The sequence below is a fragment of the Moorena sp. SIO3E8 genome (assembly GCF_010692445.1).
GTDB classification, from domain to species: domain Bacteria; phylum Cyanobacteriota; class Cyanobacteriia; order Cyanobacteriales; family Coleofasciculaceae; genus Moorena; species Moorena bouillonii.
On the sequence record NZ_JAAHHM010000014.1, the window covers coordinates 1 to 56999 of the forward strand.

Consider the following 56999-nt stretch of genomic DNA (forward strand, 5'->3'; position numbering starts at 1 on the left):
CTTTTTTTGAGAAGACATCATGCCCTCAGCTGGTTCACTGTTACCGTGCTCATTGCATCCTCAAGGGATGGGGGTTAGGCATAGCCTAGTTGTGAAGAGTGTAATCGGATGAGCTGAGCATCGAGTGCGAGTGGGTCAGCGGTTCATCCTTCTGTTTCACCATTATCCGCAGCTGCTCAAGCATTTCTACCGCGCTGCACTAGAGCCAAAAAACCAGTAGACAAAACTTTTTTCTGGTCATTTTCGTGAATTGCACCTGCTTTAGCAATCGAGACCACACGTTCTTCAGGTAAGAACCAATCGGTAAGGGTAGCACTAACGGTATTGGTGGATTGCATCGCCGCCAATGCCATGGGTTTGCTAAAGGTAATAGTACCACCTGCATCTTGGCAAGTTGGAGTAAATGGCACCATACCGTAAACTTCTCGACCATCAGGCAATACTGCACCGATGATAAACTCTTGAAAGATGCTAAACCCAGTAACCCAAGGCACTTTTCCACTGATCTGATATCCACCATCTACCGGAATAGCTTTCACCAGTGGGTTACCTGTTCGTCGCACTTGGGAAAAGCCAATACCAACTAGCACTTGACCCTTGGCTAATTTAGGAAGATACTGGTGCTTCAACGATTCATTCTCAGAGTAGACGATCATTGCTCCAGCACTCTGGTGTTGATTTTGCAAGAATGCCAAAGCACCGGAATACCGTGCTACCAGTTGCTGGAAGTAGGGGAAGGTGGTGCTACTAACTTCGAGACCTCCCCAGGATTTGGGAATCCTTAGCCCTAGCAACGTGCGATTCGGCTTTGCCGACGCTACGCGAACGCTCAGCCCCTTGAGAGCCTCTCGTAACACCTCAGGAGCACTATCAATTTCTGAAGCCAAGGGAGCAACGGATTCCCTTAGATAAGACTCCGCTGTCTCTAATAGGCTTTGTTGGTCATTATCGGGATACCGTTTGCTCACCTGCATTAACCTTTCTAGTTACTATGATCTTAAGCATTCAGCTATCAGCTATCAGCTATCAGTTATCAGTTATCAGCTTATGCGCTACGCGCACGTTGCGCGAACAGCTTTTGAAGAAAACAGGTAAGCATTCGTTTAATCTGAGTTAAGTCTGCTGAGGGCTGAGGGCTGAGGGCTGAGGGCTGAGGGCACCTCAAGTAGCGTGCGCGTAGCACATATGCTTACCTGTGATTTATAGCATTTTTCAATTCGGTGAGGTACTTTCGTCATAAAAAGCGTTCGCGTAGCTTGACCAAAGGTCAATCGCCCCCAGTGAGTGAAAGCGATCGCTTTTAGCGGAAGCTGAGGCCGTAGGCCACGCTACGCGAACGCTTCATCGCGTCGGCTTTGCCGAATCGTAGCTGTGGATACCAATTAATATCAGCAGCTAAAAAACTGTTTCTTCCATATTGTCATGGTTAGGGGTTGGAAAGCTTTGTAGCCTCTTGAGGAAATCTAACAATTCTTCAGGTGTCAGAAACTGACGGGAAATCTTCCCGTAAACCTGTTGTAGGTATTTAACTCCATCTTGTTTTGACCACCGCAACCGTTGAAGTTCCTTGGACGTCTGCTTTAGAATTTCAAAAGATTCGTGGGACTTGATCCAATCTTCCGATTGTTGTGCCCCGGTCTGTGGCTTTGTTTGTGGCTCTGACTCTGGTCCTGGTGGTGAAATTGGCTGACCACTTAAAAGTGACTGGCAGGCATTGGCAATCGAGTAGATATTAACAGAAGCATCCCAATCATAGGATATATAGCGGTCTCTACTATCATAGAGGGAACAGAATACGGTAGCTGGATTACCTTTTGAAGTATCATTACCCCTCAGAGCGATCGTCAGCGGTTCCTTTACTTGCTCAGGGGATAACTTAACAAGACTAAGCAAAAAGCAACGAGAAAATATACTATCAATCCCTGACTGGATAGAATACGGTTTATCCGCTAGCACTTGGATGCGGAGTTTAAGCACTTCTTTCTCAAGAAATTCTTTTGCCACTATCTCAATCCCACTCACAAAACATCGAATGGCTTGGTGGTAAATGGCTTCTGGTTTGTTTTCTGAGTGATTCCAAAAGTGCCACAGGTACTTACCATTTTCAGAGTTTTTGACATAGATTATTTTCGGTATCGGGGCATCACAAAACCCCAATTTTTTGGTATTGTCTAGGTTGCTTGACTCTACTGTTTCGGCCATGACACTCCCTTGGATACTATCGCAAATCTGTGCTTTAAGTATCCAAACCTGATGTATGCGTTCGCATTTGTTTTATGAATATCGGGTATGCTTTACCGTAATAGATCGATACTCGCGCATCCGGTTTGTTGATCCCGTTTGTTGATGATCACGTTATGGTTATAGCCATGAAATTACTAGAGAAATCCTAAATCTGTGATAACTTTTGATTTAGGATTTCCCTATTCCCTATTCCCTATTCCCTATTCCCTATTCCCTTTGCTATATAAATTTTAATACCGATACCGTTACCATTTGCGACTGCATCAAGACAATGATTAAAAATGTATTTAAAGATATCCTCTTATCCAAAACTAATTCTTCCCTTCCTCCTCTCCCCACACTCCTCCCTTTTCAACAGGTCTTACGACCCCTGCCTCTAGCCATTGCGCTGGTGCTATCTTGTCTATTGACCCTTACAGGTTGCCATCCGAACCAGTTTAAGACTCAGGCAGCTCAGGTCTCTCAACTAGTGTTAGCTACTCCTAGTGACCCAGCTAGCTTTAACTATATTGTTAATACCTCTCCCTTCGGTGTATTTGGTTACCTCTACGAAGGATTGTTGAGTGAGAATGGCATGACAGGGGAGTTGGAACCAAAACTAGCTGAATCTTGGGACATTTCCTCAGACCGACAGCAGATCACCTTCACCCTGCGGCATGGGCTAAAGTGGTCTGATGGGGAACCCCTGACGGTGGATGATGTGATCTTTACCTATCAGGAGCTTTACCTGAATCCTAAAATTCCCACAGTCTTCCGAGATTTCCTCCAGATTGGTAGTACTGGTAAGTACCCATCGGTGCGCAAACTAGATCAGCGGCGAGTTGAGTTTACCTTACCACAACCCTTTGCGCCATTTGTGAGATCCGCCGGAACCCTAGCCATTCTACCGGCTCATGCGTTACGAGAGTCTGTGCAAGCCACTGATGGTAATGGCAATCCCCAGTTTCTTTCAACTTGGGGCACTAACACCAATCCCCAAGACATTGTTAGCAATGGTCCCTATCGACTACAAAAGTATACCCCTGCTGAGCGAGTCATCCTACAACGCAACCCTTATTACTGGCGTGCTGATGCTCAGGGAAATCCCCAACCCTACATTCAACGGATTGTCTTACAAGTTATCCCATCCTCTGATAACCAGTTACTCAGATTTCGCTCTGGGGAGTTGGATAGCCTCAGAGTCAATCCCGAGGCCTTTGGGTTACTTAAACGAGAGGAAAAGCGGGGGAAATACACCATTTACAATGGAGGACCGATGCCTAGCATTAGGTTTGTCGGTTTTAATCTCAACAAAGCTCGCAATGCTCAGGGAAAACCTTTCGTAGACCCAATCAAGTCCCGTTGGTTCAATACCTTGGCCTTTCGACAAGCGGTAGCCTATGCTATTGACCGGGAAAGAATGAAAACTAATATTTATCGAGGACTGGGTGAAGTACAACATTCCCCGATTGCTGTCCAAAGTCCCTATTACCTTTCCCCAGAAGACGGGTTAAAAGTCTACAACTATCAACCCCAGAAGGCAAAACAATTACTATTAGAAGCTGGTTTCAGGTATAACTCCCAAAATCAGCTGCTGGATTGGGATGGCAACCGAGTAAAATTCACTCTGCTGGTGAAATCAGACGATAAATCCCGAGTGGACGCAGCAGTTCAGATTAAACAAGACTTGAGCCAAATTGGGATAGAAGCAGATTTGCAGGTACTCAGCTTCAACCTTGTGCTCAGAAAGCTCCTATCGACTCGGGATTGGGAGTGTTATGTGGGTGCCTTTGGAGCAGGAGTGAGTGAGCCTCACAGTGTATTTGTTTTCTGGTATAGTGGAGGCTCGTTTCATCAATTTAATCAAGGTCCTCAACCCGGACAACCACCACTGGCAGGATGGGAAGTGTCTGACTGGGAGCAAGAGATTGACCGTCTGTTCAATGCTGGGATACAAGAACTTGATCAGAGCAAACGCAAAGTCATTTATGATCGATTCCAGGAAATCGTTGCCGAGGAGTTGCCCGTGTTTTTCCTGGTCAATTCACTATACTTTGAGGCAGTACGCGATCGCATCGAGAATATCAAATTTTCTAGCTTAGGCGGACCGTTATGGAACATTGATGAGCTGAGAATTGCCGAAAACTAATCAAGTCTTGGGCCTTGGGGGATGGGGATTGTGGGGAGATGGGGAGATGGGGAGATGGGGAGATGGGGAGATGGGGAGATGGGGAGATGGGGAGATGGGAAGTGTGAACGCTAATAATTGGTATAAAAAATAGCTGGAATTACCCTTAATTTGATGATATTAATTTTGAGAATGGCTAACAAAAGCCCACATAGAGAATAGAAAGAAAAGGGTTGAGAAAAAATGCGATGCTAAGCATTGAGCCACTACGGGATTGACCATTCGCGCAGCGTCGGGTTTTTCCCGAAAGGTCACGCTAAATGCGATCGCATCAGTTAGTTTACTTGGTAATAGTGATCGCTATCCCATCCTGTAGGTGCGAGCATAGCGTTCGCGTAGCGTGGCCTACGGCCAATCGCTTTCTTTGTTAACTTAGAGTAGGTTAAGTCGGACTAGAGGAAGTAAAGAACCATGAATGATCATAATCAGATTCAGGACAACCAGTCAACTGACCAGTCAGAGGAAAAATTATTCCGACAATGGTATCGCTTTATTGAGGATAATGGATTCACCTGGAAAGGAATTCTTTCTCGATATAAGGGTAACGGAAGTCTTGATCAAGTCCTTGATTCCACAAGAAGATTTACTCCTCTGGCAGATGCATCTCAACTTGAGCATTATCTATGTTTTATTAACCAAGACGACCCCTCTAAAATCCAATAAAATACGTGGATTATTGAGAAATGCGGTCCAGGTATCTCTCACCCCATCGATCTGAGTTCAACCACGATGTTTTCATCTAAATCCTCTGGTGTAATGAGCAAACCTCTTAGGAAAAACGAGGTGAACTTGACCGAGATTTACCTGTTCCAAGGCAACCGTCGTATCAGCGTGGTAATTGGCTATTTCCCGGATAGCTCCAAGGAGTCAGGAAATCGATGTGTACTCTCCAGGATTTCCTTGTTCCGCGAAGTTAAACTTGAGGTTGTCCCATTTCCCTGGTCTAATCAGACACCAGAGGTAAGTAATCGGGATTATCCGAGCATTAAGGCAATAGACACCCTGGTATTACGATCAGGCACCTTTGATGAAATGCCCCTGCCAGATTACCCTGTCCATTGGCCGAAGGACGGTCGATTAATATTTGATTTTCCCGACGGGATTTCCATAAACGTGCCAGAAACCCTTGAGCCTGGTAACGATAGCACTCTGATCGTTAGTTGGAAATACAGCACCGATAGAATCAAGAGAGGGATTGCTAACTTCACGGATGATACCCGCGCAGCTGATTTGATTACCCAGGAATGCGTGATTCTCTAACAATAGGGTGGGCAATGTCTAGCAACTCTTAGTACTAGGATTGACAGTGAAGGTTTAGTATTGCTGGCCTCAGTGCCGAAAAAGCTCCAGATTCGCCATCTTTGATGGTCAGTTGTTTCATAGAGGAAGTTATCGATGAGAGTTGATACCAAAAAACCAGAAGCAGTAAAAAAAACTGCCACCGCTCCAATAACTGAAACACAGCAAGAGTTCAACTGGCAGCAGTGCTGGTATCCTGTCACCTTTGTCCAAGACCTGCCCACAGACCGTCCTTACAGCTTCTCCCTGTATGACGAGCCTTTGGTATTGTTCAGAAACCAAGATGGTAAGCTAGCCTGTTTAACAAACCGCTGCCCTCACCGCGCCGCTAAACTCTCGGACGGACAAATCATTGATGGTAAAATCGAGTGCTTATATCACGGCTGGCAATTTGGTCAAGATGGTCAATGTTTGCACATTCCCCAGTTACCAGAAGATGCCAAGATTCCAGCCAAAGCCTGTGTGCAATCCTTTACGGTTGTGGAACGGCAAGGTATTGTCTGGGTATGGATGGGGAAACCTGAAGCTGCTGATCTCGAGGGCATCCCAACTGTAGCGGATTTGGAAAATCCTACAGTTGCCAGCTCAGACTATATGATAGACCTCCCCTACGACCAAAGCTATTTTATAGAAAATGCCCTCGATCCCTCTCACCTCTTCATTAGCCACGAGGGCACCCTCAGTAGTCGAAAATACGCTCAACCCTTAGAAATGGAAGTCCTGGAAAGTTCTACTCTTGGGATTCGAGGCAGGTACCGAAAAACCAGGCAAAAGAATAGCCCATGGGTAAACCTTGATTTCGTTGCTCCCAATTTAGTGACCTACAGAAGCTCAAGAGAGGAAAAATCAGTTCGTATCGGTGGATCAGCACTTTATTCCCTTCCTCTAGGTCAGGGCAAATGCCGTATTATTATTAGGAATTATAATAATTATTCTACCTGGAAACTGAAGCTACAGCCTCGTTGGATGGAACACTGGTACCGAGACAAATTCTTAGAAGAAGATTTACCACTTGTGGTGGGACAGCAGGCAGAAGTGGAACGGTTGGGAACAAGCCTAAACTCTCTGTATTTGCCACTCAAAACATCAGATCTGTTGTTGATTGAGTATCGCAAGTGGCTCGATAAGTTCGGAACATCTTTACCTTTTTATCAAGGCTATTCTACCAGGAAGCTACCCCAGAAAAAACTGGAAGATAATCAGCAACCACCTCCCCTAGACCGATTAAGGCGACATACTCAAATCTGTGGTTCCTGCAATCGAGCCTATCAGGTAACCAACCGGTTAAAAACGACTTTTGTGGCAGTAGCGATCGCATTGGCGGCTTTGGCAATAGTGACGGATGGTTCTGGCACTGAACTAGTTGCTATTTTAGGGTCTGGCTCAGCCATTGTTATTGCAACAGTTGCCCATCAAGTTAAAACCCATTTCGAGCGTTCTTACACTCGTCATTAACCCTAATTTGACCTCAAGGTCATGTAAGCATTCAGGCATCAGCTAAAGGCCTACGGTCACGCTACTTGAGGTGCCGTCAGCTTATTTTATTCAAAAGCTGTTCGGTGTAGCTTGCGCTATGGCCATAAACTGTTGCCGTAGCGTGGCCACAGGCTTTTGGCTGATAGCTGATAGCACCTCAAGTAGCCTGTGCCACGCTACGGGAAAAGCTTTTGAATAAGCGATGCAGCGCCGACCTGCGGGGGTTTCCCCCGGAGACAAAACCTTAGATAGGGTCGCCTTTATAGTTAGCAGGTTATGCAGAAAAGGGTTAAAGATTTTTTACAAAGGCTCCACTATCTTAGAGGTTGTCTGAGAAGTCTCATTTGCTACATCCAAGCCCCCTAAATCCCCCAATTTTGGGGGACTTTTACCAGCAAAAGATTCTTGTTCCCCCCAGAATTGGGGGGCTAGGGGGGCAAAATTCAATATCAAAAAACTTTTCAGATATCCTCTTACGGTAAATTCAAACCACTCGCGCTTTGCATCAAGACAACAGATAACCATTCATTTATTATTAGTTAAGTCTGCTGACCGCACCTCAAGTAGCGTGAGCTTTTAGCTCACCGCTGACGGCTGAATGCTTACCTAACAGCTACCAAAAAGATTACCGAAAGATGACCGTACCCACCAATAATCCCAAGGAATTTAGACAATTTGAACAAAATGTCTCGCTAACCCCACCTATAATCTTCGATTTAGGTGGGGTTAGCGAGACCAACCAAAAACACTACCTTTTCTTATTCTTTTGGCAATTCTAGATTAATCATATAGCGTTTCTAGGACTCATGAGGTACACATTAGTTTTGACCTCTTCCCTCTTCCCTCTTCCCTGCTCCCTGCTCCGAAGTCCCTGCTCCCTGCTCCCTAAAAACCAGAAATTTGTACCTCACAAGTAGTAGAATTGCTATATTTGTGTTAATAAGTAGTCGGACATAAATAAACGGTACTGTCTCAAAAACTGTAAAATGCTTATAACCTTTACCCCAAAAGGTTTTACCTATATTTACAAAACTTTATACAGCACCCAAAACTTTTGTCCGACTACTTATAATTTAATAGCCTATAGAGTGGGCTGTGACTAGACCATGGGTAAAAAAAGCAAAAGAAAAACTAAAAAATCTCAACCTCAACCTCTGATTCGTACAGATGTGTGGCGTTTAGTTACTACTCCCGAACAGAAAGAGATGATGTTGATGACGGTAACCTGCTACCGTAAATATCTTTTACCTTTAGTTTTGATTGTGAATGCACAATGGTCTAATTTAGCCCCTCTAAGTAGCTTAGAATTAGTTTTGGCTGTGGAAAAAATGATTCATGTTACCACAGCTAACCCAAATCCCAAACATAGTTATTATCAGAAAATTGTCAACAAATATCCAGATCACCGTAAGTTTCCCAGCTATTTAAGAAGAGCAGCCATAGCTGAAGCAATTGGCATTGTTTCTAGTTTTCAAATCCGTTATCGTTCTTGGCAGTCGGGAAATCGTAAAAAACGTACAGCTAAAGCACCAAGACTAACAGCAATGTGTAAAACTTACCCGGCTTTGTATAAAGGTCCTAAAAGGGGGACAAGGAGGCATGAGAGCTTTATGTAGTGAGCGATACAGCAGAAATAGATAAAAAAAGGGCTCTTCCGTACTTGTTATGCTAAACTAACAGTTAAAATGCCAGTTTAATAAACATCTCGAAACGAAAGTTTTCCAAATTACGAAATCCATAAGCCGAGCGCTTAATTAGCTTAAGTTTGTTATTAATACCCTCAACGACACCACTGGTTGTTCTATGATCAAAGTAAGCAATTATCTCATCCAGGCATCGGCTAATCGTTTTTTGGCTCTCGGGGAAATATTTTTTCGCTCTTGACAACCAAATCCCCAGTTTCACTAATCCGGTGTACCAATTACTAGTCTTCTCAAAAATTTTTCTGATTTTCTCTTTTAGTTCATCCCACATTCCGCAGGTTAGTTAGCAAAGGAGATAATATTTACGACAAGGAGCACCAAAGAACTTGAGAATCCAACACCGTTCTTCACTGAGGTTGGAAACTTGTTTCAAGCCAGCCATCGTCAATAAATGAATTGACATGAAACATTGAAACACCCAACGCAAAGTAGGAGTGGCAGTTGGCTTACCTAACTGATTTTGGATTGTTTGAGATGCTCGTTTTAAGGATTGACGTAATGCCCTCTGACCCAGGCTGTAAACCAGCATTCCACTTACCCATAACCATGTCTTGATGCAAAGCGCGAGTGGGGGAAACCACGGCAGTTGCTCATGGTTTGTTCGCGTTCGCCTTTGGCGTGGCCTACGGCCAAGCGTCGCCAAAGGCGATAGTTACCGTAAGATAGGGTCGCCTTGTCAGCCATGCAAAGCGCGAGTGGGGGAAACCCCCTGTTCCGAAGCTGCATCGCTATTAACAAATATTTAACCCTTTTCTGCATAACCTGCTAACTATAAAGGCGACCCTATCTAAGGTTTCGTCTCCGGGGGAACCCCCAAGACCGCACTGCCTCCCCAAGACCGCGCTGCATCGCTTGCTAAAGCCGCAACTCTTTTGCTTGAATTGAGAAACACAGTGGAAGTAAAAAACAATGGGTCTTTGAGAAACCGAAAACCACGTTCTGTAGATTGTTGTGACTTATATTCACGCAAAACCTCTTCGTCGCTAAGTAAGGCCTTTGGCCACGCTACGCGATCGGAGGCATCAAGAACATTGGTGGCAATAATAAACCGGCCAGCCCGTTCTGTTTCAATAGTAATTGCCGTTTCTTTGGGTATAATTTCAGCTTGAATCTGGTAGCTTAGGGTAGGTTTATAATCCTGGCGAGGTCTACCACGTCCTCGATATTGAGCATGTTCAATAACTTCAATATTTGCAAGTTGATGAAATGGCAACTGATTCTCAAGTAGTTTGGTGGCTGTGAGTGCATCTTTGGCACATGCAAATTTTTGTTGACACAATTTTCGCAGTTGCGATTGTGCCTGAGTACATTTTTTTGCTAGACGTTTTTCCAGTTTTTTTAAGTCTGATTGTTGACGGGCTTGACTTTCTATCCATGTGCCACCTTTGTCGCACACCGCCATAATTATTACAACATGGGGCAATACGATATCCTGGGATTGTACTTGGTACAAATGCATCAGTACTGATATTTTTTAACAGTTCTTTGGCAGCCGTTAGGGTACCAGGAAGTCGAGATCCCAATCTTAAGGAGACCATCATCTGCAAATTTTCTTCAGTGTAAAGGGCTGCATCGGCCACAAATAAACCGTCTATTTGCCATTGTTTGTGGAAGTCAGCGATCAGTTTTCCAAACATGGCGCTCATCGACTTCATTTCCATCTGCAACTCTTAAATATAAGGGTATATCTCCATCTCCACTGCACATCAAATCGAGGATAAATTGTTTCAAATCTGGTCGGTGATCTCGCTTAATAACCATATGTAATTGTAATTAATCCTGATTCGGCTGATGCTTCATCGTCAGCATCTATCTCATAATCCCCATGTACGTGAAATGAACATGAATACATGTGGAAACTGTCCATCTTCACTCCAAATTTACCGGCTGCTGATAGTGCAACTCGGATGAAAATGTCCGTTAATCCAGCATCATATAGTAAGTCTTACGACTCTGCCCAAGCGGTCATCATTCAAGTGTTCTGGTTTTATTCCCTCTCCCAATAAATGTTCCGTTGCAATCCCTGTCTTGATGCAGTCGCTCATGGGGGAAACCCCCAAGACCGCGCTGCATCGCTTCAAAAAACTTATAAAATAGATAGAGTGGCGCGCTGACAAAGCCCTTACCGTTGATAATCATTGCTTTGACCACTTGACCTGCGCTAATTATTTCTTGGGGATGAGTTCCGAGCAGTTGGTTAATCTCCTCAACCAACCCCATTTCATCAACAATACCTGCCACTATGCCCAAGTGGTCGATATCTTGTACTTTGATTTGTGATCCTGAAACATTCATACTTCAAAAATACAACATTATGTGATCGCACCTGCGGAATGTGGGGTGCAACCCCAAGCCGGAGATTATTATGCAGGATGGATCACCAGTGATATTGTTGGTCCTTTTAAAGGCGAACCTGGTACCTGGGGTTGGTAGGAAAAAATAAGGTTAATACCAATTTTTTGTATTTCAACATATGTGTCGATTACTCGCTTACCTCGGTTCTCCTATCCAACCGGATAAACTAATCTACGAACCAGAACACTCTCTGTGTATTCAAAGTTACAGACCGCGAGAAACTGTAACCACCTCTGTGAATGCTGATGGGGTAGGAATTGGCTGGTATCACTCCCAAAAACAGACAGAACCCTTTATCTACAAAAATATCCTACCCATCTGGAGCGATATTAATTTACCCCACCTCAGTCGTTACATCGAGACTGAATGTTTCTTAGCCTATATCCGCAGTGCTACTCCTGGACAAGCAGCCAGTTTGAGTAACTGTCAACCTTTTAGCGATCGCCACTTCCTCTTCACCCACAATGGTTTCATCGACAATTTTCGAGCCACCTTATACCAACCGATCCGCAGTCATATTAAAGATACAGTCTATCATAAAATTGAAGGCACTACCGATTCTGAACATATTTTCGCCTTGTTTCTCAATGAGTTAGCTGCTGTTGATGGTAATTGGGAACAAGCGTTACAGGCTACCTTAAACACACTCTTTAAGTTAGCCAAACCCTATGGAGTAAAGGTCTTAGCGAACATCATTATTAGTGATGGAAATCAGCTTATTGCCTCTCGTTGTGCTATCGGTTCTACTCCACCTTCTCTCTACTGGCTACAGAACGCTCCACATTTCCCCAATTCTGTCATCATTGCCTCTGAACCCTTGTTCCCAGGAAACTGGAATCCTTGTCCTGAAAGTAGCATGATTTGTGTCACAGAAGACCTGAAAATCAACATGCATCCCATAGATTTGTAGAGCTAACGGGGTGACAACCCCGTTAGGTACTCGCCCCTTTTTTAAAAACCGTTAAAAACCGTTAAAAACCTACCCTTGTCAGGGCGTGGGGCCCGGGTGTGGGAAGTGTGGTGAGTGTAATCTAATTTGCGTTTGAATACTTACTTTATAGCGATTCTCATATTAATGACGTACACAGGATTTTTTCCCTATTGCCTATTGCTAGCTTGCCTATTGCCTGTTCCCTATTGCCTATTGCTAGCATGCCTATTGCCTGTTCCCTAAGAAGCATTCTACCTAGAATCCCAAATCCACAGCAATACGGTGAGCACAAGCAAATCCCGAAAACGCTACTGCATTTAAACCCTGCCCTGGAAAAGTGCTATCCCCAACACAATAAAGCCCTGGAATCGCAGTCCGATTAAACGGCATTCCCAACAATCCCATTAACTTGCGGCGGGGAATTGGCCCATAGGTTCCATCCATACGGTTCAAAAATCGTCGATGACTGCGTGGTGTGCCCACCTCCATGTAATCCAATCCAGCATCTAAGCCAGGAAAAATCGTTTCTAGTCGCTCAATTAAGCATCCAGCTGCCTCTTCCTTCTTATTTTCGTACTCACGAGGGGATAACCCTTGCCAATCTTCCATCCAGCTCGGGGTAAAGGTGTGGAAAACATGATAGCCTTCTGGCGCTAAATTGGGATCAAGCAAGGTAGGAATCGAAACAAAAATAGTCCCCTCCGCATCCTCCATTTTTCCCCAGTCTTCTAGGACAATATGGTGACACTCTGTACCAGGTGGTAAAACATCTGCCTTTACCCCTAAATGTAAACTCAAAAAACCCGGTGATTTCTGATAACGCTGTTGCCATTTCCGCTCAACTGCTGGCATCTGGTCAGCTGGGACTAATTTCTCAAATGTATCCCAACGGGTAGCATTGGAAACAATTCGTTTTGCTCGATACTCTTTACCATTGACTAGCTGGACACCCACTGCCTTGCCCTTTTCCAGCAGAATTTTCCCGACTCGAGCTTTATAAAGAATCTGACCTCCAGCTTTCTCCAATCCCTCCACTAGTTTTTGGGCGATTTTTCCTACACCTCCTACCGGATAATTAATCCCACCGTAATGTCGGTCAGAAAACACCATCCCAGCATTAATCATCGGTGTTTTGTCAGCAGGTACCACAGACCAGCAATAACATTCCATGTCTATAAATTTCAGCAACTGGAGGTCGCTAATATACTTGCGAGCAATGTCTCCCACATTTTGGGGTAGGTACTTCACTAAACCCAAACAAGCCAAGGGATGCTGGAAAAATACCCTGGTCAAATAGCGAATTTCTTCCAAGGACAGTAAGTCCATCGCATTCAGGCAATTAAAGACCTTCCAGCATTCATCGTAAAATTTGCGAATTCCTTGGCGTTGGTCAGGGAAGTGAGCCGTGAGTTCTTGCAAAAAATTCTCATAGTCTCGGTGGACTTTGAGCTCTAGATCACCAGGGAGATGATAGTGAATCTGTACTGGATCTGGAATTGTTTCCAGACTGACATTGACAGCCTCAAGGGCTCGGGTAAGTAGATTGGTTGTCCCTTCGGTGCCAAACCCAAAAATCATTGATGCTCCCACATCAAAGCGATACCCCTCTCGCTCGAAGTAACCCGAACTACCACCAGGAATGATATAGCTTTCTAGCACCAGCACACTCGCTCCCTTCGCTGCCAACTGAGTTGCGGTTACTAGCCCCCCAATACCAGAGCCAATCACAATAGTATCAAATACCGATTGATTGGAAATGGTATGGGATTGATTGCTTGATGGGCAAGGTTGGGATCCAGCAGTCATGGAATTAGCAATTTAAATATATTAACTGATGGATCTGAGTTTAGCGTTTCTTGTTGATATAAGAGTTCATTACTAATGCAAAAAAAAAAGTGGGCACCAGCCTGCTGCTGCGTACCGGTCCCACCCGCCTATCCTTAATGAGAGGAGAACACTTATTACTACTATAGTCTTGTTGAAAAAAAATGTCAACATATTGAAAAGCATTTTCCCGAAAAGGGGAGTGTCGGGAGTGCCGGGAGTGGGAGGAGTGTTAGCTAACCATCCCACCGGGGAGGGTAACAAGCAGCCTTGTTACCCTTACTGGGTGTCGGCGAACCTGTAGGGAAAACTTTTTGGGAACTAAGGCAATCATTACACCCCGCGCCCCCGCCACACCACACACCCCCTCAGGTGTAGATCTGAGTCTCTATGGTGTTTTTGCTTGTAATTGACCACTTGACAGTATTATTGGCATAGTTAAAAGCATGCCCAAACCCTTTGAGTGCTGTCTGTATTTTGACAACTTGTTTAGGGTTTGCTTGAATCAAGCAAACACTCGTTAATACTGTATTCATCAATGTAAAACTTGAAACTATCATCGACTAGATCAAAACTTGTGGTTATTCCCAAAAACCCTGCTGCCCAATTCCTCTGACACTACCTAATTTGTTTCTCACTAATTCTTATAGTTACGACCTGTTATGACTCTCCAACTACGTGTCTATGTTCCACCCCATCCCCTAGTTAAGCACTGGCTAGGGGTTGCCCGTGATGCCTCGACACCACCTCCATTGTTCAAAAGCGCTATGACCGAGTTGGGACGCTGGTTGACCTATGAAGCAATGCGGGATTGGTTGCCGAATGAAGAACTAACAGTGCAAACTCCCCTAGCTCCGTGCAAGGTAACTATGGTTAACCCAGAAGTGCCCATAGTAGTTGTGCCAATTTTGCGGGCTGGACTAGCGCTCTTAGATGGAGCCCAAACTTTGCTGCCCTTGGCATCGGTTTATCACCTTGGTCTGGTCAGAAATGAGGAAACCTTACAAGCCAGTTTTTACCTGAATACCTTACCCAATCAGTTTGACCCAAATACACGAGTCCTAGTTCTCGACCCAATGCTGGCTACTGGTGGCACAATGATGTTGGCAATGTCAGAACTTAAAAAACGAGGAGCAACACCAGACTTAACACGGATTATTAGCGTGGTAGCAGCACCACCAGCCTTACAAAAGTTGGGGGCAGATTATCCTAGTTTGACCATCTACACTGGCATGATTGATGAGGAAGTCAATGCTAAGGGATATATCGTACCAGGCTTGGGTGATGCAGGCGATCGCGCTTTTGGAACTTGACCTGAGCAGCAAATAACCCCTATTACCCTGAGCAACTTAGACAGCAAATCCAACTAACTGATAGTAGAGGTGTTCCAGGCAACACCTCTACCTAGACTGGCTGATCACGGTGCCAAACTTCACACTCTCCGCTCCCTCACCAGACCGGGCTTTCAAAGCTTTGTCTAAAAGCCTTGCGATACGATACAATTAATTATGGGCTGGTAGCAAACCCCTTGTCTAATCAGCAAGATCCTCTCAAACTTGATGGGTTAATCTGGATAAAAGCTGCATTTTGAAAATCAAGGGCAACAGAGCAACATGAGTCAGCAAGATGGTTTTGCAAGTGGATTCCTGACTGGAGCAGTAGTCGGGGGATTGATAGGTGGATTAATCGGCGCTTTGGTTACTGCTGGGAAAAGTAATCAAAACAACGATGAGGAAGATCGGTCTATGTTAAATTCTGAGCGCTCAGACCCTAAGGCAATTAGGGCCAGAAGGCGCGAACTAAAGGCAGAAGCAAGTATTGAAGCGGCACGTCAGAGTTTGGAAGACAAAATTGCCCAGCTCAATTCAGCCATTGACGATGTACGTCAACAAGTCAGCACAGTGAAAGGTACAGCTGAGGCAAATACACATGAACGGGTGCTTGAGCCGTGAAATTATTCTGTTGTAGGTATGTTAAAGCTTTACGAAACTCCCAAGGCTGAAAGCCCCGCGTTTTTAAACCGGGTCAGAAGTTACCGCAAGAATAGTGCAGCCTTTATAGTTGGTAGGCTATGCATTAAAGGTGACAGGTTTTGTTGTAAGGCTGCACTATTCTAAGGTTTCGTCTCCGGGATGAAAGCCAGTTAGCGACTTTAGTCGCCTAGATGCAATTTCATCAAAAAGGTTGACAATACCTGCGCTAAAGTATCATTTAGATATGGGTACAGGCTGAAAAACCGTTCGCGTAGCGTGGCCTTTGGCCTTGGCACAACCGGGTCAGAGACCCGCAATTGTTTGACCTAAAAGTAGTAATGCCCGGAGGGTAGGGAAAGTCCTCCTTTCTTGATGCAATAGCGAGTGGGGGAAACCCCCAAGACCGCGCTGCATCGCTAAAAACCCAATCATCAACTAACAATTGGTGTGTGAACCCAGCAAGATCACAACTTGAGAGAAAAATGGTACGGCGGGGTTAGAAGTTACCGTAAGAAGAGTGGAGCCTTTAAGGGTTACAGGCTATGCATAGAAGGGTTAAAACTTTTTTATTAAGGCTCCACTCTTCTAAGGTTTCGTCTCCGGCACGCCGAAACCAAGTAAAACGGGAAAGTAACGGACTTTATAAGGCACTTTCCAATCTTGTTGCTAAACGCTATCGCGAGACTAGCCCGCTGGGTCTTTCGTGAACTGAACTAGATTCTTGGTCTTGACGGGATTCAGGTTTAGATATTGCCATTTGGACACGGAGGTTTAAGGCCGGTCGTAGATCTAGGAATCCCCGTCTTTTTAAAGCGGGGAGTGTCAATGACTTGGTATTCAGGCACAGGGTGCTCAAATTCGTTAAACTTAACATTAAGATAAAAACTTAGTAAGAAAGCTTATAAATCTATGGCTACAGAACTGTTGACTAGCACTCTCCAGAGCTTTATTCAAATCTATCTAGTTCTATTAATTGTCCGAATTCTGTTAACTTGGTTTCAAACAATGGATTGGGCGAATCAGGTCGCTTCTGTCTTAAGTCCAATTACTGACCCTTACCTGAATATTTTCCGTTCCTTCATTCCACCCCTTGGAGGTATAGATTTTTCCCCCATACTGGCGATTTTCCTTCTACAAATTTTAGCTGGGGCGTTTTAGCTTAAACGGGGAGAAGCCCCACGTCTGAAAGGTAAGCGTCAGCGTGGGCTTAATCCCCCTTTAAGCTAATCACCGACCGATTCTGTTTCTAAAACCGGATGCCTTAAAACCCTTAAGGATAAGAGGCGTTTTTACATTAGCAGGAACTGTAACCCGGATTTCAAAATCACTGATGCCTGGTGGCACTTCATCAATTAACCCCACGCGACTCCGATTTTGGAAGGTATTATTGCCATTAGCATCGTAGATACGACCAAAAACATCAGCATCAAGCACAATTTTGTTAGTGGGATTCTTGGCTTTACCCTTGATCAGATAGCAACCAGCCTGCCTAGCCGACCCCCCACCAACGGTCACCATGCCTTGCCCAATTTCTGAGGGACACTCCTGGGAAGACAAGTTGGAAAGTTTTATCCGGATCACAGCCAACGCAGGGGGAGCAAATGCCGAGCTGATCACCCAAATCAGACAAGCTACAGCAGTAGCAGTTAACCAATTTCGCAATCCCATAAAGCCAACCAAAAGTTTACCGATTATAGCTACTTTACACCTAAATTGCATAGGGTTTAGCTTGGAGCAGAGAAAATATCGCTAACTATAGGTAATACTGAATAGATAATACTGAAGTGAATGGCTCCAAAGCTCAGTGTAGAATCAGTAAGCATTACCAAGATTTGGGGGGAAGGTAGAATTTTTCTAGGGATAACCCTGACCAAACAATACGCGATCGCACTAGCAATACTCCTAAGGTAATTATTCCCAAACTAACAGCTCTGAGTTGCTGGTTTCCAGTCCAAGCTAACTCTCCAAGGTAGCTCGAACCAATCATCACAGTATGAATCGCAGCTAGGACTAAAGCCGGGATACTCAATAAATGAATCCATCGCCAACGCTTGCCCAAAGCCTTCTGTAAGTAATCAAAACTGGTGAGAGCGGCTGGGGTAATCAACACGAGCGCTAAAATTCCTGCTAACAGACCCCACTGATGCTGCGGTAGCATAAACCCCAGAGCATCTAACTTCCAGTTCAAGGTATGGTCAAGCTTATGAAATGTATGAGCGATCGCCAACACAAATGCCCCCACTCCTAAAGCCCGACGATAGCGTAACAGCCCAGCCCACAAACCACTAATCGGACGAGCAATCAAAGCTAACATCAGTAACAGCAGCGCCCCATGACCGGTGTAATCCACCATAGCATCGGTACGCAGAAGGGTTAAAATACCAATGGTGAGGGTAACCCAGCCTCCTAAGCGAAACAGCTGGCTGCGCTTGCTAACACTGAGTCTAGATGCAGATACACCCACTCCTAGCATCATGGGCATCGTTCCCAGTCCAAAGGCCAGCATCGTTGCTGCTCCCCACCAGAGATTACCCATTTCCGCTGCTTTAATCTGAGCAGCATACAGGAATCCACAAGGCATCAAACCCCAGACTCCTCCTAAAAGGGCTGGTGTCCACCACTGAGATTCCCCAGACAATTTAGTCATCGCGACCGTCAGCCGTTGATTCCCAATCCCTTTAGATAGGGGGTGTAATAGGGGCAGACGGGGAATCCAATCGGGTTTAAGCTGCACACAGCCAAACCAAATAAGCATTAAACCAGTCAGAATTGCCATGGCTTGGCGCAATCCACTGCCAATCCCAGCCAACTGACCACTGGCAATCAAGACTGAACCCATACCCCCAAGTCCAGCTCCGACGAGAGCATAACTAATTGTTCGTCCTAGGTTCAGTAGACTATGAAAACCCAGCTGATGCAGCCACTTGGGGGACTTTTCCTGCTGCTGAGATAGGGAAAACGCCACTGCCAGAGGTCCACACATCGCCACACAGTGACCAAAACTCCCCAGAAACCCTAGGGTCATGACCAGCAGCAAATCTAAAACCATTCCGTGCTTATGTTCCTTACCTATAGACTATGGTAAATATTATCATCAGCCATTCATGCTTATTGTGAACTTATAGCAAGTTGTCATGAAAAGATTCATGTGTGATCTTCTATATCCTCTGTATCTCCGGCATTTTATGGTTAGGAGGTAAGAGCATCTTTGAATAAATTTTAGCATTAAGAGTTAACCCCCATGACCATTCAACTGCCATCAAACATTTCCTCTACTGAAAACTCAGCACTCACAACTCAGCAGTATTTTCCGATAATTTCTCACAACATTAAAACGTCTGCTGATGTCGGTGCTACCTTCCACATTGAACCCAATCACAATCCTCGCGCTAGAGAACCTGCTCTAGCTTGGTTTGCCCTTACTCGCCAAGGGGGCCAACTCATTCCCCTAGACCAATGTGACTGTCAACTAGCCGTTTACTCTAAATCCTCATCAGAGTTAGGGAGTTCCCCCATCCTTGAGCCACAGCTGAAAGCTATATCAGCCGAACAATATCAAGGTATTCCTGGAGCTGATCTAGTCTTTCCTAAAGCGGGAGTCTATGAGTTAGTTTTAAGCGGTACTCCTAAATCAGGAGCTAGTTTTAAGCCATTTGAGATCAAGTACGACGTTACAGTCACTCCTGGGAAAAAAACTGCAACTGTGCCAAGTCCTGCCACTGAACATCGATTTAACCAGCAGTCAGAATCCTTCTCAGAAGAGGATACGGCACCATCAGAGCCTCAACTATTACAGTGGTGGTTGCCCGTAGGGATTTTTGCCTTAGTCATCCTAGGTATTGCGAGTGTGTTGTTATGGAAAAAGGCAACAGGAAAAAGGTAAATATAACCCCACCCTCTACTAAGCAGTGGCCGGAAAACTCCCACCGATAAAGTGAATATCACTAAAGGTTTCAATCCACAGACGAGCACCACAATCAAGAGGGTTATCCGGTTGATACACAATCCGACACGGGCCAAGAATTTCTACCTGATTGCCGTATAGATTGTTGCCGCTTCGTTTTACCGAAATCACTGGCTGACGCTCTTCGGGAGGTTTAGTTTTGTTGGTGCCAATGCGATTGCGATTGACATTGATCTTAGCTAGAGCCGGAGGACGACTTTTACTCCATGTGCCAATCGGTCCACGGCTGGCCTTGATAATTTGCGGTAAATGGTTGAACAGAGGAATAATCCAGAATTTACCGCTTTTATAGGCACCCCGGACGCGACCGTCTTGGAGGAGTTGTCTCAACCGTCTCGAAGATATTCCTAAAAGAGATGCTGCTTCAGTAGTACAAACGCACTTGTTCATCAGTTAACTCTAAAGTAGATTCGATTAACTATTCCGATATTTGTAGTATAACTAAAATCCACCATTAATGTCAAGTTGTGGTTAACTGGAATAGCTCTTTGTTGAAAGAGGGGATTTATCCTCTTCTTAGTGAAGTGTTGGAAACCATCCTGCTAAGAATTTTTACTCAATAGAGCTAGGAACCGAAAATAGAAAGAAAATCGAAAGATATAATAATTCTTTAATAATTCTTAATTAACTAATAATTATCAAATGAACATTCTAAGTAACCTGCTTTCCGGTGCCACTAATCCCTCCCGTGCCAAGAAAAAACGCCGACGGATTGAAATCAAATCTGAGCGTGAAATTGAGATCATGCGGCAGGCGGCAACTATTGTGGCAACAGTACTCAAAGAAATTTCTGAGATGGTTGAGCCAGGAATGAGCACAGCGGATTTAGATGCCTATGCCGAAAAGCGGATCCGTCAGATGGGAGCAACCCCAAGTTTCAAAGGCTACTACGGCTTTCCTGGGTCGATCTGCACCTGCCTGAATCACGAAGTAGTTCATGGTATTCCTAGTCCTAAGAAAGTAATTTGCAGTGGTGATGTGTTGAAAGTGGATACAGGTGCCTTCTATCAGGGATTTCACGGAGACTCATGCATTACTATTCCGATTGAGGAGGTGAAACCAGAAGCGAGTCAATTAATTCAGGTGGCAAATGAAACCCTCTACAAGGGCATCGAACAGGTGAAAGCAGGGAAGTACTTGCTAGACATTGCTGGTGCGATTGAAGACCATGCCCAAACTTATGGCTATAGTATCGTGGAGGATTATACGGGTCACGGTGTGGGGCGAAATCTACACGAAGACCCCTCAGTGTTCAACTTCCGCACCCGCGAATTGCCCAATGTCAAGCTCCGTGCTGGGATGACTTTGGCGATTGAGCCAATTTTGAATGCTGGTACTAAGTTCACACGCACCCTATCTGACCGTTGGACAGTCGTTACGGTCGATAATTCTCTATCCGCTCAGTTTGAACATACGGTTTTGGTAACAACTGATGGCTACGAAATTTTGACTGACCGTGCCAAGGTTATGAACTAGTTAAGGACTTGCTGGTAGATGGAACTTATCAGTGGGTATTTGGTCAATTAAATAGAGGAGCGTCTCCTACTCCAGGGGAAATATCTAGGTGTACCATTTTCTCCCAAGCCATAGCTATTGCTTACCAGATAAGGTTATGATATATTGGGTTGGGGCTATTTATAGAAACTACCAAATTTTTGGCAGTTGACAGCTAGCAGGATTGATCACAAGTAAGCGCGAAGTTTTAAAACCCAGTCTCGTCAGAGCTGGGATTAAAAACGATTAACTTGTGAATATACTTCGCACTCACTCTTTTCTGAGTAATCATCGTTCGCGTAGCGTGACCTACGGTCAATCGCTTTTAGCGGAAGCTGAGGCCTTTGGCCACGCTACGCGAACGCTTCATCGCGTAGCGTGGCCTACGGTCAATCCCATCAATGTAGCCTTATAATAAGGGAGTTTCCTCTACGCGGTGAGAGCATCCACATCGGAACCCCACTCAGAAAAGTAAATGGGTGAAAAATATTCTTGGACGGTGCTTCTAGTAACTAGTGATATAGATCGCAATTGATCTACTGCTAAAAAACTCCCGATCAGATCTCAGGGGTGTTGATCAGGTGGCATCTAATTTCTTTCTTCTTAGTTACTTCACTATTCTCCGGAACTATGACCAATAAAATAGTCGAAAAAATTGCCGGAATATCTCTGGTAACTATTAGCTTTGATAGGGATTCGACAGCTGTTTCAAAAGAAAACCCCCAAACCGTTGAGCCTAGGGGTAATTATCAGGGTGCATCTACCATTTATTTCTTCTGATTGATGGGATTGATATCCGGAAGGATTACTAGTAAATTTACTAGTCAATCAATAACAAAACCCACGGGATAAATTTGCTCAAAGCCAACAGCCAGCTAAGGCGCTGATGGCGACATCTACCAAAAAAAAATCCCCCGAACCGTGAGCTTCAGGGGTAATTATCAGGGTGCATCTACCATTTATTTCTTCTGATTGATGGGATTGATATCCGGAAGGATTACTAGTCAATTTACTAGTCAATCAATAACAAAACCCACGGGATAAATTTGCTCAAAGCCAACAGCCAGCTAAGGCGCTGATGGCAACATCTACCAAAAAAAATCCCCCGAACCGTGAGCTTCAGGGGTAATTATCAGGGTGCATCTACCATTTATTTCTTCTGATTGATGGGATTGATATCCGGAAGGATTACTAGTAAATTTACTAGTCAATCAATAACAAAACCCACGGGATAAATTTGCTCAAAGCCAACAGCCAGCTGAGGCGCTGATGGCAACATCTACCAAAAAAAATCCCCCGAACCGTGAGCTTCGGGGGTAATTATTAGGGTGCATCTACCATTTATTTCTTCTGATTGATGGGATTGATATCCGGAAGCTAAGGTATGGCTTAAAATTCTATATGATCACTAAACCTAGATAAAACCTAGATAAAACTTTACTTTTAGCTGACGGCCAAGTTATGGTTTATGGCAGCATCTACAGGTGCGACCCGTGGCGAATTTAATAATTAGATGCGGAAAGCGCACCTACAAAGAAAACCCCCGAACCGTGAGCTTCGGGGGTAATTATTAGGGTGCATCTACCATTTCTTTCTTCTGAGTTACTTCTCCAGTATCCGGAAGGTTTAGCAGGGGATGATTGACGACTGGCGGCAAGACCGTTCCTCGAAAGCTGTATTAATTATCAATTATCAATTGACCCATAGGACTACTCCTTGATGTGTTATTGTATATTACAGCTTGAAGCACGTAGGGTGGGTTAATTGATTGGCGTTCGCGTAGCGTGACCTACGGTCAATCGCACTCTCACAGCTTCCAAGGGGCGATTGCCATAAAATAGCGGTGCGACAAGGCGCGAGGTTCCAACGCCCACACCGAACGCGCACCAAGACAGAAGCAGGTTAATCGGAAGGTAATGCTCAATGGTAACATTACAGCTCAGGCAGTTAAGTGTTCCTCCAGGACAGCGGATTCTTTTGACTGATGTAAGCTGGTCAAAGTTCGAGGAGATTTTGGAAGAACTCGGTGAAAAAAGAGCTAATAGAGTAGCTTACTATCAAAATCAATTAGAAATTAGAATGCCATTGCCAGAACATGAGTTTGATAAAGAAATTATTGGTGATATGGTTAAAATTTTACTAGAAGAATTGGAATTCAATCGCGAATGTTACGGCTCAACTACTTTCAAGCGGAAGGATATGGCAGCAGGAATCGAGCCGGATAATTGTTTTTATATTCAAAATTATCGTTTAATGATTGGCAAAAGGAGATTAGATTTAAGTAGTGATCCACCTCCCGATATAGCCATTGAGGTTGATGTTACTTCCAAAACACAACTGAGTGCTTATGAAGCTTTGGGAGTGCCTGAGTTATGGCAGTTTTCTAAGGGAAGTTTAAAAATCAATGTACTCCAAGCAGGTAAGGGGGGTAGCTATGTTGAGTCTTCTTTGAGTCCTACTTTTCCTAATTTTCCCATTATTGAAGGGGTTGAGCAGTTTGTCCAAATGAGTTTGACTCAAGGTTCAAGTGCTGCTTTAAGGGCTTTTCGGAAGCGATGCAGCGCGGTCTTGGGGGTTCCCCCCATGAGCGACTGCATCAAGACAGTGGGTTAGGCAGAGAATCGATTGAGGGAATGAGCGTCAAAGAAGACTGTACCTCACTGGCCAATCCCGAGTATTTATGCTTAAAATAACAAATCTAGAATATCGTTACAAAAAAAACCCCCGAACCGTGAGCTTCGGGGAGTAACTATCAGGGTGCATCTACCATTTCTCTTTTCTCGGTGATTTCACGTATATCCGGAAAAGTGACTCACTAATTGATTTAGAGGAATCTACAAAATCCTTAGATAGCTCGCAGGGATTGCTTTGGTAACTATAGGCCGATCAGAAAACCCCGGAAACTGGAGCTCCGGGGGTAATTATCAGGGTTCATCTACCATGCTTTTATTCTAAGTGATTTTACTGAGATTTTAACAAATATATTTATTGACATATATAACCAGATGTGCTAAAGAATAATCAAGTTATAGAACAGTAAGTCAGTTGACGCTCTAGGTAACACAGGCATTACTTGAGCTATAGCACTACACGCGCTTATCACCTGATTGAGGGGTGTTCAGGATAAGTCATGTACTTGCAGCAGTCAGCCCAATGCTTAAGTTTTCCTGGATTGTTGAGCTAACTGCGGAAAGGTTCATAGCTAAATGCTGACGTCACAAGATAGGATTATCTACAAGGTGAAGACTATAGACCCACGCAACTATGCCACGCACTCAACGCAACGATAACTTTATCGATAAAACCTTTACAGTGATGGCAGACATCCTCTTAAAGGTTCTCCCTACCAATAAGCAAGCCAAGGAAGCTTTTGTCTATTACCGAGATGGTATGTCAGCTCAAGCGGATGGGGAATATGCTGAAGCTATGGATAATTACAAAAAAGCGTTGGAACTAGAGGAAGACCCCAACGACCGTAGCTTTATTTTCTACAACATGGGGCTGATTCAAGCCAGTAATGGTGAGCATGAGCGTGCTTTAGAACTCTATCATCAAGCTCTTGAGATCAACCCCCGTATGCCTCAGGCCCTTAATAATGTAGCCGTAATTTACCATTATCAAGGTGAACAGTTTAAGGAAGCTGGGGATAGTGAGGGGGCAGAAGCTTTCTATGACAAAGCGGCTGATTATTGGAAACGAGCTATTCGCCTTGCTCCTAATAACTACATTGAAGCCCAAAACTGGCTGAAAACTACAGGTCGTTCTACCATTGATGTTTACTTTTAACTCCTAGCTTCTAGTTAATAAACTTGATAGTCTTGATAGTCTTTGATTTGGGCTAAGCCTTTAGTGTTGACTGTTGAGGAGTTCATTAGTAACCAAGAATTATAATATAACAAAATGATGATAGACCGCGAACAAGTCCAAAAAGTTGCCAATCTTGCTCGTTTAGAACTAAAAGCAGAGGAAGAGGATAAATTTGCAGCTCAGATGAGCAGTATTTTCGAATATTTTCAACAGCTGAGTGAATTAGATACTGAGGATGTGCCGCCAACTACACGGGCGATTGATATTAGCAATGTGACTCGACTGGATACTCTCAAACCCTATACTGACCGGGAAAGTATGTTCAGGGAAGCTCCTGAGCAGGATGGTGATTTCTTCAGAGTGCCAAAAATTATCACTGAAGGGTAACTGGGGTTGAAAGGGTTTGTTGTTGACGGTTGAGGGTTGAGGGTTGAGGGTTAACTATCAAACTAAACCATAACTTTTTAAATTAAACTATAAAAAACACACCATTTTCTGGTAGAAAATTCCTCATTTGATTTCTGATCCTTCCTTAGACCCATGCATTCCCAAGTAGATTTCCAAGATGCCTTTGATGTGATTGTAGTTGGCGCGGGACACGCTGGTTGTGAAGCCGCCCTAGCTTCAGCACGGTTGGGCTGTCGTACTATCCTACTTACCCTCAATCTAGACAAAATTGCTTGGCAACCCTGTAACCCAGCAGTGGGAGCACCAGCCAAGTCTCAACTCACCCATGAGGTAGATGCTTTGGGTGGAGAAATTGGCAAAATGGCTGACCGTACCTACCTGCAAAAGCGGGTACTGAACTGTTCACGGGGACCAGCGGTTTGGGCTTTGCGAGCGCAGACGGATAAGCGAGAATATGCGGCTGTGATGAAGGAGATTGTAGAAAATCAAGAAAACTTGACTCTCCGGGAAGCCATGGTCACGGATTTGGTGCTGGGGGCTAATGATGAGGTGATAGGTGTTCAGACTTACTTCGGTGTGGCTTTGAAAGCATCGGCAGTGATCTTGACAACTGGCACTTTCCTGGGTGGACGGATCTGGGTGGGAAACAAGTCCATGTCAGCAGGACGGGCTGGGGAATTTGCGGCAATTGGCTTGACGGAAACCCTTAACCGCTTAGGCTTTGAAACGGGACGACTCAAGACGGGAACACCAGCACGGGTAGATAAGCGCTCCGTAGATTACAGCAACTTGGAACCTCAACCAGGGGATGAGGAGGTGCGCTGGTTTAGCTTTGACCCAGATGTGTGGGTGGAACGAGAGCAGATGTATTGCTATCTGACCCGCACGACTTCTGAGACTCACCGCTTGATTCGGGACAATCTTCATCTATCCCCAATCTATGGAGGCTGGGTGGATGCTAAAGGACCCCGATACTGCCCTAGTATTGAAGATAAAATTGTGCGCTTTGCTGATAAGGAAAGCCACCAGATTTTTATTGAACCAGAAGGACGAGATATTCCAGAACTCTATATCCAGGGATTTTCTACTGGATTACCAGAGAATTTGCAGTTGCAGCTATTGCAAACTCTTCCGGGATTAGAAAATTGTGCTATGCTCCGTCCTGCTTATGCGGTTGAGTATGATTATTTACCAGCAACTCAGTGTTATCCGACACTGATGACTAAGACAATTGAGGGATTGTTCTGCGCTGGACAAATTAATGGTACCACTGGCTACGAAGAAGCAGCAGCTCAGGGGATTGTGGCGGGAATTAATGCAGTGCGCTATGTCCGCCATCAGGAAATGGTGGTGTTTCCTAGGGAAGAAAGCTATATGGGTACATTAATTGACGATTTGTGTACCAAAGACCTGCGGGAACCTTACCGAATGCTGACTAGCCGTTCGGAGTATCGGTTACTATTGCGTTCCGATAACGCTGACCGCCGTATGACTCCTTTAGGACGGAAACTGGGTTTGATTGATGACCGTAGGTGGCAGCTTTATCAACAAAAACAGGCGAACATTACCACAGAAAAAGCGCGACTCCAGTCGGTGCGGATTAAGGCACATGATCAAATCGGAATTGCGATCGCATCCGATACCCAGCAAAAGATCAAAGGCTCGATTACCTTAGCTGAGTTACTACGTCGTCCTGGTTTCCACTATGTCAATCTAGACCAATATGGACTGGGTGACCCTAACCTGAATCAGTCGGAACGAGAAGGAGCAGAAATTGATCTAAAATATCAAGGTTATCTTAAGCGTCAGCAAAACCAAATTGACCAAGTTTCTCGGCAAGCTAATCGGCAGTTACCACCAGATTTGGATTATGCTGCTATTGAAACTCTATCCAAGGAGTCTCGTGAAAAGCTTAGCCAAGTCAAACCTATGACTATTGGTCAGGCATCGAGAGTTGGCGGGGTTAATCCAGCAGATATCAATGCGTTGCTGGTATATCTAGAGGTGCGGGAACGAAAGTTCAGTGCTGTTATCGCTCCCTAATCACAGATTCGTTATTGCTCCTTGGTTGATGCCCAGACGGGATATCTAAGCATGGCAAGATTTTTGAGGGTTTTTCCCATAGAAAAGTAAAGTTTTGGGTCTCGGAAGATAATCTTATCAAAGATATATTCATAGTGATAGTTACAAGAGCATACCATCGATGTCTCAGGATGTGATTACCAAAGAAAAATCAACAGAGCGCTTGAACACTCCCCTTCCTATTCAGCCATGGTCGGTAGATGCTGAAGCCGATAGGTTAATGGATGATTTATTTGGGGATCTGTACCAAATGATTGAAAACGGCTGCGAGTTGCCGACAGAACCCCCTGAGCCAGACTATGTCTCCTTGGAACCGATAGCAATCCCGAAAATTCCCATATCAGCGGCAATTATTCCCTTTCTGGAATCGCCACTCCCCTCAACCCAGGAGTTAGCCGAAACCACATCAAGTGAGTTGCAAACGACAACGGCAGATACTAACTCTAGTATTGTCGCGGATAACTCTGGTCAGTTTTTAGACAAGCTCCTATGGGCTTTAGCCTTACTGTCCCTATCAGCAATCACAATGATGTGGCTGACTAGCCAGGGAAAGCTAACTTGGTCATGGTTGAACAACTTGGTAGCTTTGGTATCAGTTCAACAAGGCAAAGTATCAGAACCTGATGCCCAGTTTATTAACTATATGTTGCGATCGCTAGAAGTGATTGACCGCAAAGCACAAGCTATCAAAAAGACTGTGATCGCCCAATCATTACCAGACCCCACCCTTGCCAATCCTCCGGTAGCTCGTAACTCAGCAGCAACTGCACCACCAACTGCTGTCAAAGAACGTGTCTTAGAACGAGTTTATTATATTCCAATTGAAAAGGTTCCAACCCCTGATCCTGCCATAGCATCCTCAGCGCCATCAGCGCCAGTAAAACCATCCCCTCCTAGTACCCCTGAACTTACACCATCCCCATCACCAATCCCGAAACCTCCGTCAGCAACTGCTATAGAACCACCGCCACCAAATGTTCTAGAATCACCGCCACCAATTACTCTAGAATTACCGCCACCACCAACCCCAGACCCCCTGCCCACCGCTACTCTTGACCGACTCCCTGCCCCACCACCACCTCCACCATCATCACCTGCCATCAAACATACCTTGGTGGGATTACTGGAGCTAGGAGAGCAATCTGCTGCTTTGTTTAAAATTGATGGTGTTACCCAACGGGTTAAGCTGGGGGAAGCAATTGCTAATAGCGGTTGGACTCTAGTCTCTGTAGATAATCAGGAAGCAGTGATTCGACGCAATGGTGAAGTTCGTTCAATTTACGTTGGACAACATTTTTAGCTAGGTAACATCCTGCAGGTGATAAATCGCCGTATCTAACCCAAAAAAACAGCCCTCACCCTCTGCCAAAATTAACAACAGGATGGCTCGGTTGCCAATTGCCAATGGTATTTTGTAGTGGGTTATATTATGTATGCGATCGCATACCCAATTTGTGCGATCGCAAAAACCCCAATGGTCACTTAAATTAACTATTATTAACTAACTATATTTAGCCTTCCTGTAGCTATTTCAGATAAGCTGAGATATGTTGATATAACAGAGTGAAAGATATATGATCTAATAGGATCTAGGATAGTGGTGCAGTGGGACTATTTGAAGACCTGAATCGATTTCTAGAAAGTCGTCTAGAAGAATTTCTCCGCAACAATCCTCATCTAGAGTTACAGGCACTAGAGGAGCAGTTGCGCGAGCAAGAAAAAGACACACTGCGGCTAATTATTGACTTACAGCAACAGGAAAAGCGGTTGCAAGACCAAATTCTCGCCGTTGCCAAAGACATTCAACGTTGGCATGAGCGTATTGAAAAGGCTAAGTCCCACAACAGATTTGATTTGGCTAAAGCAGCTCAAGAGCGAGAAGCAGCTCTGTTACGTCAAGGCAATCAGCTTTGGGGCCAGATGGAAGGGGTTAAACAGCGCATTACTAAAGCCAAGGAACTCCAAGAACAGATTAAAAACCGTCGCGCTGAAGTTCAGGCTAAAGCTAGAGATACAGCAGCAGCTCGCGCAAGTGCTCAGCCGAAGCAAAACTCCCAGACATTTGCCTGGAATCAGACTACCAACAGTAACCAATACAATATCCCTTCTGGTGTAGACCCTTTAGAGCAACAGTTTAAAAGCTGGGAAATGGATGAAGAGTTGGAGCAAATGAAGCGGAATATGAACGGTTGATATAAGCTATCAGCTATCAGCTATCAGCTATCAGCTATTAGCTTTTGAATGAAAGAGGTAAGCATTCGTTTAATCTGAGTTAAGTCTGCTGACTGCTGACAGCTAACTGCTGAATGCTTAGATGAATTATTCATCCATCTTTTTTTTCAAAACGACGATTAATAATAAAAGAAATTGATTTTTGTTGGATAGGCAAGGTAGGAAATAAGGACTGCTTTGTAGGGTTTAATTTAGCAGTATTGGTAATGTCTTGGTCTTGGCTGTCTTGGCTTGGATTGGGATTAGATGAATCAGATGGGAAGGAAGGCTGGCGAAAAATCCAGCCTGGATGCTTGCCATAGTTAGAAGCGATCGCTAATAAGGCTCCTGCTAAGATAAACACCGGTAGTGGTAGAGTTACGTGTCTAACCCACTGGTAGATTTCCACCATCACAAAAAACACCAAAACGCTAGCTATCCAAATCTTTATAACTCTATCCGATACCATGCCAATCTTATGCTCTGATTCGGTTTGTTCCGTCTGAGGAAGCTGATGGAATGTGAGTCACGCAAACATTGTTTCCATCAGCTCCTTTAGACCATACTACACCTTGGCTGCTACTTTGGCTGGAGCGGATATCAAGGTTTCATAAGTTGACCGCATCTTCAGACCAACAAGAACCTGGAACAACCCAGAACCGTTGTTAGAGCCAGGATAATCCTTGTGCTTGAGCAATAACTCAGTCATCTCTCCATCGTACTTGGTTGAGGTATTGCTGAGGTGACTTTCGATGTAAATCATCTCGTTTAGGTTATCAAACTGACCATCTACCTCTAGTACAGAGACTTCGTTACCCATGTAGCTGTCTGGTCCATAGTACATTTTCAGACCAGGATAAGCACAGGTTAGCTTGCGACCACAAGGTCTCCAATCGATGGTTGACCCTTCATCAAACAGATAAACTGGCTCGAAGTCTTTCACTCCTTCCTTTTGAACTAGGCGCACCCGCAGTAGATTGCTTTCCTTAGCTGCCTCTCCCTGAAGCAGCTGGGTGGGAAAGATTTGAATGACCACATCAGCGTATTGCTTCTGGACTTCAATGTAAGCTTCAAAGTCTGGACGTCTAGCTTCAATCGACGCTAGGATATCCTCATAACGATGGCCCCGTTCTGCCATGTCCCGCTGGATTTTCCATTGGATTTTGACCTCATCGCTAATGTCTAGGTAAACCCCGAAGTCAACCAGATCACGCACCCGCTCATCATAAAGAGGGTGCAGGCCTTCAATCACTACAACTTTATTTGGCTCAATCCGCTCTGGTGGATCAAGTTCACCGGTCTCATGGTTGTAGATAGGTTTGTCTATGCCCCGACCTTCTTTAAGCGCTTTGATTTGCTCATACATCAAGTCAAAGTTATTTGCCTTAGGATTAAGGGCAGTAACTTTTTTCTCTTTGCGCTGTTTACGATCCAGACTGTGATAGTCATCCAGACAAATCACCGTCATGAACTCCTGGCCAAATAGGTCGGTCAAACGCTTGAGAAACGTTGATTTACCGCATCCTGAGTCTCCAGCAACTCCTATAACTACCACCCTCTCCAGATCTGTGGTCATATCTTCCCTCTAACGTAAAACATATTCTCAAATCAGTTTTCAGTAAGCCAAAGCCCAAGCCTGGGAGCAATCTGACACACGCTTATAGTGGTGCTTGATAACATGCCACCATAAATCCACTCGCTTAAGTACTAACCACTAGGGAAGACCAAAGCCAAGCTCTGCTTAAGTATTTACTACTAGCTGCTCATAGTGGATTCTACCAAAACCAGATTGCTTATACAAGGCTGATTGTCAGTAGCATTACCTCGCTTAGTACTTATGCTAAGGTTTGTTGGGCATTTTTTAAAGAAAAAATTAAATTGACTCAGGATTTACAGTTTTTGAGTTACTCATCATGTAACTTGAGAGTAGTGCCTAGCAGTGCCTCTACACTAATTCTCTCCCTGATAAACGAAAACATTACTGGGCATAGCTTTACAATGTTACGCTAATAAGGCATTATTCGGGGTTATTACTAGCTAGCCGCTCACCCATCGACCGTGAGTCTGTTTGTGGTGCCAAGGCAAGTCTTAGGAATACATAGTTAGCAATACATAGTCAGTTTGGTTTGGAGCAATAGAAGCAATGTCTAGTCCTAGCGAGTCTACTAATTCCAGCACTGTTACAGAATTTGGTAGTCGCACTTACGTTTATGAGGTAGTCGGTCTTCGTCAAAATGGACCGATTCGCCAGAGTGGCACCGTTTTGTTGACGGTGCCCTATAACCGCATGAAGCAGGAAATGCAGCGGATTGCTCGCATGGGAGGGAAGATTGTCAGCATTAAACCTTTATCCAGTAGTGCTGCTAATGGGTCAGTGGCTCAAACACAACCTACCCAGTCAGAAAACACAACTAAGCCTACCCAGTCAAAAAACACAACTAAGCCTATGACTCAAGCGAAACCCAAAAAGGCCAAAGATGATATCCCTGTCAATACCTATCGACCCAAAAACCCCTTCATTGGTAAGTGTATATCAAACGAACAACTAGTCCGCGAAGGGGGTATTGGTAATTGCCGTCACATCAAATTTGACCTTTCTGGAGGTGATCTGCGGTATCTCGAAGGTCAAAGTATTGGGATTATTCCCGATGGTACTGATGACAAAGGCAAACCCCACAAGCTTCGTCTGTACTCCATTGCTTCTACTCGTCACGGCGATGACTTGGATGATAAGACAGTATCCCTCTGTGTCAGACAGCTGCAGTACAAACATCCTGAAACTGGGGAAACCGTAAACGGTGTCTGCTCTACCTTCCTGTGCAATATGAATCCAGGGGATGATGTCAAAATCACTGGACCGGTGGGTAAGGAGATGTTGCTGCCATCAGACCCCAATGCCAATATCATCATGATGGCAACGGGCACTGGTATTGCACCATTCCGCGCTTTCCTATGGCGGATGTTTAAAGAACAGCACGAAGATTACAAGTTCAAGGGCTTGGCTTGGCTGATCTTTGGTATTTCTACTACCCCTAACATCCTCTATAAAGATGATTTAGAAGCAATGCAGCAGAATAACCCAGATAACTTCCGCCTCACCTATGCCATTAGCCGTGAGCAGAAGAATTCTGAAGGGGGCAAGATGTATATCCAGCACAGGGTGGCGGAACATGCTGACGAGTTGTGGAAGCTGATGCAGCAACCCAACACCCATACCTACATCTGCGGATTAAAAGGTATGGAAGGTGGTATTGATGAGGCTTTGACCGCTGCAGCTGCTAAAGAGGATGTAGATTGGACTACATACCGACAGCAAATGAAGAAAGCACATCGCTGGCACGTTGAAACCTACTAGGTTACGGCTGGTCTAAAGTAAATCCTCCTTTTGGAGGAGTTAGATCAAAACTAGCGCGTCTGTTTTTTTTGGCCATAGAGCTGAGTGAAACAGATGCGCTACTGTTTTTTTGAGCTTATTCTATAGGGCTGCATCGCTTTTTTACTCTTCGCTCAAAATTCTAGTAAGGGCAACCGAACCACCTTAGCCTGAATAGTCCCAATCCCATACTGCCAAGTTAAAGAAGGAACCAAATTAACCCCTGGGCTTTAACAGACGAATAAAACCAGCCTGTTCAAAATGTTGGTCTGACGTAAATGCCGTCGTTATCCCCTCCCGCTCCATAATCACAAAACTAATACAATCAGTTAATCCCCAATCCTTATCCAAACGCTGACAATAAAGCTGCCAACCCGCATCAAAAAGAGCTTGACTAACCTCAATCACTCGCAAACCTGCCAAACCCTTGAGGCGATTGAGCAAATTAATAGTCTGGGGACGAAAGCGTACAGAAGTTAAAGCATCAGCCACTTCCAAAAGCACAAAATAACTAGTTACCAAACGATAATTATCTTGCTCCAACCTCACCCTTACCTGTTTAGCAATGCGGTGAAAATCATCATCCACATTCACCAAAGCAATCCACGCCGCCGTATCCACAAAAACTGTCCTCACGACTATTCCACCCCTCGCTTCTCCCCACCGTGGGCATAATGGTCATGTTGATAAGATAAATCAGCAATTCCCGTGCTAACTTGGCTTTCTGCGATAATTTCATCAAAATCAGCCCAAAAATCCCCCTGTTTCTGCTCCAATGCCTTGAGAATCAGCGCAGCAATGCTATTTTGTGCCGACTCTGGCAACTGTCTCACCTGGGAGATGGCTTGCTCCAACAAATCTGTCATGGTTATCTGTCCCTAAACACCTTATTGAGATCATGACATCAACAAGCCTATTCCAACTGTAACTGATAACTGCTTTTCATAAAAATCTACCCCATCCTCCCTACACCTCCCACATCTCCCACCCTCCTGGGAAACACCATTACAAGCCTTGCTATCACTCCCTTGCTCACATAATGAGATTTATGTTAAATTTAGTTAAAATAACGTTACAATAACTTGTGTTATCACCAGTTATGTGGCAATACCCCTCAAGGGTATTGACCAAAAATACAAACATACTATAAGCAAACGGTTTTAGGGTATTGAATGGATATTTGATCTTGATTTGCTTTGTAATCAGATCCTCCCTAACAGGGTGATACCAGCATTCGTTACCAGTAATAGAGGCGAATAAAACATGAAATTTTCTTGGAGAATACTCCTACTCTGGACATTACCTGCCCTAGTCATTGGTTTTTTCTTTTGGCAGGGAACATTTGCCAGTACTACCGGGAATATGGGTAGTAATACCGCCAGTACTCGCATGACCTATGGTCGCTTCTTGGACTATATTGATTCCGGTAGAGTCACTAGTGTTGACCTCTATGATAGTGGTCGCACAGCGATTGTAGAAGCTGTGGATGTGGATCTTGATAACCGCTTACAGCGGCTGCGAGTAGATCTGCCAATTAGTGCGCCGGAACTGATTTCTAAGCTCAGAGAGTCTAATATTGCTCTGACATCCCATCCCGCTCGCAATGATGGTGCAATTTGGGGACTGCTGGGGAATTTAATTTTTCCGATTCTCTTGATTGCGGGATTATTTTTCCTATTCCGTCGCTCCAGCAACATGAATGGTGGTCCTGGTCAAGCGATGAATTTCGGGAAATCCCGGGCGCGGTTCATGATGGAAGCCAAAACTGGGGTCCTGTTTGATGATGTGGCCGGTATCGAAGAAGCGAAAGAGGAACTCGAAGAAGTAGTTACCTTCCTCAAGCAACCGGAACGGTTTACCGCAGTCGGAGCACGAATACCAAAAGGGGTGCTGCTGGTCGGTCCTCCTGGAACTGGTAAAACCCTCTTAGCAAAAGCGATCGCTGGTGAAGCAGGAGTGCCTTTCTTTAGTATCTCTGGTTCCGAATTCGTGGAAATGTTCGTGGGTGTTGGTGCCTCTAGGGTTCGTGACTTGTTCAAAAAAGCTAAGGAAAATGCCCCTTGCTTGATATTTATCGATGAAATTGATGCGGTAGGACGGCAACGGGGAGCTGGAATTGGTGGTGGTAACGATGAACGGGAGCAAACCCTAAACCAATTGCTGACGGAAATGGACGGGTTTGAAGGAAACACTGGCATTATCGTGATTGCGGCTACTAACCGTGCGGATGTGCTGGATACAGCTCTGTTACGTCCCGGACGCTTTGACCGCCAGGTGATGGTAGATCCCCCAGACCTGAAAGGGCGGATTAAGATTTTGGAAGTCCATGCTCGGGATAAAAAACTCGCTTCAGAAATTTCCATCGAAGTGATCGCAAGACGGACTCCTGGATTCACTGGTGCTGATTTATCCAACCTGCTCAATGAAGCCGCTATCCTGACTGCTCGCCGTCGCAAAGAAGCGATTACCATGCTGGAAATCAATGATGCGGTTGACCGGGTAGTGGCTGGGATGGAAGGTACTCCCCTGGTAGATAGCAAGAACAAGCGATTGATTGCTTATCATGAAGTTGGTCACGCTATTATTGGTACCCTAGTAAAGGATCACGACCCTGTACAGAAAGTTACCCTGATTCCCCGAGGACAAGCTCAAGGTCTAACCTGGTTTACTCCTAGTGAAGAGCAAGGTTTAATTACCAGAGCTCAGCTTTTGGCTCGGATTACTGGAGCTTTAGGGGGTCGAGCTGCGGAAGAAGAAGTATTCGGTCATGCTGAAGTCACTACTGGTGCCGGTGGTGATTTGCAGCAATTGACTGGGATCGCACGGCAAATGGTAACTCGCTACGGGATGAGTGACTTAGGTTCTCTGTCCTTGGAAAGCCAAGAGGGAGAAGTCTTTCTCGGTGCGGGATTAATGTCTAGGGCAGAGTACTCTGAAGAGGTTGCTGCTCGGATTGATCAGCAAGTTCGTCAAATTGTAGAACATTGCCATCAAGAAGCACGAGATATCATTCGGCAGAATCGAGATGCGGTTGATCGATTAGTGGATCTGTTGATTGAAAAGGAAACTATTGAGGGTGAGGAGTTCCGTCAAATTGTGGCTGAGTACACCGATGTGCCTGAGAAGCCACAGTATGTACCTCAGTTATAAGGGCTTGTTGACTGTTGAGGGTTGTTCGCGTAGCGTGGCCGAAAGGCCAAGGTTGAAGGTTTAAGGTTGAAGGTTGAAGGTTGAGGGTTTATAGCAATTCTCTATGCCATGAGGTACAAAGGGATCCCCCTAAATCCCCCTTATCAAGCTATCCATTAGGCAAAAGTAGTCGAAACAGTGATAGAGACTAGGACGTAGAAGCAAGTTGTGAACCTTCAAACAAATGGTAAAAGGTAGAAAGCCCTCGCCAGAGAGTTTTCAAGCCAGGTTCGCCCACTCGGATTTCACGAGGGTTGGTATTTCACCAACATGGTTTTCAAGTTATCAAGGTTTGACCCTTGCGGCTAGTCCCCCAAATCCTTTATGGATAAGGTTTATAGCCAACGAATCACACAGCTTTACTACCGACGGGATGCCCCACCGCCAACTTCAATATATTTTTAGCCGCATTCACATCTCGATCTTCGGCATAACCACAATGAGGGCAAGAATGGATGCGGTCTTTTAGCTTCTTTGGTACTTTTACTCCGCAGTTGGAACAGTTTTGACTGGTGTTCCGAGGATTCACTGCAACTGTTTGCAAACCAGCATTTAAGGCCGTAGGCCACGCTACGCGAACGGCTTTGTTTGACAGTATTGACAGGAATTGCCCCCAGCCAGCATCAAAAATAGATTTAGCCATTTTAGTCCTGGCCAAACCTTTAATATTTAACTTTTCGTGAGCAACTAAATCGTGGTTGTTTAGTAGAATTTTAGCAGTTTTAAAATGAAAATCTTTTCTGGTGTCAGCTACCTTTTTGTGAGCCTTTCCAAGTTTACTGACAGCCTTCCTTCTGTTGTTACTGCCCTTTTTAGATCTACTGACAGCTTTTTGGATTTTCTTTAATCGTTTCTGAGCCTTTCTGTAGTACTGGGGAATTGGGACTTCTGAACCATCAGACTTGATCAGGAAAGATTTGAGACCCATATCTATGCCGACGGGATTGACGGCACTGTCTACTGGGATAATATCTGGGACACTATCATCTTGGATTGACAACGTAACGTAATAGCCGTCAGCCTTTCGGGTTATAGTAGCTGTCTTTATCTTAAACCCTTCTGGAATAGGTCGGTGATAAATCATTTTGACTTTACCAAATTTTGGAAGAGTCAATACATTGCCACTTATAGGATTTTTCCCAAGAGAGGGGAATGTAAAAGATTTGTATCTGTTTTTTCCTTTAAACCGAGGTCTTCCGCTTTTCTTTCCATTACTATCGCCTTTCAGAAACCGTTTAAAAGCTAGATCGACCCTTTTTACACAGTCTTGGAGAACTTGAGATTGAACTACACTGTACCAAGGTCTGTCCTTTTTTAGCTGAGGAAGGGTTTTCTTTTGGGAAAAATAGTCAGGATTATTTCTTAGGTCTGGTAAATGACAAACCAAAGGACAGGAGTTGATGGAGCAGCGATTTTGCTCATACCACTTGAATCTATCAGCAAGCAAATAATTGTATTGACAACGAAGCATGTCAAGCCATGTCTCTATTTCAGACTCTTGGGTTTTGGTTAGCCTTAATCGGTATTGATACGCTGCTCTCATTCTTGTCACCTACTGTTTTTCGACCTACTATTAGTATAGTATACAGCTAGTCAAATGGCAAGTCAGAATGAAAACTATAAAAATGACGATACGGTTAACCGAATACGAAAAGAGAAAACTAGAGCAAGAAGCAGATAAGAGAGGAATGAACCAGTCAGAGGTTCTTAGGAGTTTGATAGCTCGTTTCCCTGATCCCAAAGACTCTGTGTAAAATTCATCCCTGGAGACGAAACCTTAGAATAGTGGAGCCTTTATGGTTGCTCGGCTATGCGTAAAAGGGTTAAAACTTTTTGATTAAGGCTCCACTATTCTTACGGTAACTTTAAGCACTCATCCTTGCGGATTTAGGTGTGGGGCTTCTTTTACCGGACAGCTAATAATTCAACAGACTTGATATCATTCATCATTGGCAAATTCCTCAACGCCCTGATGAATCACCACTGGTGTTCCCACAGAGGCCCAATCAAATAACCACTCAGCATGATCCACAGCTACATTCACACAGCCATGACTTACTGGCGTACCAAACTTACGATGCCAGTATGCCCCATGGATAGCATAGCCTCGGTGGTAATACATCGCATAAGGTACATTGGCCAGATCGTAATCTGCACCACGCATTCTGTCCTTGCGACGCTTGGATTGAATCGTGAATGTACCAGGATGGGTAGGTGTTGAATCTTTACCAGTGGAGACAATTATTGCATAAACCGGTTGTCTACCTTCCCAAGCAATCAGCCTTTGATTGGTTAGGTCTATCTCAATCCAGCGTTCTTCTGAATCTTGTAGTTCCATCACTCTGGTAGCGATTTGCTCACTCACAGGATTGGTCAACGCTGGTGTTGTCCAGACAGCCAAGGCGATTAGCATCAGTGGGAAACTGGCAAACAAGGTTCTTAAGGGACTTAGCCAGTGGAAAAACATATAACCTTAGCAGTCAATCAAACAAATCACCAACATCATAGCCTCAACTCAGAGAATGAGGGGCTAATCGTTGCTTTAGCTGTTTTGCTCGTTTTGCGATCGCATTCCAATTCCCTCCATCAATCAGGGATTTAGGAAACAAATTCCCAGAAAGACCCACAGCGATCGCTCCGATATTAATCAATTCCTGAGCATTGTCTATCGTAACACCACCAGTAGGAATTAACGGGATGTGACCCAGTGGTCCAAGTAAGGCTTTGATGTAACTAGCACCACCGACCGCCTGAATCGGAAACACCTTAACACAGCTAGCACCAGCATCCCAAGCTGTCACAATTTCTGTGGGGGAAAGTGCTCCGGGAACCACTGGCACGTTAGCAGCTACCGCTGCTTTAATAACTGCTGTATCTACATGGGGACTAAAGATAAACTGCGCTCCAACATCAATTGCCTGATGTAACTGAGATTGGTTTAAGATCGTGCCAGTACCAATGATACAGTTGGGTAATTCTCTATGGAGCTGACTAATCAGCTCAGGAGCATCAGCGCTATTCCAGGTAATTTCAATTAACCGTATACCCCCAGTGGCTACTGTCTTAGCCATCTGATCTCCTAAGGATTTCGAGGATGCTCGAATCACAGCAATTACTCGCTGCTGTCGTAATAGGTTTAACCAGTTGTCAGTCCTCAATTCTAGTTACCATTAGTTAACCTCAACACCCTTGTGCGTTCCCGTAGCGTGACCTACGGTCAAATCGCATCTGGATAACTAGCAACTTGGGTTAATCAAATTTATATGACTTTCATAGAAAATGAAGATACAAGATTGAGACACTATTTAGCAAGACTACATCCACGCACTCTGTGCTACTCTATATTTGAACAAGCGATGCAGCAAGGTCTTGGGAGTCTCTCCCCACTCGCGCTTTGCATCAATAAAATCTTCGATTTATCAATTAGGCTTCTTATTTATTATTTAAATTATCATAAAATTCCCCTTTATAGTTAAATCATTTCGATATTCAGCAACGCCCAATTTTGAGACAGTGTTTTTAAGTTCACTGAGCAATTGCGCTAGTCAGGTAAGTTACGATGGTTTTATACTGGATTTAGGAAAGTTAATCTATGAGCCTCGTTTTGGAACGTGAGACACCGCCTCTGCGAGAAGATGAAACCGGAGCGATTCGAGTTGGAAATTCAAGGGTTTTGCTAGAGACTGTTATTCGAGCGTTTCAAGATGGTGCATCCCCTGAGTCTATTGTGCATCGATACTCGACTCTATCTTTGTCCGATGTTTACAATACAATTGGCTACTACCTTCGACACCAAGATGCGGTAGAAACATACTTAAATCAGAGAGAGCAGTTAGCTGAATCAGTGCAGCAACGTTTGTCTAGTATCCAACCTGATCTCAGCTTAATTCGTACCCGTTTGCTATCTCAGCAGAATCAGTAGAAACGGTTATGCTGAGTTTGCTGAGCGATGAGAATTTCAACGGTGACATTGTTCGAGGGCTGTTTTTGCGTCAACCCAATCTTGACCTACTACGGGTTCAAGATGTTGGCTTGCGAGAAGTAGATGATCCAGCGATTCTAGCTTGGGCAGCAATTAACGGACGTATCCTTCTAACTCATGATCGTGCAACGATGCCAGATTTTGCCTACAACCGCCTAGTTTCAGGAGAGTCGATGGCGGGCATCTTTGTCGTCAATGATCGAATGCCAATTCGACAGGCAATTGATGAATTACTACTACTGATCGATTGTAGTGAGCAAGCAGAATGGAAGGGAATTGTGCTGTATTTGCCTTTGTGACCAATAATTAGTCACTGTACAATTTGCTAACTATTCGGAAATTTATGCTTAAAAGCCCGTGACGAGGATTGAACTCGTGACCTCACCCTTACCAAGGGTGTGCTCTACCACTGAGCCACACGGGCTAGATTTAAATTATTAGATTTAGATTATTGGTTTGATTTAGCCTATTCTACTTTGGCCAAATTTACTCTGCCAAGGTATCAATTAATCAGCTTTTGATTTACCGACCCTAAACCAGTCATGGTAATTAGTTAACGGTTAAAATCAGCAAATTTCATGCTGACTTATCAAAAGTATATTTAGGTTATATCCCAAACCATTGTGGTGGGCCGGGCTGGATTTGAACCAGCGTAGGCATAGCCAACGGATTTACAGTCCGCCCCCATTAACCACTCGGGCACCGACCCTTTTAGCTCACATTTATAAATGTTAGCACAGCTTTTAGGAATTGTCAATTTTTTAAGGAAATCGACGGAGATTAGCCAATGCTGTAAGCGTTGTGCAATGCCCACCAGATCAGAACGCTGATACTGCCCAAAACCAGAATTGCTGAAATAACAACGGCTGTGGGGCTATCAGCTCCTTTAAACTTCATGATGCCACGATTGAGGTCTGACATAGTTTGTCGCTCCTGTTTGAGTTATCAGGGATCTAACCAACAAGTCGATTATAGCCAGGGCTAGATCAGGGGGAAATTTACCGATTAACCTTGGTATACTCAGCTTTGAGCGGTTATACTCGGCTTTTAAAGTGATATCACTACTGAAAACCTAGACAAAACTATAGGAAAAATTTATAAATTATATAGGATTTTCTTGTGAAAGTATTGCTATTAACCTTGGCAGTGCTAGTCAGTTCCTTGGTAGCGCTAGAGGTCGGTTTACGATGGCTGCTCGGCTTCGGTAATCCCCTGATTTATGTGGCAGATGAGGAAATTGGCTACTTGCTAGCCCCTAACCAAAGCACCAGACGGTTTGGCAACCGCATTGTCATTAATGAATATTCCATGCGCAGTCCCAGCACCACTCCTAGGTTACCGCGATCCATGCTGCGGGTGTTCCTACTGGGGGATTCTGTTGCGAATGGAGCTTGGTGGACAGACCAAGACCAAACCATATCAGCACTGCTCCAATCTCAATTAGAACTATGGCTGACCAAAGACGTCTTACCAAGACTAACCAAGGAGAAACCATTTGAAACAGTCGAAGTCCTTAATGCTTCTGCTAATTCTTGGGGACCACGAAATGAGTTAGCCTATCTACGACGCTTTGGCACCTTCAACGCCCATGTAGTGGTATTACTGATTAATACCGATGACTTGTTTGCTACAGCACCGACTTCTGTACAAGTCGGACGCGATCGCAATTATCCCAGCCAAAAACCCCTCCTAGCCATAGCCGAGATCTGGAGTCGCTATCTCCTCAGAGCACCAGCTATTCCTGAAATGGAAGCAGTCAGAGCCGAACCAGGAGACCGGGTTGGCTTTAATCTCAAGGCCATTGGGGAAATTAAGACCCTAACTGATGCTGCTGGAGCCAAGTTGGTGTTAGGGATGACCCCCCTACTCCGGGAAATTGGTACCAAAGGACCTCGTGACTATGAGTTAAAAGCCCGTAAACGCTTGAGTGACTTTACTCAAGAGCACAACATTACTTATCTAGATTTTTTACCAGTGTTCAATAAAACCGAAAAACCAGAAATACTTTACCGTGACCACATTCACCTTAGCCCCCAAGGAAATCAGAAAGTCAGTGAATTTATATCAACTCAGGTAGCTTCGTCACTGATAAGACAAGTCAGGTAAATGGGAAAAGGGACAGGGGAAAGGGTTAATCGCAAATCCGGATTAAAGACCCCCTGTTGAAGTCAGTCTGTCCAGGCAAACTTTGTACTCTTCGAGAAGGCTTCACCTACCTATAGCCGCGACTTCTAGTTGTCAGGGTTAGAAGGGATTTATCAAAGCGGATTTGGCTGATTTGTTCTTTACCCCCTTCGGCTCTCCCTAATTTCGGTCAGTTACAAGTGCAACTGACCCCTAGATCATCAACAACAAATCAAGAATAAGTTATTAACACGGAACTGTCATGACGGAAGTATGGAGTTTATTATTCCCATTGTCTACGTTGTGCCAAACTTGACCATCAAGAGCCATCTGCTCAATCAAACTTGCCAAGCGCAGTGCTTTTAGGGCTTGTTCACCCCCGACAGAAGGTTGATTACCACCCCGTACACAATTGACAAAGTGTTCTAACTCAGCATGGAGTGGTTCAATGTTACTGGTATAAACCTTCTCAATCAAACCATCCTGTCGGTAAAGCACTTGACCATAGTCGGTCATATAATTGGCAGTGGTTTGCCGATGAATTAGAATCTCATTATTGAGGAAATCAGCTTCCGTCAGAGAATTTTTGCAATGGGCAGCGATGCGACGGATTTTTCGGTGTGTCACTTTACTGGCCGTGACAGTACCAACAATACCATTGGCAAACCCCAAGGTAGCAGTGACGTAATCTAAATACCCGGAATCAGAAGCACGGCTGCCACTAGCGGTTAACCTTGTCACAGGTGAGGCTACCAATTCTAGTAATAGATCTATATCATGAATCATGAGATCCAAAACCACCGAGACATCATTGGCTCGGTCAGAGTAAGGACTCATGCGATGAGCTTCCACAGCCAGCAATTGTTCTGTCTTCAGAACTTTGCTCAGTTCCTGGAAAGCTGGGTTAAAACGTTCAATATGTCCAACTTGAAGAATACATTGGGACTCTGCTGCAGCATTCACTAAGGATTCTGCCTCAGCAATACTAGCGGCAATCGGTTTTTCAATTAAAATATGGACTCCAGCTTGTAGACAAGTCATCCCGACGTCATGATGTAGACGGGTCGGCACTGCAATGCAAACCGCCTCTACATAGGGAAGAAGATCGTGATAATCTTCAAAAAAGCGAACACGGTACTTACTGGCAATATTTAAACCACGCTCGACGTTAATGTCTGCCACACCCACAATTTCAACGTCTTTGAGAAGACTCAAAACTCGGGCATGATGTTGTCCCATATTGCCAACGCCAATCACACCGATTTTGATTGGCTGCGGTAAGTTGCGCTGGACTTGATGATCTCGATGTCTTTGATAAGTACGATTCTGCACTCTTTTTTGCTCCTCCACCACTGGTAATAAGTCGATTTACTTAATCTAAGTCGCCTTAAACCATCCAGATAGTACCACAGCAACTATAAATGTGAAGAATTTCAAAGCTTTGTCCATCCTATTCAGCCTAAAAGAACCTTTAAAACATGTGTTCTATACTTATTGTGGTTTGACGAAATATGGAACACTAACCCTATGTGTCAGTTTGTGGGTTGTCTGTTGACAGAGCAATGAAATTATTAATTGGTAGTTGTAGTAACAGTGCAAAACGTTTGATTAGGCATTATCCTGATGAGACTTGTGATATCTGGTTGGATCATGTCTAAGAAAGTAATTGTGTTGTTATCTGGAGGTTTAGACTCTGCTACAGTTTTGTATCAATCAGTAGGAGACGGTTATGAGTGTTATGCCCTTTCCTTTGATTATCAGCAGCGACATCGACGAGAACTCAAATCAGCGTACGCAATTGCTAGTGCAGCAGGTGTTAAGGAACATCAGGTAGTCAGGTTTGACTTACGGCAGTGGGGAGGTTCAGCGTTAACCGATGATAACCTTGACCTACCCAAGGAGCGTAGTCTAGAGCAGATGTCTCAAGAAATCCCCATTACCTACGTTCCAGCCCGTAACACGATTTTTCTGAGCTTTGGCTTATCCTATGCAGAAGCAATTGGTGCTGAGGCAGTCTATGTCGGTGTCAATGCCTTAGATTATTCTGGCTATCCAGATTGTCGTCCGGATTATATCCAAGCAATGCAGACAGCTTTTGATTTGGGCACAAAACAAGGTAGGGAGGGCAATGGAATTAAAATTGTCACTCCTCTGATTGACCTGAAAAAAACCGAAATTATCCAATTAGGCAATCAGCTGGGTGTTCCTTGGGAAAAAACCTGGTCATGCTACACAGGTAACGATTTAGCTTGTGGTGTTTGTGATGCTTGTCGGTTGCGATTGGCTGCCTTTGCTGAGTTGGGATTGGACGATCCACTTACTTATCAGGAAGGCTGAGTGCCTCAGTGTGAAGGGTGCTGAGTAAGCTGAGTAATCAGTGTGTTGGTAGAACAACAGGGATTTTCATTCCTGTTGGATACTAAGAGAATTGATTTAGCTGATAGTTACGGCTGGCGTAGATACGGTAAACCCCTGTATCTGCCAGCAATACTTCTTGATCAATCACTAACTGGTAGCCTTTCCGTTGGAGTAAGTTTGTGATTTGCTTTAGGTTTATCCCTGCTGTAATCTGATCAACCTCGATCACAATTTGCTGAATTTTTTCCCAATCCTTCTCCTTGATGCCAGCCAGGATATCTAACTGAGGTTGATCAGCATTAATTTTGAGTAAATCAATTTTTTCAATGTTCTGTTGATGAATAATACTAGATATAGTCTTTGAGTGCTTGGAAAGTCCAAAACTGAACACTTTGGCATTCGAGCCATAGAGTGATGCATTGATCTGCAACAGTTCAAAAACATCTGGTAAGGCTTCAAAGGAGAATAGTCTGGCATTTTTACAGATTTGCTGAGCAAACAGGGTGAACATACCGATGTTTGCCCCTATATCAAAAATACAATCGTCATCATGGATAGTGAGGCCATGTTTAATGTAGGTCTTTTCTTCAAATATTTCTTGTTCATTTTCATGAACAATTACTAAATTATCTTGTAATTGGTAATCGTTATGATTAGCTAAAAGTGCCTCGGCTTTAAGAATATCAAAATTGGTAGCTAACCCTAGGTTAGAGTGATTTGGTGATAATGGCTGATTGGCAGGAGACTTGATCCAGTCTTCAAAACTAGAGCAGATGACAGGACTCCCATTTTTTTTAGTAGATATTATACTAGACTTCTCAAATATTTTTTCAACATTTTGATTAGATTTTGATAAGTTTATTTTGGATGGAATATTTATATCTTCCATCCATAAGTTAAGAGATTGATTTAAGGGTTATGCTGTCAGGGTAGCTGTTAGTTTAATAGTTATTTCAGATAGTTGATTTGCGTTTAATACCATAGGTATTTTCGTTAACTATATTGATTAAAATGCACAGTAGTAATATCAATAATTATAAGTAGTTATCTCGACAGAAATATTACTGACTTACTTATAGTGTAGTAAAGCACCCTGATTTAAATTTAGTTAATTAAAGCCATTTTCAGCAATCTTAATTTAACTTTCATGAAAATTATAAAAATCAAGAATACTCTGGGGATATTATTTCCCCTGGATTTTAGTTTAATCCTCTTCCGAATCTAATCATTTCGACATGGATTTATAGGGCAGTGAACTTAAGAGTAAATAAACCTGCATCTATACAATATTGACTTATACATATTAGTAATTGGTTGCCATTTTGGCAAAATTTTCAGTGATGAGGAAGGAGAGGCCGTGAGCTAGCAGTGATTTTCGGGATACTCTGGGGGGTCAAACCTAGGTATATTTTATAACCGATAGCTTGAAATCAATTTAATAGGGTTACAGTTGACGCTTGACCCTTGAGTGTGAAGGATAAACGCTCAAAAAAAAACAAACTAGTGACCTCAAACAATCTAAAACGGAACTAGATAAGGAACTAGATAAGGAACTAGATATAGTTAAGCATCTTCAATATCTCAATATCTCAATTGATTTAAAACTACCGTTTAGGAGACTTGTTTTATTTGCCAATCAAGTATATAATAGTTAATGGGAATCAAATCAATTTTAATCCTAACTGTTAAAACTCTTCTGAATAACCAGGGTCACTGGTATTTTGTTGCCACTAAGCTTAACTAGTTGGTAATGATTCAGCAGTCAGCTCTCGCTTCTGAGCTTCTCAAGATAGGTATCCACAATAGCTCATCTCTTCCTGCTGAGATAGGTACTACGGAATTATTCTGATCAGCAGATTCGGCACCATGTCACCCACATAAGAAGTTGTCGGTCAAAAGCAATGCAACGCAGCCAAAGGGAAGCCAGCCCAGTCTTGGGGTACCTCCCATAGCGCGACTGCATCAAGACAATGTCACCACAATGTGACAGATCCCACACTGACTCTTTGAGTTCAGTGTGGGCTTCCCAGCCAATCCAGCTATTGCTTAGGAGGCGCTGGGCTTTAAGAACGGACTGCCCTGCCGCTCTGTTTTTTTGGTCTTTTGTTTAATAATGTTTGACCAACTTTCCAGCATTTTAGGCTTTGAAAGTCATTATTTTTAGTATAACACATCGATTGGTCTTTTGTGAAAGACTCTGTGCAAAATTCATCCCGGAGATGAAACCTTAGAAGAGTGGAGCCTTATTCCACGAGTTTTAACCCTTTTATGCATAGCCTGCCAACTATAAAGGCTCCACTCTTCTTGCGGTAACTTCTGACCACACTCATGCTGCGCATGTTCGTTGTGGGGCTTCTTTTGCCGGAAGCTAAGCAAAAATGTCACAAAGAGTACTCATCAAGGGTACCGTCAAACATAAAACTTGCCAGCATACTAGATATATCAGTAAGCCCACCCACAACAGTCTTTTTCCCCGAGCTAGACTGTTTTACCTCTCAAGGTGTAAGCTGAGCGGGAACTGGCAAGGGGTTCAGTCATTCATGTATAAAAGGTACAATAATCCCGCCGATGGCGGAGTATAACGACGAGTAAAGTAGAAAAAGACACAATAAATGCAGATTTTCTTTCTGATCTGGTTGGGACAACTAGTATCCCTTCTGGGGTCTAATCTTACCGAATTTGCTCTGGGTGTTTGGGCTTACCAGACCACTGGTTCAATCACCCAATTTGCCCTAATTTCTTTATTTATTCACCTACCAAATATTATAATCTCACCCATAGCTGGTACATTCGTAGACCGGTGGAATAGACGCTGGGCGATGATTCTCAGCGACTCCGTGGCAGGGGCTAGCACACTGGTGGTTATGGCTCTGGTGTTCTCGGGCAGGTTAGAGATCTGGCACATTTACCTAGTCGTAGCAATCAGTTCAACGTTTAAGGCTTTCCAGTTGCCAGCCTATACAGCAGCTACGACTCAGCTGATGCCTCAAGAACATCTTAGCCGTGCTAATGGCATGATGCAAGCCTCTAGGGCAACTGCCAAGATTCTTGGACCGACCTTGGCGGGTGTCCTGCTGGAGACCATCCACTTGCAGGGAATTCTATTAATAGACTTCATCACATTCATCTTTGCCCTAGCAACATTGCTAAGTATTCAGATTCCCCATCTCCAGTCTACCCATCACACTAATCAAAAGCAAGCCCACTTCTCTCAACTGCGCCAAGATCTAGTATCAGGCTGGCGTTACATTGCCAAACGCCAAGGACTACGAGGGTTGCTGATGTTCTTTGCCGTGGTCTACTTCAGTATGGGTATTCTTCAGGTGTTGTTCTGGCCACTGGTGTTAAGTTTTGCCTCCAGTGCTGAACTTGGGGTGATTTTATCTATTGGCGGTTGTGGGATGCTGATTGGTAGCTTGGTCATGACTACCTGGGGAGGACCCAAGCCCAGGATATACGGTATTTTTAGCTTTGTAATCCTGCAAGGCTTGTTCTTACTTTTAGGTGGGTGCCGCGCTTCTGTGAGCTTGGCTGCTCTTGGGGCTTTTGGTGTCTTATTTGCTCAACCCATTATCGTTAGTTGTAATCAGACTATCTGGCAGAACAAAGTCCCAGCTAATCTGCAAGGACGGGTCTTCGCCTTACAACTGGCCATCGAAAACTCCTTATTGATCCTTGCCCACATGCTAACCGGACCGTTAGTCGATCATGTTTTAGAACCGATGATGGCTACCGATGGATTGTTAGCAGGTAGTATTGGCCATATCATTGGAGTTGGTCCAGGGCGTGGCATGGGCTTGCTGTTACTGTTGATGGGAATTCTGAACATCCTGGCAAGCTTTATCGCTTATCGATATCCACCCATACGGCGAGTGGAAAAGGAACTGCCGGATGCGATTCACCCTAACCTAGGTTTAACTACCTCTAGTAGTGTTTGATAGCAAATCCGCTTCAAAAACCCTCTTTATGATTCCAACATTCTTTCTCCTGTTCTCAGTCACGCTTAGTCACGCTTAGTCACGCTCCTCATGCTTTTTGCTTAAAAAGGGGGTAATTAACCCGGATTTGGTATGAAACGTTATTAGATTTGCCTGATCTGTTCTGCTGAGGATTTATGCAAAAATTGATCCATCCTCAATACTTTGGCTCTACAGATTAAACACGCTCTGAGTGTAATAGATTCTACTAACCTATGAAAATTGCTATTATCACCTCTGGATTCTTGCCTGTCATTGATGGCGTAACAGTTAGTGGATTATCTAGGCTACAACGACTGAGTCAGTGGGGACACCAGGTGTTGTTATTTTGTCCTGACTACAGTGCGTTAGAAGATGTCTATCCCAATTGGCGAGATTATACTGGTCAAATCCTGCCTGGAGTGAGAATCATCAATTTACCGAGTACCTCATTCATGGACTTAGAGTTTGAGCGTCAGGTGCGTAGAAGTTCCTATTCAATCCTCCTCCAGGAGTTAAAAAAATTCCAGCCCGATATTATTCATGTTGATGAACCAGAAAGACTGTTTTTTGGCTTTTTTAGAGTGCCTGGGGTGGCTTTTGCTAAAAAGGCTGGTATTCCCTGTGTGAGTTTTTTTAGGACTAATTTTCTCGACTATGCCGAAGATTACTTTTCTCTACCGTCTGTGGTCGTCGCTGGAATTAAATTTATTTTTAAAACCATATTGCTTTCAGTGTATAATTCTTATGATGTCACCCTAGTGTCTAGTCGGATTACCCATAAAAAGATTATCGATCTAGGCATTAAAAACACCACTTATGCCAATTTACTTGGCTTTGATGCTAGTAAATTCTCTGCGGATTTACAGGAGGAACAGTTTTTTGAGAAGAACTATGACCTTAGAGGGGTTGACAGTAAAGTTAAGTTAGTTTTTCTAGGTAGGTTAACTCCAGATAAGGGGTGGGAATTTACCCTAAATGCCTTTTTACGAGTTGTACAAGAGGTCAACAGTGACCAAATCGCACTGATCATTGTTGGTGATGGTCCGATGCGGGATGAGATTGCTACCAGGTTAAGCAAGTTAACACCAAATAGTTACTTCCTCGGTAGAGTCCCACCGGAAAATGTTCCAGCTTTGTTGGTCAATAGTGATATTCATATCACAGCATCTGAGAAGGAGACTAGAGGGCTAACTATATTAGAAGCCTTCGCTGCTGGAATTCCTGTGCTCGCTCCTGAAGCAGGTGGGGTAGTGGAGAATATCCGAGACGGATGGAATGGCTTTTTGTTCACTCCTCAGAATCAGGAAGATTTCTCCGACAAGCTCAAAGTATTAATTGAGAACCCAGCGTTGCGACAGGAAATGGGTCGCAACGGTAGGGAGTGTGTTTCCCAATATGGTTGGGATCAGAGGGTTGAGAATTTAGTTGCTATTTGGGAAAAGCAGATTGCTAAGAAAACCCACTGATATCAAGTCCAGTTAATTACTCAAGAGAATAGCCTATCGCTTTTTGGGAATGGGTAATGGGTAATGGGTAATGGGTAATGGGTAATGGGTAATTGCCTATTACCAGCTAACGGATAGGATGAGTACTCCAATAGACTTGATATGATTGAGTGGGGTTCTGTGTGTTTAAGGTTTAAAAGTAGTCGGTTTCTGGCTGCGGCATTGGTACCATCTCAAAGTTGGATGGATCACGAAGATAACGAATGGCATCTTCTTCTAAGCGGTAGGTTATATAGGATTCAAGGGTATTTGTGTGTTTGAGGGCAGAAAGATAGCCATCGATATATAGCCGCAATTCATCGAAGCTATAACCTCGATTCCACAAATCGACTAGGGAGTCAGTAAGTTTTTGATAGCAGCGTATAGCTTGAGGATCTTGCAGCATAGTCTTAATAAATTTTGAGTATCAACAGTAGTGGTATTGGCTCACTCAGTAGAAACTCGGATACGCCAACTTAATTTCAGTTTAGCAAAAGTAGCAAGTCCTCGATACGTTTCTCAATTATTTGTTATGTTAGCTAGACTAAATTGCATCTTATATGCTATAATTAAAAATGGTCAGTTAAAATTAATGGTAAATTGAAATTTTACTATTGTCCTTATTGTCCCTCTGACCTGGTCGCGATCGTGCCACTAGGAAGTCGTATTTTAAGAACCCAAGCCAATATCGGTATCATCAGTAGCAGTTGTTACAGAATGTTGACGTGACCTTTGCTAGGATTAGATCCCAACGGCTAAGGCTAAGAGGACTTTAAAGTGCCGTGGGCTCAGTTAGAATTCAGATTATTGAAGGAAACCCTCATTTGCGATCGCTTCTAGGGTCGCACCTGAAGAAATCCGGCTATGGGGTGTATCAATCACAAAATCTTGATCAAGCCAAGGAAGACTTTCACCATCGCCAACCCACTCTGGTTATCCTAGACTCTGATTTACCAGACAGCGATGGGGTTGAATTTTGCTGCTGGCTTCAGCAACAGCGAAAATCTCTAATTTTAATGTTGTCTGCTCGTAATAGTGAAAGAGATATCGTCACTGGTCTTAAAGCTGGGGCAGATGATTACCTGACCAAGCCCTTTGGTATACAGGAATTTATGGCACGGGTAGAAGCCCTAATTCGTCGCCTCCGCATTACGGTGGCTCCCCTGTCTCTAGACTACGGTGATCTCAAAATTGATTTAGTCCAGCGTCGTGTCCGCTTTAAAGAAGAGTTTATTGACCTGACTCCCCAAGAATTTAGTTTGCTCTACGTACTTGCCCAAGCAGAGGGAATGGCTTTGAGTCGCTCTGAATTATTGCGCCGCGCTTGGCCCAATGCGATTGACAATCCGCGCACCATCGATACCCATGTCCTTGCCCTGCGCAAAAAAATAGAAACCGATCCTCGACAACCCAGCATTATTCAAACGGTTCGCAATGTTGGCTATCGGTTTAATCAAGGGATAAGTGAGAATAATCCAACACCTGGGACAGAATTGGCAATTTAAAAAATTTATTAGAGGTTCTGCGTCAATTAATCATCAACCCTTAAATCCTGATCAACCAGCGTCGCCGATACATCCCATAGAGAATCACCCACCACAACAGTACATTCACTATCGCAAAGATCAAAGAACCATTCATGGCTCCAGCCCACGACCGAAACAGATTTTCATAAATCCAAGTATAGGTACTCACAGCATTATCACCTGTCCCTACCTTAGTTCGATATAGGATACGAACTACTAAACCAGATGCGACAAACAGAAAAATTGCGTTTAACCCCATCACTTCTAAGGGCCATCCCCATCGGCGAAATCCCCGCACTTCAATTAACTCATAACAAGCCGCCAGTAACAGCATCGACCAACCAGCAGCAAAGACGACATAGGAACTTGTCCATAGCTGCTTGTTAATTGGGAACCAGAAATCCCAAACCCAGCCTAAACCAAGACAACCTAGACCAAATAGTACTAATCCCAAACTAGTACGGGACTGTATCGGTTGATGGCGTAGCCAATCCCCAACGAAATAGCCAGCCAAAACAGTTACTACCGCCGGTAAGGTGCTAAACAGTCCTTCTGGATCAAATTGAGCTTGTTTATATAAATGGTTTGTTCCCAATACCATACGGTCGATATAGGCAGCAAAATTCCCTTCCGGTGTCAGATTACCAGCACCATAATCAGGAACTGGTACTAAAGACATTGCTGCCCAGTACCCTAGCAAAACTATTCCGGTCAGTACCCACAAACCCCGTCGTCTTAGATTTAGCACTGCTACAGCACTAAGGAAATAGGCAAGACTAATGCGCTGCAAGACACCCATAATCCGAATAGTATCCCAATCGTAAGTCGGAAAACCATTTAGCAGTAAGCCTAGAGCAAATAGAATGGCACATCGCCTGCCAATACGCCAATATCCTTGGGATACGGATTGGTTGTTATTGGTGTACTTGACCAAGGAAAAAGCCATTGCTACACCAGCAATAAATAAAAAGGCAGGAAATACTAAGTCTGTGGGGGTAAAACCATGCCACTTAGCGTGAAGTAAGGGGGGATAGACATAAGACCAACTTCCTGGATTGTTGACTAGAATCATGCTAGCCATGGCAATACCTCGAAAGACATCAAGAGAGGTTAGACGCATGATAGGCAATAGGCAAAAGGCAAAAGGCAAAAGGCAATAGGCAATAGGCAATAGGCATGCTAGCAAAATTAAAATAACCGTCAAGGGTCAACTGTCAAGAAATGATTAAGCCCACTCTTGAGATGCTTTAGCTTCTGCTTGTACTAATCTCTCTCGCAACTGTTGCCAATTAATCTGCTCAGCGGTCGTGTCTTGGAGTAACTGAGTATCTTGTAAATACAAGACTCGATTACAAAATAACTCAGCCATATCTAGCTGATGATTGACCATCAAAATTGTGATCTGCTCCTTTTGCGCTAAATCGGTAAATACCCTGATCACCTGAGAGGCTATACCAGCATCTAAGGCTGAGGTAGGCTCATCGAGTAACACTATTCTTGGTTGGACAACTAGTGCTCGTGCGATCGCAACCAATTGCCGTTGTCCCAAAGACAGTTGTAACTCTGTACGCTCTAACCACTCCGCTGGAATGCGCAGTCTCTCTCGAATCCCTTGTGTCCGTTGTGCAATCGCTTTTTTTGGCAGCTGTTGCAATACCAACGGATAAGCTAGAGCCTCCTGAACGGTCATCCCTAACAGTTTTGGTTCTTGAGGTACCAGCATTACCTGTCGGCGCAATTCTAGGACAGAGATATTCCGGATGTTCTGATTATCTAGGTAAATATTTCCCTGGGTGGACTCACTTAGTCGGTTCAACAGGCGCAACAGAGAGGTTTTACCAGCACCGGATGGTCCAATCACGCTGATGCGATCGCATTGGCTGACCTCGAAAGAAATATCAGTTAATATAGGTATTCCAGCCGCTTTAGCCCTGGTTGAGAGGGTCAGGCTTACCTGTTTGAGCTGCAACAGGGTATTAGTCAATCGCTTCGCTCCCATTCAAAATTATCAATCTTTTGATGCCATAGCCAGTGGTTTTGGATCTTGATCAAGGTAACCAGTCAGCAGTCAGCAGTCAGCAGTCAGCAGTCAGCAGTCAGCCTAATGCTTAAAATAAACATCGAACAGGATAATTTAATAGTTCGATATTTTACAGAATTGAAAGTTTAGGGATTCGCCCATCTGAGCATTCACCCGTTGGCTGATAACTGATAGCTGAACGCGCACGCGTGCGCGTAGCGCATTAGCTGAATGCTTACATCAAACCTTGATTAATAGCTGTGGTTATTGTCCAGCCATCTACAAGTAATAGCAAGAGGGTGAATCCGAACAAAATTAGATACATCCAAGGCTGGGCTAGGGGACGAATATCGGTGGTATCTATCCCGGTATAGTTTTGTACTAATTTAACTAAGCGATTAAATCCCACTACTCGCATTGGCAGCAAGTAAGCTTGGTCAGAAGACTGGCTAATGAAATAGTAAACAAGCCCCCCTTGACCTGTGGTGCGCATTTTTAAGTCTTTCACCTCTTTCCAGTGTAATTGCCAACCTTTGCGAAAGAATCGGGGCACCCAATTGGGATAAGCCACCTGAATTTTTTCGTCATCTACAATCACCTGTTCGCTTAAAGCTCCATAGAGGGCTAAAAATCCCAAGCTAATTCCTACCCACAGGATTATTGGCGATACCGGAGTCGATGATACTTTAGCTAAAAACGGTAATGGTATCAACAGTGCCCAATAAAATGTTATTAGGGTAATCCGAATTATAGGAGATATCCTAAATACAGAAGGGCTATCCTGTTTAGTTTCAGGTTTAGTTTCAGATGCTGTTTGTTGATTTGGTGACATAATTGTTGAATAAGGGAATAGGGAATAGGGAATAGGGAGTAGGGAGTAGGGAAGATGGTAAAATTTCTGTTTACCTCAGGTGCGACCCGTGGCGAATTTAATTCTTAATGGATCAAGCGCACCTCATAGCTATGATAAATGTTATATCAACTTAAAATTTTATAGTCGATTGAGCGCATCAAAACTCATAGCCGAGAAAAAATTACCCCACGGTCGAGGTGGGGTGTGGCTCTATTTAATTAATTGGGCAACTGTTGACTAAACTCATCTAAAGAATTCACAGTTAATGCTATGGCGATTAACTCGTCTAATTGTTCGAGAGTTAAAGCTGGCATTTTCCGGGATATATCTAAAGTAATATCTCCAAATCGCAGGTTAAGGATGCGCTCTAAACTCCGGCGACGTTCTTGTTGAATTCCTTCTTGTAAAATTTCTTGATACCAGGGTGATTCTCGTAATACTGTCATATCCCACCTCATGATTTGTTGAATTAACGGTATCTTATGCACAAAGCTAGCAAAGAAAGCTAACAATGGTTCTAGTTGGTTCAAAGTTTGATCCGCTCGTAGTGCCTGCACTGCTGAGCGCAATTTCGATTCACTACCACCTCCTTTTAAGATTGGAACAAACGGTAGTAGCGATGGTAAAGGTTGTGTCAGTACCAAGTCAGCATCTACTTCCCACAGATTAATTACCCGATAATCTTGACGGGCATTCAGTCCCATGAATTCGCTTTCGTAGCAATTTTCAATGGTAACGGTGGCTGGGGGCGGCAAGATGTTAATTAATACTGGATAAGTGGATAGGTTATATTTCTCCTCAGCTAGGGCAACATAATTGCGCATGCGCTTAGGCATGGCCTGACTATAGCGCAGTTGTAATTCATTGAGAATCAGAAATTCTTGATGTTCAGGACTAGAGGCTTTGACAATTACGTCACTTTCCCGACTAATCCATTGAAATTCAGCATCGAGTAACTCCGATGCTCGCACTTGGGGATTACCCGTTACCCATTGCACCCAGGCATTGGGCGCGAGACTGATTAGACGTTTGCTACCAATATCTGCAGGTTTTGCCATAGACAATTACCGAATCAATACTAATTACTGAGTCACGCCCAGGGCGTTGCTGAATAAGAGAATGGTTAAGCAAAAACTGGGATTGTATGAAACTTTAAATAATAAATAAGAAGCCTGATTGATAACTCCAACATCTCTGATGATTTAGAGTAACACAGAGTTCGTCGATGTAGCCTAGCCAAATAGTGTCTCAATCGCAATTTCTCAATAACCGCTGGTTGACAAATTGGATCAGCAATTTATCAGGCAGGGCTACCCACCAGTCGATGCTCTATAGCCTTTTGTCGAATCAAATCTGGTAAGGGGGGGATTTTGTCATCCCCTCGCAAGCGGGACAGTAAATACGCCCAAAAACAAATCCCTAATTTGCGCGATTGTCTTTTTCATACCCTACATGGTATCTCTGGCTTGAAGTCCGGCCTCAGAGCGAGTGCCACCACTGATTTTTCGACGGGTCACAAATTCTCTGATGTCAGAAAAGGCGGCATTATTGTGCAAAGGGATATTGGGTTTGTCGAGCACCCGAAGCAATTGCTCCTTGTTTTGTCTAAATTGGTTCAATGCGTTGCTACTAGTGGGGTGGTGCAGATAACACCGACCAAAGATTTCATCAAACCGAGCAGATAGGTACTCTTGTTGGTCGGCACTCGGGTGATCTTGATAGGCAATTAAGCTGTTGGTAGTACTCCCATAGAAGGCTTTGGACTTCCTCAATGTTGTTTCGAAATTCAGCGGTACTCCCCTCAAAGCATGCGGATGATTCGTAAAGCCAGAACCCAACACAACCCATGAATGAGAATATTGAACTGTCTGGCTCCATCTGAGAGAATCAGCAATTAATGGTTTTTGCCACTCTCGATTAATCCACCCAGCAGAGCGGCTTCGGTGACCCTCTGTGCTACTAGGGAATGCACAATGCCAATAGAGTCTAAATAGTCCTGCCATTGCGATGGGCTATTCCCTAGTGGGACTAAGCGCGATAATTCAAGGCATAAATAGTGCTATGCTATATAGGGTAAGTTTTTTAGGTTGGTTACTTTTTCCCTCCAATCCCATGAAAGAAACTGTTTCCACAGCAATGCCCCCGTGCTTCGATAGATGGTGTCAGCGTTTTGACGATATCTTCCGAACTAAA

Annotated in this window: 55 protein-coding genes, 2 tRNA genes and 6 pseudogenes; 32 read left to right on the forward strand and 31 right to left on the reverse strand. The window is 44.1% G+C overall.

From position 1 onward, the window contains the following. Positions 1-176: 176 nt before the first annotated feature. Positions 177-974: an acyl-CoA dehydrogenase family protein gene (locus F6K46_RS08200; protein WP_293116928.1), complete on the reverse strand. Its 798-nt coding sequence runs from the start codon at positions 972-974 to the stop codon at positions 177-179. Between the two features lie 17 nt (positions 975-991). Here F6K46_RS08200 and F6K46_RS08205 point away from each other — a divergent pair, with 17 nt between their 5' ends. Next, positions 992-1117: a hypothetical protein gene (locus tag F6K46_RS08205; RefSeq protein WP_293054804.1), complete on the forward strand. Its 126-nt coding sequence runs from the start codon at positions 992-994 to the stop codon at positions 1115-1117. Positions 1118-1395: 278 nt separating this feature from the next. Here F6K46_RS08205 and F6K46_RS08210 read toward each other — a convergent pair whose 3' ends face one another. Further along, a complete protein-coding gene (locus tag F6K46_RS08210) occupies positions 1396-2202 on the reverse strand; it encodes a hypothetical protein (RefSeq protein ID WP_075899632.1) in 807 nt (268 codons plus the stop codon). Between the two features lie 313 nt (positions 2203-2515). Between F6K46_RS08210 and F6K46_RS08215 the strand changes: the two genes are divergently transcribed. From F6K46_RS08215 to F6K46_RS08235, 5 genes are all read left to right on the forward strand, one after another. Then, on the forward strand, positions 2516-4372 hold the full coding sequence (locus F6K46_RS08215) for an ABC transporter substrate-binding protein (RefSeq protein WP_293054805.1): 1857 nt from the start codon (positions 2516-2518) through the stop codon (positions 4370-4372). Further along, the gene (locus F6K46_RS08220; protein ID WP_293054806.1) at positions 4359-4505 is read left to right on the forward strand and encodes a hypothetical protein; all 147 of its coding nucleotides are present in this window, start codon (positions 4359-4361) and stop codon (positions 4503-4505) included. Before F6K46_RS08215 ends, F6K46_RS08220 begins: the two co-directional genes overlap by 14 nt. A 317-nt stretch (positions 4506-4822) precedes the next feature. After that, on the forward strand, positions 4823-5074 hold the full coding sequence (locus F6K46_RS08225; protein WP_293054807.1) for a DUF3598 family protein: 252 nt from the start codon (positions 4823-4825) through the stop codon (positions 5072-5074). Positions 5075-5140: 66 nt separating this feature from the next. Next, entirely contained in the window at positions 5141-5671 is a 531-nt protein-coding gene (locus F6K46_RS08230; RefSeq protein WP_293074629.1) for a DUF3598 family protein, read from the forward strand. Positions 5672-5806: 135 nt separating this feature from the next. Continuing rightward, positions 5807-7165, forward strand: coding sequence for a Rieske 2Fe-2S domain-containing protein (locus tag F6K46_RS08235; RefSeq protein WP_293054809.1), 1359 nt, complete (start codon positions 5807-5809; stop codon positions 7163-7165). Between the two features lie 90 nt (positions 7166-7255). Here the strand turns inward: F6K46_RS08235 and F6K46_RS08240 are convergent, their stop codons facing one another. Continuing rightward, positions 7256-7426 (reverse strand): hypothetical protein, encoded by a 171-nt coding sequence (locus F6K46_RS08240; RefSeq protein ID WP_293054810.1) that lies wholly within the window; start codon positions 7424-7426, stop codon positions 7256-7258. An 866-nt stretch (positions 7427-8292) separates the two neighbouring features. Between F6K46_RS08240 and F6K46_RS08245 the strand changes: the two genes are divergently transcribed. After that, positions 8293-8802: a hypothetical protein gene (locus F6K46_RS08245; RefSeq protein WP_293054811.1), complete on the forward strand. Its 510-nt coding sequence runs from the start codon at positions 8293-8295 to the stop codon at positions 8800-8802. A gap of 57 nt (positions 8803-8859) precedes the next feature. On the opposite strand, the pseudogene F6K46_RS08250 reads toward F6K46_RS08245, so the two are convergent. The 3 pseudogenes from F6K46_RS08250 to F6K46_RS40090 form a co-directional block, all read right to left on the reverse strand. After that, positions 8860-9148: pseudogene (locus F6K46_RS08250) on the reverse strand (transposase); the annotation flags it as partial. Positions 9149-9172: 24 nt separating this feature from the next. Further along, a pseudogene (locus F6K46_RS08255) lies at positions 9173-9418 on the reverse strand (IS1634 family transposase); the annotation flags it as partial. Between the two features lie 327 nt (positions 9419-9745). Beyond that, positions 9746-11184 (reverse strand): annotated as a pseudogene (locus F6K46_RS40090) (IS1634 family transposase); the annotation flags it as partial. A 178-nt stretch (positions 11185-11362) separates the two neighbouring features. Here F6K46_RS40090 and egtC point away from each other — a divergent pair. Next, positions 11363-12154: an ergothioneine biosynthesis protein EgtC gene (egtC, locus tag F6K46_RS08275; RefSeq protein ID WP_293054813.1), complete on the forward strand. Its 792-nt coding sequence runs from the start codon at positions 11363-11365 to the stop codon at positions 12152-12154. A 276-nt stretch (positions 12155-12430) separates the two neighbouring features. On the opposite strand, the gene crtH is transcribed toward egtC, so the two are convergent. Next, positions 12431-13981 (reverse strand): carotenoid isomerase, encoded by a 1551-nt coding sequence (gene crtH / locus F6K46_RS08280; RefSeq protein ID WP_293038531.1) that lies wholly within the window; start codon positions 13979-13981, stop codon positions 12431-12433. 386 nt (positions 13982-14367) lie between these two features. Further along, on the reverse strand, positions 14368-14535 hold the full coding sequence (locus F6K46_RS08285; RefSeq protein ID WP_293021876.1) for a hypothetical protein: 168 nt from the start codon (positions 14533-14535) through the stop codon (positions 14368-14370). Between the two features lie 126 nt (positions 14536-14661). On the opposite strand from F6K46_RS08285, the gene upp reads away from it, so the two are divergent. The 4 genes and pseudogenes from upp (at position 14662) to F6K46_RS08305 (ending at position 17130) form a co-directional block, all read left to right on the forward strand. Further along, positions 14662-15312 carry a uracil phosphoribosyltransferase gene (gene upp, locus F6K46_RS08290; RefSeq protein ID WP_071104472.1) on the forward strand — a complete coding sequence of 217 codons (651 nt, stop codon included), beginning with the start codon at positions 14662-14664 and terminating at the stop codon, positions 15310-15312. 300 nt (positions 15313-15612) lie between these two features. Next, positions 15613-15951, forward strand: a complete 339-nt coding sequence (locus F6K46_RS08295; protein WP_293054837.1) for a hypothetical protein — start codon at positions 15613-15615, stop codon at positions 15949-15951. A 72-nt stretch (positions 15952-16023) separates the two neighbouring features. Then, positions 16024-16116: pseudogene (locus F6K46_RS08300) on the forward strand (RNA-guided endonuclease TnpB family protein); the annotation flags it as partial. A gap of 765 nt (positions 16117-16881) precedes the next feature. Beyond that, the gene (locus F6K46_RS08305; protein WP_075899574.1) at positions 16882-17130 is read left to right on the forward strand and encodes a YggT family protein; all 249 of its coding nucleotides are present in this window, start codon (positions 16882-16884) and stop codon (positions 17128-17130) included. 69 nt (positions 17131-17199) lie between these two features. Here F6K46_RS08305 and F6K46_RS08310 read toward each other — a convergent pair whose 3' ends face one another. Together F6K46_RS08310 and F6K46_RS08315 are read right to left on the reverse strand one after the other, a co-directional pair. Next, positions 17200-17691 carry a hypothetical protein gene (locus tag F6K46_RS08310; RefSeq protein WP_229415305.1) on the reverse strand — a complete coding sequence of 164 codons (492 nt, stop codon included), beginning with the start codon at positions 17689-17691 and terminating at the stop codon, positions 17200-17202. A gap of 103 nt (positions 17692-17794) precedes the next feature. Then, positions 17795-19021 carry a sulfite exporter TauE/SafE family protein gene (locus F6K46_RS08315; protein ID WP_293054840.1) on the reverse strand — a complete coding sequence of 409 codons (1227 nt, stop codon included), beginning with the start codon at positions 19019-19021 and terminating at the stop codon, positions 17795-17797. A 192-nt stretch (positions 19022-19213) separates the two neighbouring features. Here F6K46_RS08315 and F6K46_RS08320 point away from each other — a divergent pair, with 192 nt between their 5' ends. After that, positions 19214-19855, forward strand: coding sequence for a hypothetical protein (locus F6K46_RS08320; protein ID WP_293054842.1), 642 nt, complete (start codon positions 19214-19216; stop codon positions 19853-19855). Between the two features lie 18 nt (positions 19856-19873). On the opposite strand, the gene F6K46_RS08325 is transcribed toward F6K46_RS08320, so the two are convergent. Continuing rightward, entirely contained in the window at positions 19874-20326 is a 453-nt protein-coding gene (locus F6K46_RS08325; RefSeq protein WP_293021888.1) for a helix-turn-helix domain-containing protein, read from the reverse strand. A 252-nt stretch (positions 20327-20578) separates the two neighbouring features. Here F6K46_RS08325 and map point away from each other — a divergent pair, with 252 nt between their 5' ends. The 6 genes from map to mnmG all read left to right on the forward strand — a co-directional run bounded on the left by map (position 20579) and on the right by mnmG (position 27688). Continuing rightward, positions 20579-21412: a type I methionyl aminopeptidase gene (gene map / locus F6K46_RS08330; protein ID WP_075902453.1), complete on the forward strand. Its 834-nt coding sequence runs from the start codon at positions 20579-20581 to the stop codon at positions 21410-21412. Between the two features lie 648 nt (positions 21413-22060). Further along, complete coding sequence (locus tag F6K46_RS08335; RefSeq protein WP_158069737.1) at positions 22061-22210, forward strand: hypothetical protein; 150 nt, start codon at positions 22061-22063, stop codon at positions 22208-22210. 1143 nt (positions 22211-23353) lie between these two features. Beyond that, positions 23354-24043, forward strand: a complete 690-nt coding sequence (locus F6K46_RS08340; RefSeq protein ID WP_293054844.1) for a Uma2 family endonuclease — start codon at positions 23354-23356, stop codon at positions 24041-24043. Between the two features lie 651 nt (positions 24044-24694). Then, positions 24695-25216 carry a photosystem I assembly protein Ycf3 gene (locus tag F6K46_RS08345; protein WP_070393015.1) on the forward strand — a complete coding sequence of 174 codons (522 nt, stop codon included), beginning with the start codon at positions 24695-24697 and terminating at the stop codon, positions 25214-25216. A gap of 117 nt (positions 25217-25333) precedes the next feature. Then, a complete protein-coding gene (gatC, locus tag F6K46_RS08350) occupies positions 25334-25624 on the forward strand; it encodes an Asp-tRNA(Asn)/Glu-tRNA(Gln) amidotransferase subunit GatC (protein WP_075906079.1) in 291 nt (96 codons plus the stop codon). 153 nt (positions 25625-25777) lie between these two features. Continuing rightward, positions 25778-27688, forward strand: a complete 1911-nt coding sequence (gene mnmG, locus F6K46_RS08355; RefSeq protein ID WP_293054846.1) for a tRNA uridine-5-carboxymethylaminomethyl(34) synthesis enzyme MnmG — start codon at positions 25778-25780, stop codon at positions 27686-27688. Between the two features lie 11 nt (positions 27689-27699). On the opposite strand, the gene F6K46_RS08360 is transcribed toward mnmG, so the two are convergent. Continuing rightward, positions 27700-27846: a hypothetical protein gene (locus F6K46_RS08360; RefSeq protein WP_293054847.1), complete on the reverse strand. Its 147-nt coding sequence runs from the start codon at positions 27844-27846 to the stop codon at positions 27700-27702. Between the two features lie 2 nt (positions 27847-27848). On the opposite strand from F6K46_RS08360, the gene F6K46_RS08365 reads away from it, so the two are divergent. Continuing rightward, on the forward strand, positions 27849-29027 hold the full coding sequence (locus tag F6K46_RS08365; RefSeq protein ID WP_293054848.1) for a hypothetical protein: 1179 nt from the start codon (positions 27849-27851) through the stop codon (positions 29025-29027). Positions 29028-29332: 305 nt separating this feature from the next. Next, complete coding sequence (locus tag F6K46_RS08370; protein WP_293054849.1) at positions 29333-29920, forward strand: TIGR04376 family protein; 588 nt, start codon at positions 29333-29335, stop codon at positions 29918-29920. Between the two features lie 130 nt (positions 29921-30050). On the opposite strand, the gene F6K46_RS08375 is transcribed toward F6K46_RS08370, so the two are convergent. Next, positions 30051-30407, reverse strand: a complete 357-nt coding sequence (locus F6K46_RS08375) for a hypothetical protein (RefSeq protein ID WP_293054850.1) — start codon at positions 30405-30407, stop codon at positions 30051-30053. A gap of 96 nt (positions 30408-30503) precedes the next feature. Continuing rightward, positions 30504-31514 (reverse strand): phosphoribulokinase, encoded by a 1011-nt coding sequence (locus F6K46_RS08380; RefSeq protein WP_070393023.1) that lies wholly within the window; start codon positions 31512-31514, stop codon positions 30504-30506. A gap of 567 nt (positions 31515-32081) precedes the next feature. On the opposite strand from F6K46_RS08380, the gene petH reads away from it, so the two are divergent. Further along, positions 32082-33293 (forward strand): ferredoxin--NADP reductase, encoded by a 1212-nt coding sequence (gene petH, locus F6K46_RS08385; RefSeq protein WP_293054851.1) that lies wholly within the window; start codon positions 32082-32084, stop codon positions 33291-33293. Positions 33294-33527: 234 nt separating this feature from the next. On the opposite strand, the gene F6K46_RS08390 is transcribed toward petH, so the two are convergent. Then, positions 33528-33947 carry a PIN domain-containing protein gene (locus F6K46_RS08390; RefSeq protein ID WP_075899596.1) on the reverse strand — a complete coding sequence of 140 codons (420 nt, stop codon included), beginning with the start codon at positions 33945-33947 and terminating at the stop codon, positions 33528-33530. A 2-nt stretch (positions 33948-33949) separates the two neighbouring features. Continuing rightward, the gene (locus F6K46_RS08395) at positions 33950-34177 is read right to left on the reverse strand and encodes a hypothetical protein (protein WP_293054852.1); all 228 of its coding nucleotides are present in this window, start codon (positions 34175-34177) and stop codon (positions 33950-33952) included. A 397-nt stretch (positions 34178-34574) separates the two neighbouring features. Between F6K46_RS08395 and ftsH2 the strand changes: the two genes are divergently transcribed. Further along, the gene (ftsH2, locus tag F6K46_RS08400) at positions 34575-36461 is read left to right on the forward strand and encodes an ATP-dependent zinc metalloprotease FtsH2 (RefSeq protein WP_075899600.1); all 1887 of its coding nucleotides are present in this window, start codon (positions 34575-34577) and stop codon (positions 36459-36461) included. 388 nt (positions 36462-36849) lie between these two features. Here ftsH2 and F6K46_RS08405 read toward each other — a convergent pair whose 3' ends face one another. After that, complete coding sequence (locus F6K46_RS08405; RefSeq protein WP_293054855.1) at positions 36850-38043, reverse strand: transposase; 1194 nt, start codon at positions 38041-38043, stop codon at positions 36850-36852. Positions 38044-38125: 82 nt separating this feature from the next. Between F6K46_RS08405 and F6K46_RS08410 the strand changes: the two genes are divergently transcribed. Next, positions 38126-38254 (forward strand): ribbon-helix-helix protein, CopG family, encoded by a 129-nt coding sequence (locus F6K46_RS08410; RefSeq protein ID WP_293054857.1) that lies wholly within the window; start codon positions 38126-38128, stop codon positions 38252-38254. Positions 38255-38439: 185 nt separating this feature from the next. Here F6K46_RS08410 and F6K46_RS08415 read toward each other — a convergent pair whose 3' ends face one another. Together F6K46_RS08415 and F6K46_RS08420 are read right to left on the reverse strand one after the other, a co-directional pair. Continuing rightward, the gene (locus F6K46_RS08415; RefSeq protein ID WP_229415479.1) at positions 38440-38913 is read right to left on the reverse strand and encodes a L,D-transpeptidase; all 474 of its coding nucleotides are present in this window, start codon (positions 38911-38913) and stop codon (positions 38440-38442) included. Positions 38914-39010: 97 nt separating this feature from the next. Beyond that, complete coding sequence (locus F6K46_RS08420) at positions 39011-39658, reverse strand: bifunctional 4-hydroxy-2-oxoglutarate aldolase/2-dehydro-3-deoxy-phosphogluconate aldolase (RefSeq protein WP_293054861.1); 648 nt, start codon at positions 39656-39658, stop codon at positions 39011-39013. 90 nt (positions 39659-39748) lie between these two features. Here F6K46_RS08420 and F6K46_RS08425 point away from each other — a divergent pair. From F6K46_RS08425 to F6K46_RS08435, 3 genes and pseudogenes are all read left to right on the forward strand, one after another. Further along, positions 39749-39853, forward strand: a pseudogene (locus F6K46_RS08425) (IS1 family transposase); the annotation flags it as partial. A 239-nt stretch (positions 39854-40092) separates the two neighbouring features. Continuing rightward, positions 40093-40422: a DUF433 domain-containing protein gene (locus F6K46_RS08430; protein ID WP_070395498.1), complete on the forward strand. Its 330-nt coding sequence runs from the start codon at positions 40093-40095 to the stop codon at positions 40420-40422. An 8-nt stretch (positions 40423-40430) separates the two neighbouring features. Next, positions 40431-40781: a DUF5615 family PIN-like protein gene (locus F6K46_RS08435; RefSeq protein WP_070395499.1), complete on the forward strand. Its 351-nt coding sequence runs from the start codon at positions 40431-40433 to the stop codon at positions 40779-40781. A 53-nt stretch (positions 40782-40834) separates the two neighbouring features. Here the strand turns inward: F6K46_RS08435 and F6K46_RS08440 are convergent. From F6K46_RS08440 to F6K46_RS08450, 3 genes are all read right to left on the reverse strand, one after another. Beyond that, positions 40835-40906: transfer RNA gene (locus F6K46_RS08440), tRNA-Thr, on the reverse strand. A 200-nt stretch (positions 40907-41106) separates the two neighbouring features. Beyond that, positions 41107-41191: transfer RNA gene (locus F6K46_RS08445), tRNA-Tyr, on the reverse strand. A 71-nt stretch (positions 41192-41262) separates the two neighbouring features. Next, positions 41263-41403, reverse strand: a complete 141-nt coding sequence (locus tag F6K46_RS08450) for a hypothetical protein (RefSeq protein WP_293019812.1) — start codon at positions 41401-41403, stop codon at positions 41263-41265. A 198-nt stretch (positions 41404-41601) separates the two neighbouring features. On the opposite strand from F6K46_RS08450, the gene F6K46_RS08455 reads away from it, so the two are divergent. Further along, positions 41602-42588 (forward strand): SGNH/GDSL hydrolase family protein, encoded by a 987-nt coding sequence (locus F6K46_RS08455; protein WP_293054864.1) that lies wholly within the window; start codon positions 41602-41604, stop codon positions 42586-42588. A gap of 264 nt (positions 42589-42852) precedes the next feature. Here F6K46_RS08455 and F6K46_RS08460 read toward each other — a convergent pair whose 3' ends face one another. After that, positions 42853-43938, reverse strand: a complete 1086-nt coding sequence (locus F6K46_RS08460; RefSeq protein WP_293054865.1) for a Gfo/Idh/MocA family oxidoreductase — start codon at positions 43936-43938, stop codon at positions 42853-42855. A 318-nt stretch (positions 43939-44256) separates the two neighbouring features. Between F6K46_RS08460 and queC the strand changes: the two genes are divergently transcribed. Further along, on the forward strand, positions 44257-44943 hold the full coding sequence (gene queC / locus F6K46_RS08465; protein WP_293036886.1) for a 7-cyano-7-deazaguanine synthase QueC: 687 nt from the start codon (positions 44257-44259) through the stop codon (positions 44941-44943). A gap of 82 nt (positions 44944-45025) precedes the next feature. Here the strand turns inward: queC and F6K46_RS08470 are convergent, their stop codons facing one another. After that, a complete protein-coding gene (locus F6K46_RS08470) occupies positions 45026-45853 on the reverse strand; it encodes an FkbM family methyltransferase (RefSeq protein ID WP_293054867.1) in 828 nt (275 codons plus the stop codon). A gap of 1723 nt (positions 45854-47576) precedes the next feature. On the opposite strand from F6K46_RS08470, the gene F6K46_RS08475 reads away from it, so the two are divergent. Together F6K46_RS08475 and F6K46_RS08480 are read left to right on the forward strand one after the other, a co-directional pair. After that, positions 47577-48902, forward strand: a complete 1326-nt coding sequence (locus F6K46_RS08475; RefSeq protein ID WP_293054869.1) for an MFS transporter — start codon at positions 47577-47579, stop codon at positions 48900-48902. Between the two features lie 254 nt (positions 48903-49156). After that, positions 49157-50389: a glycosyltransferase gene (locus F6K46_RS08480; RefSeq protein ID WP_293054871.1), complete on the forward strand. Its 1233-nt coding sequence runs from the start codon at positions 49157-49159 to the stop codon at positions 50387-50389. Between the two features lie 172 nt (positions 50390-50561). Here the strand turns inward: F6K46_RS08480 and F6K46_RS08485 are convergent, their stop codons facing one another. Beyond that, positions 50562-50813 carry a DUF6761 family protein gene (locus tag F6K46_RS08485; protein ID WP_075904034.1) on the reverse strand — a complete coding sequence of 84 codons (252 nt, stop codon included), beginning with the start codon at positions 50811-50813 and terminating at the stop codon, positions 50562-50564. Positions 50814-51189: 376 nt separating this feature from the next. Here F6K46_RS08485 and F6K46_RS08490 point away from each other — a divergent pair, with 376 nt between their 5' ends. Further along, a complete protein-coding gene (locus tag F6K46_RS08490) occupies positions 51190-51912 on the forward strand; it encodes a response regulator transcription factor (protein ID WP_293022331.1) in 723 nt (240 codons plus the stop codon). Between the two features lie 40 nt (positions 51913-51952). Here F6K46_RS08490 and F6K46_RS08495 read toward each other — a convergent pair whose 3' ends face one another. From F6K46_RS08495 to F6K46_RS08520, 6 genes and pseudogenes are all read right to left on the reverse strand, one after another. Continuing rightward, positions 51953-53053, reverse strand: coding sequence for a heparan-alpha-glucosaminide N-acetyltransferase domain-containing protein (locus tag F6K46_RS08495; protein ID WP_293054880.1), 1101 nt, complete (start codon positions 53051-53053; stop codon positions 51953-51955). 105 nt (positions 53054-53158) lie between these two features. Continuing rightward, positions 53159-53917: an ATP-binding cassette domain-containing protein gene (locus tag F6K46_RS08500; RefSeq protein ID WP_293054873.1), complete on the reverse strand. Its 759-nt coding sequence runs from the start codon at positions 53915-53917 to the stop codon at positions 53159-53161. Positions 53918-54188: 271 nt separating this feature from the next. Beyond that, positions 54189-54785, reverse strand: a complete 597-nt coding sequence (locus F6K46_RS08505; RefSeq protein WP_293054875.1) for a hypothetical protein — start codon at positions 54783-54785, stop codon at positions 54189-54191. A gap of 239 nt (positions 54786-55024) precedes the next feature. Further along, complete coding sequence (locus tag F6K46_RS08510; RefSeq protein WP_075904042.1) at positions 55025-55864, reverse strand: DUF4351 domain-containing protein; 840 nt, start codon at positions 55862-55864, stop codon at positions 55025-55027. Positions 55865-55929: 65 nt separating this feature from the next. Then, positions 55930-56061: pseudogene (locus F6K46_RS08515) on the reverse strand (IS1 family transposase); the annotation flags it as partial. 193 nt (positions 56062-56254) lie between these two features. Beyond that, positions 56255-56809 (reverse strand): transposase, encoded by a 555-nt coding sequence (locus tag F6K46_RS08520; RefSeq protein WP_293054877.1) that lies wholly within the window; start codon positions 56807-56809, stop codon positions 56255-56257. Between the last annotated feature and the right edge of the window lie 190 nt (positions 56810-56999).

Excerpts from the sequence above, each read along its gene's own strand:
- map (WP_075902453.1), top strand. The coding sequence starts at position 20,579 with ATGAACATTCTAAGTAACCTGCTTTCCGGTGCCACTAATCCCTCCCGT.
- F6K46_RS08315 (WP_293054840.1), bottom strand. The coding sequence starts at position 19,021 with ATGGTTTTAGATTTGCTGCTGGTCATGACCCTAGGGTTTCTGGGGAGT.
- F6K46_RS08245 (WP_293054811.1), top strand. The coding sequence starts at position 8,293 with ATGGGTAAAAAAAGCAAAAGAAAAACTAAAAAATCTCAACCTCAACCT.
- F6K46_RS08430 (WP_070395498.1), top strand. The coding sequence starts at position 40,093 with ATGAGCCTCGTTTTGGAACGTGAGACACCGCCTCTGCGAGAAGATGAA.
- F6K46_RS08435 (WP_070395499.1), top strand. The coding sequence starts at position 40,431 with ATGCTGAGTTTGCTGAGCGATGAGAATTTCAACGGTGACATTGTTCGA.
- F6K46_RS08215 (WP_293054805.1), top strand. The coding sequence starts at position 2,516 with ATGATTAAAAATGTATTTAAAGATATCCTCTTATCCAAAACTAATTCT.
- F6K46_RS08295 (WP_293054837.1), top strand. The coding sequence starts at position 15,613 with ATGAGTCAGCAAGATGGTTTTGCAAGTGGATTCCTGACTGGAGCAGTA.
- queC (WP_293036886.1), top strand. The coding sequence starts at position 44,257 with ATGTCTAAGAAAGTAATTGTGTTGTTATCTGGAGGTTTAGACTCTGCT.
- F6K46_RS08225 (WP_293054807.1), top strand. The coding sequence starts at position 4,823 with ATGAATGATCATAATCAGATTCAGGACAACCAGTCAACTGACCAGTCA.
- F6K46_RS08405 (WP_293054855.1), bottom strand. The coding sequence starts at position 38,043 with ATGAGAGCAGCGTATCAATACCGATTAAGGCTAACCAAAACCCAAGAG.
- F6K46_RS08450 (WP_293019812.1), bottom strand. The coding sequence starts at position 41,403 with ATGTCAGACCTCAATCGTGGCATCATGAAGTTTAAAGGAGCTGATAGC.
- F6K46_RS08510 (WP_075904042.1), bottom strand. The coding sequence starts at position 55,864 with ATGGCAAAACCTGCAGATATTGGTAGCAAACGTCTAATCAGTCTCGCG.
- F6K46_RS08505 (WP_293054875.1), bottom strand. The coding sequence starts at position 54,785 with ATGTCACCAAATCAACAAACAGCATCTGAAACTAAACCTGAAACTAAA.
- gatC (WP_075906079.1), top strand. The coding sequence starts at position 25,334 with ATGATAGACCGCGAACAAGTCCAAAAAGTTGCCAATCTTGCTCGTTTA.
- F6K46_RS08360 (WP_293054847.1), bottom strand. The coding sequence starts at position 27,846 with ATGGTATGCTCTTGTAACTATCACTATGAATATATCTTTGATAAGATT.
- mnmG (WP_293054846.1), top strand. The coding sequence starts at position 25,778 with ATGCATTCCCAAGTAGATTTCCAAGATGCCTTTGATGTGATTGTAGTT.
- F6K46_RS08365 (WP_293054848.1), top strand. The coding sequence starts at position 27,849 with ATGTCTCAGGATGTGATTACCAAAGAAAAATCAACAGAGCGCTTGAAC.
- F6K46_RS08475 (WP_293054869.1), top strand. The coding sequence starts at position 47,577 with ATGCAGATTTTCTTTCTGATCTGGTTGGGACAACTAGTATCCCTTCTG.
- F6K46_RS08310 (WP_229415305.1), bottom strand. The coding sequence starts at position 17,691 with ATGCAATTTAGGTGTAAAGTAGCTATAATCGGTAAACTTTTGGTTGGC.
- F6K46_RS08520 (WP_293054877.1), bottom strand. The coding sequence starts at position 56,809 with ATGGCAGGACTATTTAGACTCTATTGGCATTGTGCATTCCCTAGTAGC.
- petH (WP_293054851.1), top strand. The coding sequence starts at position 32,082 with ATGTCTAGTCCTAGCGAGTCTACTAATTCCAGCACTGTTACAGAATTT.
- F6K46_RS08470 (WP_293054867.1), bottom strand. The coding sequence starts at position 45,853 with ATGGAAGATATAAATATTCCATCCAAAATAAACTTATCAAAATCTAAT.
- F6K46_RS08305 (WP_075899574.1), top strand. The coding sequence starts at position 16,882 with ATGGCTACAGAACTGTTGACTAGCACTCTCCAGAGCTTTATTCAAATC.
- F6K46_RS08415 (WP_229415479.1), bottom strand. The coding sequence starts at position 38,913 with ATGCTAATCGCCTTGGCTGTCTGGACAACACCAGCGTTGACCAATCCT.
- F6K46_RS08285 (WP_293021876.1), bottom strand. The coding sequence starts at position 14,535 with ATGAATACAGTATTAACGAGTGTTTGCTTGATTCAAGCAAACCCTAAA.
- F6K46_RS08235 (WP_293054809.1), top strand. The coding sequence starts at position 5,807 with ATGAGAGTTGATACCAAAAAACCAGAAGCAGTAAAAAAAACTGCCACC.
- F6K46_RS08395 (WP_293054852.1), bottom strand. The coding sequence starts at position 34,177 with ATGACAGATTTGTTGGAGCAAGCCATCTCCCAGGTGAGACAGTTGCCA.
- F6K46_RS08375 (WP_293054850.1), bottom strand. The coding sequence starts at position 30,407 with ATGGTATCGGATAGAGTTATAAAGATTTGGATAGCTAGCGTTTTGGTG.
- F6K46_RS08205 (WP_293054804.1), top strand. The coding sequence starts at position 992 with ATGATCTTAAGCATTCAGCTATCAGCTATCAGCTATCAGTTATCAGTT.
- F6K46_RS08380 (WP_070393023.1), bottom strand. The coding sequence starts at position 31,514 with ATGACCACAGATCTGGAGAGGGTGGTAGTTATAGGAGTTGCTGGAGAC.
- crtH (WP_293038531.1), bottom strand. The coding sequence starts at position 13,981 with ATGACTGCTGGATCCCAACCTTGCCCATCAAGCAATCAATCCCATACC.
- F6K46_RS08480 (WP_293054871.1), top strand. The coding sequence starts at position 49,157 with ATGAAAATTGCTATTATCACCTCTGGATTCTTGCCTGTCATTGATGGC.
- F6K46_RS08410 (WP_293054857.1), top strand. The coding sequence starts at position 38,126 with ATGACGATACGGTTAACCGAATACGAAAAGAGAAAACTAGAGCAAGAA.
- ftsH2 (WP_075899600.1), top strand. The coding sequence starts at position 34,575 with ATGAAATTTTCTTGGAGAATACTCCTACTCTGGACATTACCTGCCCTA.
- egtC (WP_293054813.1), top strand. The coding sequence starts at position 11,363 with ATGTGTCGATTACTCGCTTACCTCGGTTCTCCTATCCAACCGGATAAA.
- F6K46_RS08495 (WP_293054880.1), bottom strand. The coding sequence starts at position 53,053 with ATGCGTCTAACCTCTCTTGATGTCTTTCGAGGTATTGCCATGGCTAGC.
- F6K46_RS08485 (WP_075904034.1), bottom strand. The coding sequence starts at position 50,813 with ATGCTGCAAGATCCTCAAGCTATACGCTGCTATCAAAAACTTACTGAC.
- F6K46_RS08210 (WP_075899632.1), bottom strand. The coding sequence starts at position 2,202 with ATGGCCGAAACAGTAGAGTCAAGCAACCTAGACAATACCAAAAAATTG.
- F6K46_RS08335 (WP_158069737.1), top strand. The coding sequence starts at position 22,061 with ATGACCAATAAAATAGTCGAAAAAATTGCCGGAATATCTCTGGTAACT.
- F6K46_RS08340 (WP_293054844.1), top strand. The coding sequence starts at position 23,354 with ATGGTAACATTACAGCTCAGGCAGTTAAGTGTTCCTCCAGGACAGCGG.
- F6K46_RS08320 (WP_293054842.1), top strand. The coding sequence starts at position 19,214 with ATGACCATTCAACTGCCATCAAACATTTCCTCTACTGAAAACTCAGCA.
- F6K46_RS08200 (WP_293116928.1), bottom strand. The coding sequence starts at position 974 with ATGCAGGTGAGCAAACGGTATCCCGATAATGACCAACAAAGCCTATTA.
- upp (WP_071104472.1), top strand. The coding sequence starts at position 14,662 with ATGACTCTCCAACTACGTGTCTATGTTCCACCCCATCCCCTAGTTAAG.
- F6K46_RS08325 (WP_293021888.1), bottom strand. The coding sequence starts at position 20,326 with ATGAACAAGTGCGTTTGTACTACTGAAGCAGCATCTCTTTTAGGAATA.
- F6K46_RS08345 (WP_070393015.1), top strand. The coding sequence starts at position 24,695 with ATGCCACGCACTCAACGCAACGATAACTTTATCGATAAAACCTTTACA.
- F6K46_RS08230 (WP_293074629.1), top strand. The coding sequence starts at position 5,141 with ATGTTTTCATCTAAATCCTCTGGTGTAATGAGCAAACCTCTTAGGAAA.